The sequence below is a fragment of the Salinisphaera japonica YTM-1 genome (assembly GCF_003788585.1).
Lineage (GTDB): Bacteria > Pseudomonadota > Gammaproteobacteria > Nevskiales > Salinisphaeraceae > Salinisphaera > Salinisphaera japonica.
Genome location: NZ_AYKG01000020.1, coordinates 1 through 50,918 on the forward strand (window position 1 = coordinate 1; position 50,918 = coordinate 50,918).

A 50,918-nucleotide genomic window follows, 5' to 3' on the forward strand; every position below is an offset into this window, starting at 1 on the left:
TCGGCTCGCGTCGGCGGCTGTGCCGCCGGTCGAACCCTCGGTACGGGGCCTAAACATCACCGGGCACACCCGCTTTCCAAGAGCGCTCCTTTGACCGCTCGGACACCTCTCCATCGAGCGGCGCGAATTGTAACTTAAACCGGACACCCACGCGACCGTATTTTCGAAACACGGCCATATTCTGCGAACGCCGGGCGTTTTAGCGCCTGGTTTGGAGGACTGGGGGTGTGGTCAAACACCGTGACTGGTCGTTATCCGGCTCGGTGCCGACCGGCGCCTCGCCGTAGGCTGCGACGGGCCCGTTGCGAACATCCGGTACGCTCATCTGATCATCGGATTTCGGCACTTCAAGCCCGGCGGGGGCCTTAAGCTTGGGAAACGCGATGGCATCGGCATAGCCCTGGCGTTTCAGGCAATTGGGCGTGCTACTGCAGGCAGTCGCTGAAATAGCAACAACAACCAGCGCTGTGACGTTCACAAGTTTACGCATACCAATCCGGCGCATAGAAAAAACAGGGTGTCGTGGCGCATCGATCATCGCGATTCCGGTGGCTCGAAGCCTTGCCAGTAATCGTCAACGTCTCGATCGTAAGTCAGACCGTACAACGAGTAACGTCGATTCAGGAACGCCCCGCCGTCTCGTGTCAGCGGGCTCCATTTCAGACCGAGCGCGTTACGCGTTGAACGTGTGAAGAAGGTATCCAGCGGGATCGTCACATAGATTCCCTTGTCAAAACCGCCTTCGCCGAAGTTGTCGTTATAACTGGCATCCGTATAGGTGGCATAAGCTCCGATGCGGACACCTGACTCGAACTGGCGCGACAGATCCAGTGTGCCGCCGTAATCGCCGGCAAGATACTGGCCGACGCTGGCCCGCATCAGCACATCCTTGATGCCGGTATCGATATAGGCGGTCGCATGGCCGGTCACGACATCGTAGTCGCGAAAATCGAACTGTGTCTTGAAATCGCGCTGACGCACGTAGTTTACGTCGATACCGAACGCTGCACGGCTGTTGAACGGACGATAAAGCACTTCGCCACCGACGCCGCCAAACATCTGTTCGAGCAGACCGGCGTATCCCATGCCGAACCAGTTGTCGGCCAGGCGCGCGGTACGCGTGTATTGCAGGTTGTAGACGCCGAGATCGGTCTCGTCCGTATAACGGTTGATGAACGTACGTACCCGAGGGAGATCAGAATCGGCGACGTAGTCGAAGTCGTCGTAGTTGTCGATCAGCGAGTAGCCGAGCGTTCCCGTGAACCAGCCGTGATCATCGGTACGCAACTCGGCACTGGCCTGAACCAATACCTGATACAAGTAACCGTCGGGGCCGCCATAGTTCTGTATCAACGCCGGACGAATGTTCCAATCAAACCGATCCGGGTGCTGTTCATAAACCGTAGTTTCAATCTCTGAGAGATCCGCGGTCTCGCTCTGGCTCACATCCACGACTTTCACACCGCGGCGATAATCATCGTAAGCGAACACACTGCCCGGCTCGGTCAAGAACGGTGCGTCGTTCGGCATTGGATCGCGCGGCAAATTGTCTTGCCGCAGATAGAAGCCGCGCTTGGTATAGCGATACTGAAACGAGCTGATGTCGTCGTTGGTCACGCTATTGAGGATTCGGTTCCCGCGTAGTTCGCCCTGTGCCAGGTCACGATAGCGAGACTGCGCGCCCTCCACGATGACGGTATCGCCCCGTGTCTTGATACGGCGCACTTGGATGCCTGCGTTCTCGCCGAGCGCCTGCGCGGTTTTTTGCCAGTTGTCGGTCGTTTCCACGGGCGCCGGCTGAACGGGCACCGGCGGCGCGTCGGACTTCGGCTGATAAAGGTGCGCCAGGCCGACACTTAACGTTGCACCGAACATTGCTGTCGTACCGCGCTCATAGGCGCCGGTAAGCGTCAGATTGTCGTTGACCCGAAGACGCGCACCGAAATTGACCGGGAGATCCTGTTCGATGGACAGCCCTAACGGCTCGCTCTCGTAGTCATTACCTTCGTACTCGACTTGCAGCGTGAGCGGCTCGAACGGTGTGTGGTACTCAACGCCACCAAAAAACGCGCTTCGCCCGGTGAAAAGGCTTTTGAAGTTGAAGTCGCCGCCGCCAGCCGAGCGATCGCGGTCGCGATCATCAAAGCCGTCGTCGATATAAGAAAACGGATTTTTTACATCGCCGCGCGCGCCGAGATAACCCCAGGCCATGCCAAAGCTGAAGTCGAGGTCATACCAGCGTTTATTGGCAACCAGATACTCACTTCCAAAAAGGCCGGTGCCGCCGAAATCGCGAAAACCGAGCGCGATCTGCGGCGCCCAGCGTGATTCGCTTAGCAGCCGAAGCTTAAGATCGACACCCTTGTCCAGATAATCCCGATCCGAGCCGGCACCGAAATCCCGGCCCGAGATACTGGTGTAGCGGAAACCGCCTTGCAGCCAGGAAAACGGCTGAAAGCTGAAGGCAAAGTTACTGTATGGGTCAGCATTGGAATAGGTGAAGGCGAATTCGCCGACCGGCGCCATGCGTGCCGTGGGCGTTTCCAACAGCCCTGTGCCGCCATAGTTCGCCTGAAACGGCGCATAGTCCCCGGTGAAGTCCTTTGCCGGTGCCGGCAGGCTGACCACCGGCGTGACCGCAACGGCGAGGCTGAAGGCAACGAACGATCGTCTGGACCGAGCCGGCCTATTCCTTGGCTCTCGCACTCACCCTCTCCCCTGAAAGATCTTGTTCGCGACAGTCGATACCCGACGGGGTATGCGCGAGATAGTCTGCCATCGCGTCCTGCATCCAGCCGAACACCTGGCCCGACAGTGGAAAGCTACCCACGACCTGAGCCCCGGGTGACAACACGCCATCTGCGTAATTCCAGGCCTGCGTGCCGTAGCGATTGACCTGCCCATCGGGCGTTACGACAGACACGAAGCCGGTCGTACCATCGCGCACAGCGGGCACCTGCTCGTAAAGATCACTGAGCCTGAAGTCGGATTGCCAGGTGATCTGTTCATGGCCGGCCGAAGACCATACCCCGACGGTGTCCGGCACGTCACAGGCGCCGATCGCGACAACACGCGCCACAGGCGGGCGGCTGTTCGGGTGTGACAATAAATAAGACGGCGACCAATCCCCCGGCACACGAGAGCGATCGCGCTGACCGAGCCCGGCCTTCCAGGCATCAAGTGCCGCGACATACCGCGCATAACCGCCCGCATCCAGACGCCACCGCAGACGCTCGAACTCGGCGATCAGATCCTCACGTGCGCCATCGAGCCGCTGGGCCGACTCATCGGCACGGATAAACGCATAAGGCGGAATGATATCACTGGCTGCCGGAAATCCAAGCCATGCGTCCAATAGCGAAGACGGTGCCCCGGGGGCTACGGCTGCCGAGCTGCCGGCATACATAATCATCGGCGCGACCAAGGCGCTCAACGTGAGTCTCACCACCCCACGGGCATTATTCAGAACCATGACTACCACCAGGGTCGAGCGACGGACCAAGCAAAGGACGGGCTGCCCGGCCAGGGCTCGGTTCTGCCTTTCCATATCCGGTGTGTGTCCGGAGCAAGCCAGTAAACCGAGCGCGTCGTACCGGCCCCCACCCAATCAAGCGTCTCTTCACAGCGCAACAGAGGCAGCCGCGCAAGCGGGAGTTCAACCACTTCGGTTTCTCCGGCACAGGTCAAAACCGCTGAAGCCGCCATTGCTTTCGTCTGGGACGACGATGCATTTCGCCACTGCCGGATAACGCGATAAGAGCGCGGCTCATCCAAAGCGCCCGGAAACGGCGTCGATGCCTTGGGCGCCGGCGACAAACCCTCGAACGAGGTCATGTCGAGGTTGTTTTTAAGGCCAGCCGTCGATGACAGATACCCACGCGAGAGCGTCACGGTTTCGGAGCGCCCGGATTGCCAATACGTTACGCCGGGTTGTTGTTCGGCAAGCACGAGCAGGCCACCCCGGCTGTCCTGTGTGAACTTAATCGTGGCGAACGAGATCTCTTCAGCACGGCCGGACACGTCAGCGTTGTCGAACGGCCAGAGCGCCGCAGTGGTGGCGATCAGCGGATGATCGTTCGCGTCGAAATACGAACAGCCGGACAGCGCGATGCTCGCGAGACCCACATAAAGAAGGGCCGCCTTACGGCGGCCCTTCTTGACACGATCGAATCGTGATCCAGTCATGAGCGACGGATCAGTTCGTGGTGCCAGTCGTACCCGTCGTACCCGTCGTGCCGGTAGCACCGTTCAGGTCGACGTTTTCATCGTCACTACCGCTGTTGGCGACAGCGAAAGCGGCGCCGATAGCAGCGCCGGCACCGACAACGGCCAATGCCGTATAACCAGCGACTTCGCCAGCGCTGGCACCGGCAGAACCGCCGCTGGCCGGCGTGTAGGTCGCCGCTTCGCGGTTATCGTTGCTGGTGTCGTTCGCCTGGGCAAACGTGATGGCCGGCGCAAAAGCCAGCAGCGTGATAGAAGCAGCAGTCAAAAACTTTTTCATAATTAAGCCTCCCGTAGGCGCAATGTGGTCGACGCGCTATGTGAAAAACTACTAAATACGCGCGACCAATACAAGTAGAACACAGTATTTATTTCTTCATGCCGAGACGCGCAAGTCGTTAATCACGCAGCAAATCAAGGCCGCGCAAGGCCTCGCGCACGTATTCATGAAAATGTTCGGCAAGCGGCGTCAGCGGCAGGCGAATTCCGGCCTCGATCCACCCCATGTCCTGTAGCGCCCATTTGACCGGAATCGGGTTGGCTTCCATAAAGAGCGCGGTGTGCAGACTCTGCATATCGGCATCCAGTCTTTCGGCGCGCTCACGTTCACCGGCGGTCGCGGCGAGACACATGTCGCTCATCAATCGCGGCACGACGTTCGCCACGACCGAGATATTACCCTTGCCGCCCACCAGCATGGACTCCATGGCCGTGCCATCGTCGCCCGAGTAGATATCCATGCCGTCGCCCACGTGCTCGATGAGATCATGAATACGCTCGATCGAGCCCTTGGCTTCCTTGATGGCAACGATGTTGTCGATCTCGGCCAGCCGGCCCACGGTTTCCGGCAACATATCCACGCCGGTCCGGCTCGGCACGTTGTAAAGGATCTGGGGGATATCCACCGCCATCGCGATGGCATGGAAATGACGATACAGCCCTTCCTGGCTCGGCTTGTTGTAATAAGGACAGACCAGCAGTGAGGCATCCGCGCCCACCCGCTTGGCGTGGCGCGTCAGTCGGATGGCTTCGTCGGTCGCGTTGCCCCCCGTGCCGGCAATCACCGGGATGCGTTTGTCCACGATCTCGACCGTTCGCTCGATCACTTCGTCGTGTTCGCGAAAACCCAACGTCGCCGACTCACCGGTCGTGCCGACCGCCACAATGCCGTGCGTGCCCTGCTCGATATGCCAGTTGACCAAGCGCTCGAGCGCCTGCCAGTCCACGCTGCCATCGGCATGCATGGGCGTCACCAGCGCCACCATGCTGCCGCCGAGTTGTTGTCTGTCTATTGCCACGGTCATCTCCTACCCTTGCGCAGGCCGGGATTGTACCGAGCTTGTTGGTGCTAACATAGCCGGCTTTTAAAATGCCGTCGACGGCTCTCAAGCCGCGCTGCGTTGCGCTGATGCATCCCGCACGGCCGTAGCGCATCGCGTACTGCCTGTGCCACCGTCGATGCTCCGCGGCGCGCGTGCTGCGTGTCGCTAGTTCTGTTCTGAGCGGTCATGCCTGAAATCAAGAAATATCTATCCCTTGTCGCACTCGGCACTGCCCGCGAGCGGCTCGCTCACGATTTGATCGGCGCCGTGGCACGCCGCGGCTGCGCAGTGGAGGAATGTCGCATCACGCCGCTGGGCGATCATTTCTCGGCGGTCATGCTGCTGGCCGGTAATTGGAGTGCCATGGGCAAGATGGCCTCTGCCCTGCCGGGCCTGGCGGAGACGCTCGGGCTATCCATCCAGTTTGAACATACGGAGCCTGGCGTGCCGGCACCCGATTACCGCCCGTATGCCGCCGAGGTCGTCGGCCCACAGCAGCCCCGGACGCTGGGCGAGCTCGTGGCCTTCTTTTCCGAGCAGGACGTATTGATCCACGAATTGAGCGTCCAGGCGTATGACGCCGGGATGACCGGCGCGGCGATGTGCACCGTGCATATGTCGCTGCGGGTACCCATCAACCAGCATCCACAAACGCTGCGCGATGCCTTCATGGATATCTGCGACGACCTGAATGCTGACGGCCTGCTCGACCCGATCAAAACCTAGAAGGACTCGCCATGGCCGTAGAACCCAACGATCGCGCACCGGATTTCAAAGCGCCCGCAACCGGGGATCAGACGCTTTCACTGTCGGATTTTTCCAATCGTATTCTCGTGCTTTATTTCTACCCGCGTGACAACACGCCCGGCTGCACACAAGAGGGCCAGGGCTTTCGTGACATCTACCCGGCGCTGCAACAGGCCGGGGCCGACGTGCTCGGCGTCTCGCGGGATTCGTTGCGCAGGCATGAGAACTTTCGTACCAAGCATGCTTTTCCGTTTGATTTGATCAGCGACGCGGACGAGCGCGTATGCAAGGCCTACGAGGTACTCAAGGAAAAGAACATGTACGGCCGCACACATATCGGCATCGAACGCTCGACGTTTGTCATCGACACGCACGGCATCATTCGCTATGTCTGGCGGGGCGTGAAGGTCGCCGATCACGCCCAGGACGTCCTACAGGCCGTCACAGCCATCGACTGAGCGCCCGGCGGCGGGCGCCACTAAACCATGAGTCTGTCTATGAGCCCACGGGTATTCGTACTTGATACGAACGTGCTGATGCACGATCCGACCTCGATCTTCCGGTTCGCCGAGCATCATGTGTTTCTGCCCATGGTGGTGCTCGAAGAGCTGGACGGCGGCAAGAAAGGCCTGTCCGAAGTCGCGCGCAATGTGCGCCAGGTCAGCCGCTTTCTCGACGAACTGATGGCCGGCCAGTCACACGAGACGATCGAAGCCGGCATTCCACTCGAGCAGCGTGACGAGCTGGCCAACCGTGCCAATGGCCAGAACCCGCCTCAGCCGAGCGGCCGACTGTTTTTTGAAACCCGCCCTCCGGAAGGCCAGCTGCCCACCATGTTGCCCGGCAGCAAGGCCGACAACTCGATCCTGTTGTCGGCACTGGCGCTTCGAAATGTCTTCTCCCAGGCCGAAATCGTTCTGGTGTCGAAGGACATCAATCTGCGGATCAAGGCCTCGGTCATCGGTATCCAGGCCCAGGATTACTTCAACGACAAGGTTCTGGAAGACCTGGATCTGCTGCATACCGGCAGTGCGGCCCTGCCCGAGGATTTCTGGGCCGGCCACGCCGACGACATGAAATCCTGGCAAGAAGGCGGCGAGACGCTCTATCAGCTCGAAGGCGATGACGTCGCCGACTGGCATCTCAACGAGCTGCTGTATTTCGATCGCGATAATGACGTCGAGCTCATCACGCGCGATATCGAAAACAACGAGGCCCTGCTTGCGCTGGCGGAAAACTATCGCGAGGGCAAGCGAAACGTCTGGGGCGTGCATGCGCGCAATCGCGAACAGAACTTCGCGCTCAATCTGTTGATGGACCCGGACATCGACGTGGTCACGTTGCTGGGTGCCGCCGGTACCGGCAAGACACTGCTCACCCTGGCCGCGGCCCTGGCCCAGACGCTGGACGAGTCGCGTTATCGCGAAATCATCATGACGCGCGTGACCGTGCCCGTGGGCGACGACATCGGTTTCTTGCCGGGAACCGAAGAAGAAAAGATGACGCCCTGGATGGGCGCACTGATGGACAACCTGGAAGTGCTGACCGGCAGCTCCGGAGCCTCGGACTGGGAAAAAGCCGCGACCAACGAACTGCTGGCCAATCGGATCAAGATCCGGTCGGTCAACTTCATGCGCGGGCGAACGTTTCTGGAACGCTTCGTGATCCTGGACGAAGCCCAGAACCTGACACCCAAGCAGATGAAAACATTGATCACCCGTGCCGGCCCGGGTACCAAGTTCGTCTGTCTGGGCAATCTGGCCCAGATCGACACGCCCTATCTGACCGAGAACAGCTCCGGCCTGACCCGCGTGGTTGATGCATTCCGCAACTGGCGTCATGCCGGCCACGTAACCCTCGCCCAGGGCGAGCGCTCACGCCTGGCTCATTTCGCATCAGAACATTTATAGTAAGACGTAGTAACAGCGATTGTTCAACCGCTCGATCATCGGCCTGACGGCCTCAAATAAAAAACAGATCGAACGGTATAGCCCGAGGAGACAACTTATGTCGGATGTAACAACCGACGATCGTGCCCGCGCGCTTGACGCCGCGGGCTGCATCGGCAAGCCAGAAATGGTCGCCGCCCTGCAGGCCGAACTGCCGCACGACATCGTGCTGCACGACGATGAAAGCCTGCGGCCCTTTGAGTGCGACGGCCTGTCGGCGTATCGCACGCTTCCCATGATCGCGGTCTTGCCGGCCACCATCGAGCAGGTTCAGACCGTCATGCGGATCTGCTACGAATACGATACCCCCGTGGTCGCGCGCGGCGCGGGTACCGGGCTGTCAGGCGGCGCCTTGCCGCTGGAACGCGGCGTGCTGCTCTCGCTCGCCAAATTCAACCGTATTCTGGATGTCGATACCGATAACCTGCGCGCCACCGTCCAGCCGGGCGTACGCAATCTGGCGATCTCGCAGGAAGTCGATCATCTGGGCCTGTACTACGCCCCGGACCCGTCCTCGCAGATCGCCTGCTCGATCGGGGGCAACGTGGCGGAAAATTCGGGCGGCGTGCATTGCCTGAAATACGGGCTGACCACCCACAACATCATCAAGCTCGAGATCGTGACCGTCGACGGCGAACGCCTGACCATCGGCAGCGATGCACTCGACTCGCCCGGCTATGATCTACTGGCCCTGATGACCGGCTCGGAAGGGCTGCTGGGGGTAATCGTCGAGATCGTGGTCAAACTGCTGCCCAAGCCCGAGCTGGCTCAGGTCGCCATGGTGGCCTTCGACGATGTGCGCGCCGCCGGCGACGCCGTGGCAAACATCATCAAGGCCGGTATCGTTCCGGCCGGTCTCGAGATGCTGGATTCACCGGCCATCATCGCGACCGAAGAGTTCGTGCACGCCGGCTACCCGACCGAGGCTGCGGCTATTCTGCTGTGCGAGATCGACGGCACCGAAGCCGAGGTCGCCGAGGACATCGAGCGCGTACGCCAGGTCGTCAACGACTCTGGCGCCAGTGACGTGCGCATCTCGAAAAACGACGGCGAGCGCGCTTTGTTCTGGGCCGGTCGCAAGGCCGCTTTCCCGGCAATGGGCCGTATCTCGCCCGATTATTACTGCATGGACGGCACGATCCCCCGCAAGGCATTGGCCGACGTGCTGATCGGTATTGGTGAATTGTCGAAGAAATACGGCCAGCGCGTGGCCAATGTCTTCCACGCCGGCGACGGCAACCTGCACCCGTTGATTCTTTATGACGCCAATAACCCCGGCGAACTCGAACGCACCGAAGAGTTCGGCGGCGCGATCTGTGAGCTGTGCCTGAAACACGGCGGCACCATTACCGGCGAGCACGGCGTGGGCGTCGAAAAGATCGACCAGATGTGTGTCCAGTTCCCCAAAGCCGAGCTGTTGCAGTTTCACGCCGTGAAAGCCGCTTTTGACGACAAGACGCTGCTCAATCCCGGCAAAGCGGTGCCCACCCTGCACCGCTGTGCCGAGTTTGGCGCCATGCATGTGCACCACGGCGAAATGCCCTTCCCGGAACTGGAGCGGCTATGACCTCCACCGTCGAATCCCAGGATCAGACCGACGCCCTGGCCGAGCGCATCAAGCAGGCCCACGCCGCAGGCACGCCGATAGCGATCGCCGGCAGCGGCTCGAAGCGTTTTCTCGGTGAGCCGGTCGACACGAGCGCACACGACACGCTCGACATAACCGCGCATCGCGGCATCGTGTCCTACGAACCGGGCGAGCTCGTGCTGACGGCCCGTGCCGGCACACCGCTGGCTGATATCGAAGCCGCCCTGACCGCCGAAGGCCAGCGCCTGGCCTTCGAGCCGCCGCACTACGGCGCCGGTGCCACGCTTGGCGGCACGATCGCGGCCGGCGTATCCGGCCCGGCCCGGCCCTATACCGGGGCAGCGCGTGATTTCGTGCTCGGCACCAAGATCATCAATGGCCAGGGCGAGATACTGCGCTTTGGCGGCGAGGTGATGAAAAACGTGGCCGGCTACGACCTGTCGCGGCTCATGGCCGGTGCCCACGGCACGCTGGGCGTACTGCTGGAAATCAGCCTCAAGGTACTGCCCACGCCCCGTACGCAGGCCACCCGCGTGTTCGAGCACAACGCCGAACAGGCCCTGGCCGCGTTTTCGAGCTGGGCGGCTCGGCCCTGGCCCATATCGGCCACATACTGGGAAGCCGGCAGGACCTATCTGCGGCTCTCCGGAGCCACGAGTTCCGTGGACGCCGCGGCCCAGGCTCTGGGCGGTGAGCCGGTGGCCGACGATGTCGACTTCTGGCGCGGGGTGCGTGAACACGAACGTGTGTTTTTCACCGACGGCGAGAACGCGCTCTGGCGTGTGTCGTGCGCCCCGGCGGCACCCATCACCGAGCTGCCCGGCTCGCTCGCGCTGGACTGGGGCGGCGCGCAGCGTTGGCGCGTCACCGATGCACCGGCCGAGGCCGTGCGTGACGCGGCCCGCCTGCACGGTGGACACGCCACCCTCTATCGCGGCGATGCGCACCCGCGCGGCCAAGCCTTGGCGCCCGCGCTGCTGGCAGCTCATCATCGTCTCAAACACGCCATGGATCCGGCCGGTATCTTGAATCCCGGCCGCCTGATCCCGGAGGGCTGAATCATGCAGACCTCGATTGTCGAATCCTTTCTCAACACGCCCGACGGCCAGGAAGCCGATCGTATTCTGCGCGCCTGCACGCACTGCGGTTTCTGTACGGCCACTTGCCCGACCTATCAGCTGACCGGGGACGAGCGAGACAGCCCGCGCGGGCGTATCTATCTCATCAAACAAGTGCTTGAGGGCAACACGCCGACCGAGCGCACGCAGTATCACCTGGATCGCTGCCTGACCTGCCGGGCCTGTGAAACCACCTGCCCGTCCGGCGTGGAATACGCCAAACTCGCCGATATCGGCCGTCATCTGGTCGATCAAAACGTCGAGCGCAGCAACCGAGAGAAAGCCATCCGGTTCGCGCTTCGACATATCGCGGCTTATCGGCACCGGTTTGCGTTCGTGCTCGCCATGGGCCGCGCCGTGGCGCCCCTGCTCGTCGGCCCGTTGGCCCCGCTACGCGAGAAGATACCGCCGCGTCGCGAGGCGATCGCCGCCCCGAGCGAGCGGCGCCACGCACGCAAGATGCTGGTCTTGCAGGGCTGCGTGCAGCCGGCAGCAGCGCCCAATACCAACGCCGTGGCCGCGCGCGTGTTCGACCGTTTGGGCATTGATCTGGTCGCGGCCCCCGGGGCCGGATGTTGTGGCGCCTTGAACCAGCATCTATCCCAGCGTGATCAGGCGCTGGATAACGCACGGCAGAATATCGATGCCTGGTGGCCTTATATCGAGGACGGCGCCGAGGCCATCGTCATGACGGCCAGCGGCTGCGGTGCCGAGGTTTGTGAATACGGCCACATGCTGCGTAACGATCCGGTCTATGCCGAACGCGCGGCACGGGTCTCCGAATTGACCTGCGATCTATCGGATGCGCTGGCCCGCGAGGATCTGTCGGGCCTGGCCGATACCGGCAACGGGCGACGCGTGGCCTATCATCCGCCGTGCACGCTACAAAACGCCCCCGGCCTGCATGACAACGTCGCCGAAATTCTGGCACAGGCCGGCTATAAGCTGACGCATGTCTCCAACTCGCATCTGTGCTGTGGGTCGGCCGGGAGTTATTCGATCCTGCAGCCGGAAATGGCCGGCGAGCTGCGCCAGAACAAGCTGACCAGCCTGGCAGCGGGCAATCCCGATATGATCGCCACCGCCAACATCGGCTGCCAGCTGCATCTCGAAGCCAAGGCCGGCATGCCGGTTCGTCATTGGGTAGAGCTGCTGGCCTGAGCGGCGATAGCTCGGGCAGGAGTGGCTTTATCCGCAGATGACGCAGATTGCGCCGATGCGGGCTCGGTAGCGCGGCGGGCTGGCGGCTGAATAATCGGCTCGCGGATGGCGGACAGCTGATCGATCGTGCATCGGTCGGCTGACGTTCCACGGCTTCTTGCCGGGCCGGCGCGCCGCTAGGGCCTGTTGCCGTTTCATGCGAGCGCCGCGTTGGAGACCGCAAATCGTGTCCTGCAAGGCGCGAGTCGCCGCATCGTGGCGTGCCACGATCAAGACTCGTAACGCCGCAGGGCGCGATTTGCGGCCCAACCCTTCGGGACAAGCGCGCTGAAATTAACGACACGTCGGCAATACAGCGTTCTAGCCCACTAGCGCAGAATGACTGCGCGGCGTGGGCTACGCCTCGTCTTGCCGCAAAACAGCGCTTGGCGCGGGCTCGTATGAAACGGCAACAGGCCCTAGCTCGCCCATCGACTCACAGTCGCTGAGCAGATGCCAACCCGAGCCGCTGCGGCCCGGGTTGGATTGTGCCTGCTTGATCTTGCGCAGCACGGGTGTAGGCAAATCGAAACGATAGCCGGGCGGTTTCAAGGCAACATTAAATCGCCTGCCGTGAATATCGAGTCTCGCATCCAGCTGGCAATCTCAACGTTCCGCCAAGCCCACATCGGCGTAATCTGCGTCCATCTGCGTTTACCCCTGAAAGAACGAAGCCAAGAAAGCAGTGGCGCCCTGATGCCGTATCTCCTGATCGGCAAACCCGTTATTTGCGTCAGTACGGCCCCGAGGGCTACGGCGTTGTGCCAGACGTCTCGTCCGGCATGGCCGCGCCTATGGCCGTGCCCTGTCTCGGCCAGGCGTTGATGACGGCATGAACCAGTGTGGCCAGGGGAATTGCGAAGAACACGCCCCAGAACCCCCAGATACCGCCAAAGAACAACACGGCCGTGATGATCGCGACCGGGTGCAGGTTGACAGCTTCCGAGAACAGAATCGGCACCAGCACGTTGCCGTCGGCCATCTGCAACACGGTATAGGCCACCAGTACCGTCAGGGTTTCAGTTTCCATGCCCCACTGGGCATATGCCACGAGCATGACCGGAATCGTCATGCCAAAGGCGCCCACGTAAGGTACGAGGACCGAAAACCCCACCAGGGCTGATAACAACATCGCGTAATTCAGCCCCAGGGCCCAGAACACCAGATAAGCCGCGATCCATACGATGAGAATTTCCAGCGCCTTGCCACGGATATAGTTGCCGAGCTGGACGTTGACCTCGTCCCAGACACGGCGCAGCAACGCGCCGTTCTTCGGCACGAAGCCACCACACCAACGCATCAACAGGCGCTTGTCGCGGAGCATGAAGAACACCATCAACGGCACCAGCACCATATAGACCGTGAGATACAGCAGGCCGGCACCGACCATCAATGACCGGCTGACCAATGCCTGACGCCATTCTCCGAAATCGATCGACATACTGCTGACCAGCCCGTTGATCTGTCCTCGGGTGATCAGCGAGGGATACTGGGCCGGCAGGCTGCGGATCCAGTCCTGGCTGCGATGCACGAGACCCGGCAATTCCTGTATTACCTGGCCAGCCTGGCGGGTCAAGAGCGGCAACAACGCGAAACTGACCCAGACCACGGCGAGTATCAACATCACGGCCATCAGTGCCGCACCCAGACTGCGGGGCACGTGCCAGCGCTCGAGTCGTTCAACCGGGGCATCGCATAGATAGGCAATGACGAGTGCTGCCAGCACCGGCGTGACAAGCTGGCCCGCAAACAGCACCAACGCCAGGCCGGCCAGCAGGATGAGGATCAGCGAGACAAGCTGCGGATCACTGGCATACCGTACAAACCAGGCACGAAAAACATTCATTGAAGAAACATGTTGAGAAGAGGACAGGCCAGTCATGGCCGTATCCTGCCCGATCTGCCGGGCGCTTACGAGCGCTGCGCCCACTCCGATCACCTGTTCGCCGCATGCCCGGGAATCGCGGTAGTCTGTAACTCTTCGCGGGAGCGCGCTTAACCATGAAAACGCTTGTTCGAACCGCCGGATGGATCGCAGGCGCGGCCTTGATCGCAGGCCTGGGTAGTGCGTGGGTACCGGCCTCGGCCGAAGGCTATAATCTGCCCGATCTCGGCCAGCCGGCTGATACCGCCATGTCGCCCGCCGAGGAAAAAAAACTCGGCGCCCAGGTGGTCACCCAGCTGCGCTCTCAGGATCGGATCATCGAGGATCCCGAGCTCAACGAATATCTCGCCGAGGTCGGGCATCGGCTGTTACAGGCCACGAATCGACCTTCGCATGACGTACAGTTCTATGTCATCGATACCGGTGATATCAACGCCTTCGCCCTGCCCGGCGGCTATATCGGCGTGAACGCCGGCCTCATCATGGCCACCAAGACCGAAAGCGAGCTGGCCAGCGTGCTCGCCCACGAGCTGGCACACGTTACCCAGCGCCATATTGCACGCCAGATGGCGGACAGCAAGGGCGACGCCATCGCGACCATGGCCACAGCACTTGTGGCCGCAATCGCCGGCGCATCGGCCGGCGCCGGGCAGGCCGCCTCGGCGGCGATCATGGGCGGTATGAGCCATCTGGGCATGCAACAGATCTCGTATACGCGCACACACGAATACGAGGCCGATCGGGTGGGGATACATACCCTGGCCGACGCCGGCTACGATGCGCATGCCATGTCGCGCTTTTTTGGCACCCTGCAACGCCAGTCCGATCTGTATGGACGACAGCCGCCCCAGATCCTGTTAAGTCACCCGGTCAGCTCCACGCGTATGGCCGAAGCCGAGGCCCGCGCGGCCGGTTACCCCGACCGGGCCGCGCACACCAATCCCGAATATGCGTACATGAAGGCGCGCGTACGCATGCTTACGGCTAACAGCCCGAATCAAATGCGCGATTATTTCGCTCGGGAACGCGCCGAGCACGACAGCCCGGATCTGGACTATGGCTATGCACTGGGCCTGATCCGTACCAGCAACGAACGCGCGGCCGTGGATCTATTGGCGGCCGGACAAAAGACCCATCCGGACATCGTGGCCTGGCCCCTGGCTCGAGCCGAGGCCTGGTCACAGGCCGGGGTCTATGACAAGGCTAACGAGATCCTCGAGGCGGCCAGCAAGCGATTTCCCAAAGACGAAGCCGTCGCCCTGGCGCTGGCACGTAACCGCTTTGATCGCGGCGACTATCGCAGCCTGCGTAACCAGCTGATCGCCGATCGCCGGCTGCTGGATACCTACCCAAGCGCACAGCGCCTGCTGGCCGAGGCAGCAGCCAAGACCGACGACTACGGCGAGGCGTATTATCGCCAGGCCCGTTACTTCGCCATGATCGGCGATTACCCGCAGGCGATCAATCAGCTGCGCACCGCGCTTCAGACTGCTGACCTCGACCAATACAATCAGGAGCGTTTAAGCGCGTTGCGTAATCAGATGGTCTCGGCCTGTCATGCGGCCTGGTCACCCGAGAAGTGCGAACGCGCCGTGGCCCAGAACGCGGACTATTGAGCCGGCACTTGAGCCAGGGCCTGTTGCCGTCTCGTGCGAGCGCCGCTTTTGTCGAGAGCCCGCCGTGTGTCGTGAACGGCGCGAGTCACAGCGTCGTGGTATCCCACGGTCAAGACTTGCAACGCGCCAGGGGCCCATCTTCAATTTCATGGGCGGCCCAACCTTTCGGGACAAGCGCCCTGAAACCAACGAGACGTCGGCAATACAGCGTTCTAGGCAATTTGCACAGGACGACACGCTAGGTGAGCTAGGCCTCGTCTTGCCGCCCATAGCCACAACCATGCAGCGCTTGGCGCGGACTCGTATGAATGGGTAGCAGACCCTAAACCGCGCGAGACGGCCCGATATCGCTCAGCGGGCGTACTTGGTCCCAACGCCGGCAGTTCGGGCACTGCCAGTGTAGATAACGACTGGCAAAGCCACATGCGTGACAGGCATGGCTGGGCGCCGTCGCGATGATACGTGAGAGCGCCAGCCGTAGACTGTCCAGTGGCCCGCTCAAGCGGGTCTTGCCATGTTGTGCCGAATATTCGAGCAGCGCATGAAAAGCCAGCCAGTTCGCCTCACTTTGTAGATAGCGTGACAGGTGGGCGATCGCCTCATCCGTACGCCCGGCCTCGTTGAGCGCCCGTGCTCTGGCAATCTCAGCCGCCGGCGACGTCGAACGGGCCGACATCTGATCGAAAAACCGCAAGAGTCCTTCTGAATCGGCCAGTCCGCGATGTGCCTCGATCACCGGGGCAACGATTTCACTGCCAAGCCTCGGATCCTGTATCAACACGCGCCGATAGGCTCGGACCGCTTCGTTGTAGGCCCCGGCCTGGAGATGCCAGCGTCCTCGCAGCAAGCCGGCCCGAGCGCAGTTCGGCGCCGCGCCTTCAGCTGTTGCCAGCGCATCGAAGGCAGTATCAACCTGGCCTGAATTAAAAGCTTCTTCAGCCAGTTCGCAGTGATACTGACCGATCAGCGTCGCCGAGTTCTCGTCTGTCTCGGTGAACAACCTACCGGCGACTTCGATCGCGCTCTGCCACTCTCGGGTCTGCTCGTGAATACCCAGCAGGCGAGACAAGCTTTGTCGGCCATGAACATCGTCATCAGCCAGATCGCCGAACAGTCGCTCGGCCCGATCGAGCACGCCGGCTCGCAGATAATCACAGGCCAGCTCAAAACGGGCGTGGTTACGCTGCCGATTGGACAGCTGAGGCCGCGTGATCAGGTTCTGGTGCACCTTGAGCGCGCGATCGATCTCACCCTGGCGTCGAAACAGGTTGCCCAATGCCAAATGGGTCTCGACCGTGTCGTCGTCGACGGCCAGCACGCGCGAGAACGTTTCGATGGCGCGCTCGGCATCATCATTGACCAGATGCGTGATCCCGCTCACGTAATCGCGGGTAACAGCGGATTCGGTCTCGCATGCACTGTCGCTGGTGCGCTCGGCTCGTGCGCGCGCCCACCAGCCCGAAGCTGCCGCGACTGGCAACAACAGGACCAGCCAGACAATCGGATCAGGCATTGCCGGCGTGTGCACTCCGCAAACTGTCGATCTCGGCTTCAGCGTCCCTGAGCTTGCGCTTGGACGACGACAGCCGCGTCTTCAAGCGAATCACGCGCAGCGTAAACAGGACCACAGCGATCAGCAGGCCAAGCACGAACGCCGCTGCCAGCAGTACCACCAGGGGGGCTTGTGTTCGAACCACAAGCAGATCGATCGGCGCACTCTGGAAATTCAGATAACCGAACAGCAGCCCGATGACGGTAGCGACAAAGACAACGAGAATACGCAGCAAGCTCAACATGCACCAAGATCCTGTAGACGAGGACCGCGAATGGACAGCCGACGTTGTCGCCTGGGCGGTCCGTTCGTGATCGTTGCGCTCGGCATCATATCAGCCGCGCGCGGGTCATGATTCAGTCGGCAACCGCGAGATTCACGCGCTCACGCAATTCCTTGCCGGGTTTGAAATGCGAAACATATTTCGGCGGGATTTCGACCGATTCGCCGGTTTTCGGATTTCGCCCATGGCGTGCCGGGCGATGATGCACCGAAAAACTGCCGAAGCCGCGTATTTCCACGCGCCCCCCTTCGGCCATGTGATCAATCATGCGATCGAGCAGAAGGCGAACCGCCAATTCGACGTCTCGTTGGGTCAGATCGTCGTATTGATCGACCAGCCGCTCGATTAATTCTGATTTGGTCATGCAGCGCTCTCCCCAAACGCCGTCGCGCGACAAACGTCTCGCTGACGCAGACCCCGTGGCACGCTTCCCCCGCGTTACCGTGGCCCATAAAACAACGCCCGACGTTGGCCGATAGAGCCAGGCGCCGGGCGCGTTCTTCAAGGCTATTTCAAAACAAGAGATGCTTGCAAGCATCTCTCGTCTCGGGACGTGTCAAAGACACGTCTCAAACCGATCAACTGTCGCGATCGGCCATCTGCTCCTTGAGCAGATCACCCAGGCTGGTGGTGCCGGTCGAGGCATCGGTATCCGCGTAATCGCGCATGGCCTGCTGCTCGTCCTTCTCTTCCTTCGCCCGGATCGACAGGCTGATCGAACGGTTACGACGATCCACGCCGACAAAGCGTGCTTCGACGGACTCGCCCTCGGACAGCGCGGTACGGGCGTCTTCGACGCGCTCGCGGGCGATATCCGAAGCCCGGATATAACCGACGACTTCGTTGCCCAGATCCACGCTGGCACCACGGGCATCGACCGTGGCGATCGTGCCGGTGACGAGGCTGCCCTTGGGATGATCAGCGACGAAGGAGCCCAGCGGATCGGTGGCCAGCTGCTTGATGCCCAGCGAGATCCGCTCGCGATCGGCATCGATGGCCAGCACGGCGGCTTCGACCGAATCGCCCTTGGAATATTCGCGCACGACTTCTTCGCCGGCCTCGTTCCAGGACAGATCTGACAGATGCACCAGACCGTCGATGTTGCCCGGCAGGCCCACGAAGATACCGAAATCGGTGATCGACTTGATCTGGCCGGAGACCGTATCGCCACGCTGATGTGCAGCGGCGAAGTCTTCCCACGGGTTGGACTGGCACTGCTTCATGCCGAGCGAGATACGACGACGCTCTTCGTCGATCTCGAGCACCATGACCTCGACTTCTTCGCCCACGGAGACGATCTGGTTCGGGTTGACGTTCTTGTTGGTCCAGTCCATCTCGGAGACGTGCACCAGGCCTTCCACGCCTTCCTCGATCTCGACGAAGGAGCCGTAGTCGGTGATGTTGGTGACGTTGCCGAACAGACGCGTGTGCTCGGGATAACGACGCGCGATATCGACCCACGGGTCATCGCCCAGCTGTTTGAGGCCCAGCGAGACACGGGTGCGCTCACGATCGAACTTGAGCACCTTGACCTCGATCTCCGAGCCCACGGTGACCACGTCAGACGGGTCCTTGATGCGCTTCCAGGACATGTCGGTGATGTGCAGCAGGCCGTCGATGCCACCCAGGTCCACGAACGCGCCGTAGTCCACCAGGTTCTTGACGATACCCTTGAGCACGATGCCTTCCTGGAGCGTGTCCAGCAGCTGCTTGCGCTCTTCGCTGTACTCTTCCTTGAGCACGTCGCGACGCGAGACAACCACGTTGTTGCGCAGGCGATCCAGCTTGATGACACGGAACTCGAGCGGCTTGCCCTCGAGATAGGTCGTGTCGCGCACCGGGCGTACGTCCACCAGCGAGCCGGGCAGGAACGCACGAATGTTGCCGACGTCCACGGTGTAGCCGCCCTTGACCTTGCCACTGATGTGGCCGACCACGGACTCGCTGTTCTCGTAGGCCTCGGTGAGGAAGTCCCAGGTGCGGATGCGCTGGGCTTTTTCCTTCGACAGGCGCGTGGCACCGAAACCGTCTTCCACGGCTTCCAGTGCGACTTCGACCTTGTCGCCCTCGACAACGGTCAGTTCGCCGTTCTCGTCGTAGAATTCATCGACGGGGATCACGCCTTCGGACTTCAGGCCCGCGTCGACGATCACGACATCGTTCTTTACTTCCAGCACCTCAGCGTTGATGAGGGAACCGGGCTGCATGGTGCGACCTTGCAGACTCTGCTCGAATAGCTCGGCGAAACTTTCAGACATGTGAGGGAAAAATCCTGCGGCGCGACAACTGACACGCCATCGGTTGTTGGAAAAACAAAAACACCGCCCAAGGCATTGCACCCTGGCCGGACCCGGTGGACCCGCGCGCCGCGATCAGTCGACGAGCCAGCCCTTGGCCACCACGAGATCACGCACCTTGCGCGCACTCGCAGTCACACTATCGCCCGTGGTATCAATGACATAGGCATCGTCCGCCGGTTTCAGCGGCGAGGCCTTGCGCGAGGCATCGCGCGTATCACGATCCACGATTTCGCGATATATCCGCGAGAGACTAGCAGGCTCGCCCTGGGCCGACAACTGTTCGTGGCGCCGACGAGCCCGCTCCTCGGCCGAGGCGGTCACGAATATCTTCAGATCGGCCTCGGGGAAGATCATGGTGCCCATGTCACGGCCATCGGCGATCAGCCCCGGGGCCGCGGCAAACGTACGCTGGCGCGCCAACAACGCCTCGCGCACGGCGGGAATCGTCGCCCAGCGCGAGGCTGCCTTGGCAATCTCGTCCTGGCGAATGGTTTGGGTGACGTTCTCACCTGCCAGCTCGATACGCTGACCGTCGTCGCCGGCGATGAAACGCACGTCCAAGGCCCGGGCCTGATCTGCTGCCCGCTGGATATCGTCGTCGATGTCGACCGACAGGTTTTCACGGAGCGCGCCAAGGCCCACCAGCCGATAGAGCGCCCCGCTATCGAGAAGCGACCAGCCAAGCCAGGTCGAAAGTTTGCCCGCCAGCGTGCCCTTGCCGGCACCACCTGGCCCGTCCAACGTGATGACCGGCACCTGTGCACTCATCCTGCACCCTCCGCCACTTGGATCTGCAGCCCGGCCTCTTCGGCCAGGGCCACGAAGTTGGGAAATGAAGTCGCGACATAGTCGCAGTCGTCGATACTGATCGGCGCATTGGCACGCAGAGCGGCCATGGCAAAGGCCATGGCGATGCGATGATCCTCGTGCGAGGCGATCGCCCCGCCGGTGAAGGCAGCACCCGTGGGCCGGCCGTGTATCACGATGCCGTCCTCGGTTTCCTGGCAATCCACGCCAAGCGTGCGCAGCCCTTCGGCCATGACGGCCAGGCGGTCGCACTCCTTGACACGCAGCTCGCCGGCACCGGTGACCCGCGTGGTGCCCTGGGCACAGGCCGCGGCGATGAACAACGCCGGACACTCATCGATGGCCAGCGCCACCAGATCACCGCCGATATCGGCGGCCTGCAGGCCGCCGCCACGGATATGGATATCGGCGACCGGTTCGCCCGCTGCTTCGCGCTCGTTATCCAGGCGGATATCAGCCTGCATGGCCTGCAGCACATCGATCACGCCGCGGCGCGTTGGATTGATACCCACCGCTTCGAGAACCAGGTCACTACCGGGGCTGATCGCGGCCCCGACCAGAAAGAACGCGGCCGATGACAGGTCCGCAGGCACGGAGACATCCGTGGCTACCAGCCGCTGCCCGCCGGCGACCGATACGCTGCGGCCCTGGCGCTCGACGTTGACGCCGAAGCCGACCAGCATGCGCTCGGTATGATCGCGACTCACGCCCGGCTCGTGTACCTGTGTTGTGCCGTGGGCATACAGCCCGGCCAACAGCACACAGGATTTGATCTGGGCACTGGCCACGGGGGCAGCGTATTCGGTGGCCGAAAGCCGATGCCCCCCGCTGATATGAAGCGGCGCGCGACCGCCATCGGCGCTGGCAATCGCCGCGCCCATACGCGACAACGGTTCGATCACACGCTGCATGGGGCGGCGTGAAAGACTGGCGTCTCCGGTGAGCGTGCTGTCAAAGGCCTGCCCCGCCATGATGCCGCACAGAAGCCGCATCGAGGTGCCGGAGTTGCCCAGATCCAGCGCGGCGTCGGGGCGCATCAGGCCGTGCAGACCGCGGCCCTCGATCACCCGTATATCGCCGTCCAGATGATGAGCAACGCCCATCGCCTCGAACGCGGTCAGCGTGGCCAGACAATCCGCACTTTCCAGAAAACCGGTGATACGGCTCGTGCCCTCGGCCAGGGCAGCGAACATGATCGCACGGTGCGAGACCGATTTATCGCCCGGCACGCCAAGCGAGCCACGCAGCTGACCGCCCGGGGCGACATCGAACCGACGCCCGCTCACGAGGCACTCTCTCTGCGATCAGCACCGTACTCATCGCGTGCGGCTTTTGCCCGGCCGAAGACACCGTCGATGGTGTCGTGATCGTCATCGGCGATCGCGCTGCGTATACGGGCCAGGCGCTCGATATAGGTATCGAGCACGTCGAGTACCGGGCCGCGGTTGGCCACGACGATATCCCGCCACAGCCGGGCGTCGCTGGAGGCGATCCGCGTGAAGTCGGCGAATCCGCCGGCCGCAAAGGCGAATATCTCCTGGCGCTCGGACAGGGCAGCCAATGTATCGACCAGCGTATACGCCAACACATGCGGCAGATGGCTGGTCGCGGCCAGCACGTCGTCGTGGTGGGCGGCGTCCATCTCGATCACGCTGGCACCAAGCTCTTTCCAGAGCCCGACCACGCAGTCCAACGCGCTGGCTGCGGTGTCCTGGCTCGGCGTGAGAATTACACGACGCCCGTCGAACAACGTATTGAACCCGGCATCCAGGCCCTGGTTCTCGGTCCCGGCGATCGGATGGCCGGGCACGAAATACGCCAGACGATCGGCCAGATGCGCTTGCGCAAGGGCGACCACGCTCTGCTTGCTGCTGCCCGTGTCGGTGATGATCGCATCGCGCGGGGCATGGGCGGCAATCTGGGCCAGCACCTCGGCCAAGGCCGCCGGCGGCACGGCCACCACGATCAGATCGGCCTGGCCGACCGCACTGGCGATATCGGTGTGACAGGCATCGACCAGGCCGAGCGTAAGCGCGCGTTTGACGTCGGCCTCGTTCTCGACCGCCCCGACCAGCTCACCACGAAACCCGGCACGATAAATTCCGCGTGCCACCGAGCCGCCAATCAGGCCCAGGCCGATGATGGCCACATGTTTGGCATTGAAGATATGTTTCTTTTCGCTCATTTAAGCAAACACCGTGTCCAACGCGGCCAGGAACGCCTGATTCTCTTCGGCGCCGCCCACCGTCACGCGCAGGTGCTGTGGCAGGTCATAGCTGGCCAGCGGACGCACGATCATGCCCTGGCGCAGCAACGCATCGAAGACCTCGGCTGCATCTCGCCCGGTATCGAAGGTGATGAAGTTGGCCTCGGACGGCAGGCAGGCAAAGCCGCGGGCAGCCAGTTCGCGGGCCAGACTGGCGCGCTCAGCGGTGTTCGAGGCCACCGACCGGCTGATGAATTCGGAATCATCAAGGGCAGCGCGCGCGCAGTGCATGGCCACCGTGTTCACATTGAACGGGGCCCGCACGCGGTTGAGGAAATCGGCGATACGCGGGCTCGACAGCCCATAGCCAAAACGCAGCGCGGCCATGCCATAGATCTTGGAGAACGTCCGCGTGACGATGAGATTATCGTAGCGCGCCAGCCAGTCGAGCACCGGCGGATGGCTGGCCCCGCTCTGGTATTCGATATACGCCTGGTCGAGCACGACGACCGTGGTCGCGGGCACGCGATCCAGAAAATCGGCCAGCGTGTCGTTGTCGATCCAGGTGCCGGTCGGATTGTTGGGGCTGGCCATGAAGACCACCCCCGTATCCGGGCCGATCGCCGCCAGCATCGCTTCCAGATCATGCCCGTAGGGCATATCGGCGGCCGGGTCGAGGGCCGGCACTTCGCGCACCTCGGCGCCCACCGCCTGAGAGACGATCGGATAGACGGCAAAGGCGTGCTGAGAGACCACCGCGTTACGCCCCGGGCCCAGAAAGACCCGGGCCGTCAGCTCGAGCACGTCGTCGGAGCCGTTGCCCAGTGTGAGCTGGTCGGTCGTGACGCCGTGTCGCGCGGCCAGTGCGGACTTGATCTCGTAGCCCGCCCCGTCGGGATAGCGATACAGCGCGCCGTCGAAATTCGCCAGTGCCGCCTGGGCGGCCGGCGAAGTCCCCAGCGGGTTCTCGTTCGAGGCCAGTTTGATGATCGACGACAGCCCAAGCTCGCGCTTCAAGTCCTCGATGGGCTTGCCGGGCACATAGGTCTTGAGCCGTTCTATGCCGGCGTGCGGCATGGGGCGTTTGTTATTGGACATGACAGCTAGCGATGAGAGAGCGCGTTACTCGGCCTCAAGGCCGATCGAGCGCGGATAAGAACCCAGAATCTTGATCAGGGCCGCCTCGGACTGGATGGCCTCGATGACGCGACGAACCGGCGGATCGTCAGCGTGGCCTTCCATGTCGATGAAGAAATTGTAATCCCAGGCCTGACGACGCGACGGGCGCGACTCGATACGCGCCAGATCCACGCCGGCCTCGGCCGCCGGGGCCAACAGACGATACAACATGCCCGGCCGGTTATGGATCGAGACCAGAATCGAGGTCATATCACGGCCCGAGCGCGGCACGCTTTGCCGGCCCAACACCAGAAAACGCGTGGTGTTGTTCGGATCGTCCTCGATGTTAGAGGCCAGAATCGGCAGATCATAATAGTCACTGGCCGCCCGGGCCGCGATCGCGGCGGCCCCGTTTTCGCCGGCCACTCGGCGTGCGGCCTCGCCGTTGGATGACACGGCCTCGCGCACCACGCCCGGCATATGGCTGTCCAGCCAGTTGCGACACTGGGCCAAGGACTGGGCGTGGGCCACCACACGTTTGATACGGCCGATATCGCGCTCGTGCGAAAGCAGGTGATGATGCACGGGCAGTGCCACCTCCCCGCAGATGATCAACGCGCTGCCCACCAGCTGATCCAGCGTGTGGCTGACCACGCCCTCGGTCGAGTTCTCGACCGGCACGACGCCGAAATGCGCGTTGCCGGCCTCGACGTCGCGAAAGATATCGTTGATCGCAGCATGAGGTGAGGCCGCGACCGCATGGCCGAAGTGCTTGTAGACCGCGGCCTGGGTATAAGTGCCCTCGGGCCCCAGATACGCCACCGTCATCGGCTGCTCCAGCGCCAGACAGGCCGACATGATCTCGCGAACGATGCGCGCCATGGCCTGGTCAGGCAACGGGCCGGCGTTGCGCTCGGCCACGCGGGCCAGAACCTGGGCTTCGCGCTCGGGCCGGTAGAAATCGGTTCTACCCTGGCGCTGCTTGATTTCGGCGACCTGCACAGCCACACCGGCCCGCTCGTTGACCAACGCCTGGATCTGTTGATCCAGAGCATCGATGCGCTGGCGGGCATCGTTCAAGGCATCGTCATCGGCGCTTGGCTGGGTCATGGACAGAACAACGCGGCGCGTCGGACAACGCGCCAGTAGCAGGTGGATCGAATGACGAGCGCCGGGCAGGCGGCCTACCCGCCCGGCAACGGCGTGATCTGCGCTGGGCTAACGCGCGTCGCGCCCGATCGCGCCAAGATACCGCACGCAGAGGACGCCGGAAATAGCCCGCAGCTCGTCCAGTGCCCCGTCGGTGACCTCGGCATCGATATCGACCAGCGACAGCGCGATCTCGCCCTTCGACTTGTTCAGCAGATCAGCGATATTGTGCTCGTAGCGTGCCAGCGTCGAGGTGATCTGACCCACCATGTTGGGCTGGTTCTTGTTGATCACCACGATGCGATGGGCATGCGCGGTCGGCGGCATGATCGCTTCAGGAAAGTTCACCGAGTTACGGATATTGCCGATCTCCAGCCACTCACGCAGCTGATCGGCGATCATCATCGCGCTGTTGTCCTCAGCCTCGTCGGTGGAGGCGCCCAGGTGCGGCAGCGTGATGACCTGATCGTGGGCCCGCAGTTTTTCCGAGGGGAAATCACAGACGTAGTATTTCAGGTGGCCTTCGTCGAGCGAGGCCAGCACCGCGTCTTCATCGACGATTTCGGCGCGCGAGAAATTGAGCAACACGCCGCCCTTGGGCATCAGCTTCAGCCGTTCGGCGTTAACCAAGCCACGCGTGGCGTCAATCAGCGGGACGTGTAGCGAGACGAACTCGGAGCCCGAAATCAGATCGTCCACCGATACCGCGCCGTGCACGCTGGCATGCAGGCGCCAGGCGTTGTTGATGGTGATACCCGGGTCGAAACCGGTCACGTTCATGCCCAGGCCTTGCGCCGAATTGGCCACGTTCACGCCCACGGCACCCAGGCCAATCACGCCCAGCGTCCGTCCGGGCAGTTCCATGCCCTTGAACTTCTTCTTGCCGGCTTCGACCTCCTTGTGAAGATCTTCACCGGTCGAGGTCAGGCCCTCGACATAGCGCCAGGCGCCCAAGATGTTACGCGCCGACAGCAACATGCCGGACAGCACGAGCTCCTTGACCGCGTTGGCGTTGGCGCCGGGCGCGTTGAATACGGGCACGCCGCGCTCGGTCATGTCGTTGACCGGGATATTGTTGACCCCGGCACCGGCCCGGCCGATCGCGCGTACGCTGGCCGGGATATCCATATCGTGCATATTGGCCGAGCGCAGGATGATGGCATCCGGCTCGTTCATCTCGGAGGCGACTTCGTAGCGCTCACGCGGCAAGCGATCCAGGCCGCGCGGCGAGATATTGTTCAGGGTCTGAACCTTGAGCGTCATGGTCTATCCTTGATCAAGCATTGAAAACGGCAGCGGCCGGCTCGCCCGGCCGCCCGATTTGTTCAGCCGTTTTTCTTTTCGAACGTCTGCATGAAATCGATCAGCGCATCGACACCGGATTCCGGCATGGCGTTGTAGATCGAGGCACGCATGCCGCCAACCGATCGATGGCCCTTGAGCGTGGTCAGATCCGCGGCCTCGGCCTGTGCCAAGAAATCGGCGTTCAAGTTGTCGTCGGCCAGCAGGAACGGCACGTTCATGCGCGAGCGCACGGATGTCTCGACCGGATTGGAATAGAAATCCGAGGCGTCGATGAAGTCATAGAGCTTGGCCGCCTTGCGCTTGTTGATGGCCTCGATAGCGTCGAGCCCACCCTGGTTTTCCAGCCAGGCGAAGGTCAGGCCGCACATATACCAGGCATAGCAGGCCGGCGTATTGAGCATCGAATCGGCATCGGCCTGCTGCTGATAGTCCAGGATCATCGGGCAGCCCGACTGTGGCTTGCCCATCAGATCGTTGCGCACGATCACCATCGTGATGCCGGCCGGCCCGGCGTTCTTCTGCGCGCCGGCATAGATCACGCCGTATTTCGAGACGTCGACCGGGCGCGACAGGAAGTTCGAGGACATATCCGCCACCAGCGGCACGCCACCCACGTCCGGTGTGTCCTGAAACTCCACGCCCTGGATGGTCTCGTTGGGCGTGTAGTGGACGAACGCGGCATCGTCGGTCAGCTGCCAGCTATTGCGACCGGGGATCGTGGTGAAGGTTGTGTCTTCCGACGAGGCAGCCTTGTTCGGCTGGCCGTACTTGGCGGCTTCCTTGATCGCCTTCTTGCCCCAGTTGCCGGTCACGATGTAATCGGCCTTGGGATTGCTGCCCATAAGATTCAGCGGCACACCGGCGAATTGGCCGGCCGCCCCGCCCTGCAAGAACAGCACCGAATAATTGTCGGGCACGTTCAGCAGACGGCGCAGGCGCGCAGTCGCGTCTTCGGCGATCGAGACGAACGCCTTGCCGCGATGGCTCATTTCCATGACCGACATGCCGGTGCCCTGCCAATCCAGCATCTCGGCCTTGGCCTGCTCGAGTACGTCGACCGGCAACGTGGCCGGGCCGGCACTGAAGTTATAAACACGTGACATGCAAACCACTCCTCGTGGAACTCAAAGCCTGTGACGCGCCGTAATCAGTCGTCGCTGGTCGGCGTGTCGTCGTTCGATTCGTCGGTAGCACCGGCATCCGGCGCCGTATCAGCGGCGGCATCCGTATCGCCGGCCTCGGACGAGACCTGATCATCGTCCGAATCCTCGACGGCGATACGATCCACGCCCACCAGGTGTTGCTCGCCTGCCAGACGGATGATGCGTACACCCTGTGTGTTACGCCCCAGTGTCGACACCTCGGCCACGGCCGTACGGATCAGCGTCCCCATGTTGGAGATCAACATGATCTCGTCGTCGGCCAACACCTGGGTGGCCCCGATCACGGCACCGGTCTTGTCCGACTGCTTGAGTGCAAGCACGCCCTGACCGCCACGACCCCGCAAGGGGTAGTCGTCGGTGGGGGTGCGTTTGCCGTAGCCATGTTCGGTGACGGTCAGGATATCGCCGTCGCGCACCACGATGAGCCCGATGACGCGGCCGGTGTCATCGTCACCGAAACGAATACCACGCACGCCGGCCGCATTTCGGCCCATCTCGCGCACGTCGTTCTCGGCAAAACGGATGACCTTGCCGTTGCTGCCAAACAGCATGATGTGATCATCGCCGGCCGTGAGATCCACGCCCACCAGCGCATCGTCGTCTCTGAGATCGATGGCGATGATGCCGTTGGTGCGCGGGCGCGAGAATTGTTCGAGCGCGGTCTTTTTCACCGTGCCCGAGCGGGTCGCGAAAAAGACGTTCTCGCCGGTAGCGAAATCCTTGATGGGCAACACCTGGCTGATGCGCTCGTCGGCCTCCAACGGCAACAGATTCACGATCGGCTTGCCGCGCGCACCGCGCCCGGCGCTCGGCAGTTCGTAGACCTTGAGCCAGTACGCCTTGCCCAGCGAGGAGAAGCACAGCAGCGTGTCGTGGGTATGGGTGACCCATAGCTTCTCGATGAAGTCCGCGTCCTTGGTCGACGTGGCCGACTTGCCGCGCCCGCCGCGACGCTGGGCGCGATAGGCATCCAGCGGCTGGGACTTCACATAGCCTTCATGGGTGAGCGTGACGACCACGTCTTCGGGCGAGATCAGATCCGCCGTTGTCAGATCGAGATGATTATCCAGAATCTCGGTCTTGCGCTCGTCGCCGTATTCGTCGCGAATAGCCACCAGCTCGTCACGGATGACCTCGAACAGACGCGCCATCGACGACAGGATCTCCATGTAATCGGCGATATCGACCAGGAGTTTCTCGAACTCCTCGAGAATCTTGTCCTGTTCCAGCCCGGTCAGCCGGTGCAGGCGCAGATCCAGGATGGCCTGGGCCTGCGTATCGGTCAGGCGATAACGGTTTTCGTCGAGCATGCCGTAATCACGCGACAACTCGGCCGGGCGCGAGGCCTCGGCACCGGCGCGCCCGAGCATGGTGGTCACCTGCCCCGGCGCCCACACGCGGCCCATCAGCCCGTCCTTGGCCTCGGCCGGGCTACCGGCAGCACGAATCAGGGCGATGACCTCGTCGATATTGGCCAGCGCCACGGCCAGGCCTTCCAGAACATGGGCCCGCGCCCGTGCCTTGGCCAAGTCATACTGCGTACGCCGTGTAACGACCTCGCGCCGATGCCGGATGAAGGCCGTGAGCATCTGCTTGAGGCTCAGCGTGCGTGGCTGGCCGTCGTCGAGGGCCACCATGTTGATGCCGAACACGGTCTGCATCTGTGAGTGACGATACAGATTGTTGAGCACCACCTCGGGCGTTTCCCCGCGGCGCAGCTCGATCACCATGCGCATGCCGTCCTTGTCGGACTCGTCACGCAGCTCGGTGATGCCCTCGATGCGTTTTTCCTTCACCAGCTCGGCGATCTTTTCCAGCAGCCGGGCCTTGTTGACCTGATACGGCAGCTCGGTGACCACGATGGACTGTTTGCCGCGCGCATCGACATCCTCGAAATGCGCGCGTGCCCGGATATGGATCCGCCCGCGGCCGGTTTCGTAGGCCTCGCGGATACCGCCGGCGCCATTGATCACGCCGGCGGTCGGAAAATCCGGGCCCGGCAGATGGGTCATCAGCTCGTCAATGGTGACGTCTTCGTTATCGATGACGGCCAGACAGGCGCCGATGATCTCGCGGATGTTGTGCGGCGGGATATTGGTGGCCATGCCGACCGCGATGCCCGTGCCGCCGTTGACCAGCAGGTTGGGCAGACGCGTGGGTAGTACGGCCGGCTCGGATTCCGATTCGTCATAGTTCGGAATGAAATCGACCGTGTCCTTGCCGATATCCGCCAATAGCTCGTGGGCGAGCTTGTCCATGCGCACTTCGGTATAGCGCATCGCTGCGGGCGCATCGCCATCGACCGAGCCGAAGTTGCCCTGGCCGTCAACCAGGACATAGCGCATGGAAAAATCCTGGGCCATGCGCACGATCGTGTCGTAGACCGCCGAATCCCCGTGCGGGTGATACTTACCGATCACATCACCGACCACGCGGGCCGATTTCTTGTACGGCTTGTTCCAGTCGTTGGACAGCTCGGCCATGGCATAGAGCACACGCCGATGCACGGGTTTCAAACCATCACGCACATCGGGAAGCGCACGGCCCACGATCACGCTCATGGCGTAGTCGAGATACGACTGGCGCATCTCGTCTTCGAGGTTGATCGAGAGAATCTCTTTTGCGACGTCGGCCATAGATCAGATCGTCTTGGGTCGGGCGCATGGCCGCCTCGGGCTCATCCATGACATGCCGCGCCTGGGACGCGACAACGCGCCAACACGGGCCCGAGAGAGCGCTTGCGCTAAGCCCGGCATATTACCACAGGCCACGGGTAAAACCTTGCCCTGCACAGCGTTGGCATCACACCCACACGCAAGCCGCGCGCTTTTCGTAAGATGCCGGCATCAATTGACTCGATGCACAGCTCGCCATGCCCTGTGCCGGACCCGCCATGACAAACGTCGACACAATTATTCATGCCCGCTGGATCGCCCCAATGGAGCGCGGCGCGGCTCGCCTGCTTGAGCACCACGCCGTGGCCATTGCCGACGGCCGTATCCAGGCCTTGGGCACAAGTGCGGAGATCACGGCCGGGTTCGCCGCGTCCGAGGTCATCGACCGGCCGGATCATCTGCTCATCCCCGGGCTGATCAATACCCATACCCACGCCGCGATGAATCTCATGCGCGGCATCGCCAACGACAAGCCGTTGATGCCCTGGCTGACCGAAAACATCTGGCCGATCGAAGCCGCGGAGATGACGCGTGACTACGTCGCCGACGGCACCGATCTGGCCATGGCCGAGATGATCCGTTCCGGCACCACCACATTCAATGACATGTACTTCTTCCCGGACGTGGTTGCCGAGCGTGTGGATGAAGCCGGCCTGCGGGCGATGCTGGGCATGATCGTCATCGATTTTCCCACCGCCTGGGCCAGCGGTCCGGACGAATACTTCGACAAGGGACTGGCCCTGCACGACGCACTCAAGCGTCACCCGCGGATTCATACGGCGTTTGCCCCGCACGCGCCTTACACCGTGTCCGACGAGCCACTGACCAAGATCCGTACCTATGCCGACGAGCTGGACGTGCGCGTCCATATGCATATCCACGAAACCGCCGGTGAAGTCAGCGACAGCCAGGACAAATACGGCAAGCGCCCGTTGGCACGTCTGGACGAGCTGGGTTTGCTCAACGACAACCTGCTGGCCGTGCACATGACCCAGCTCACCAGCCACGAGATCGCCCGCTGTGCAGCCACCGGCGTGCAGGTGCTGCACTCGCCCGAATCCAACCTAAAACTGGCCAGCGGCCTGTGCTCGGTACAGGGCCTGCTCGATGCCGGCATCAACGTGGCACTCGGCACCGACAGCGTGGCTTCAAACAACGATCTCGACATGATCGGCGAAATGCGTACCGCAGCCTTCATCGGCAAGATCGCCGCCGACGATGCGGCCGCCGTCTCGGCCGACACCGCACTGGCCATGGCCACCATCAACGGCGCCCGGGCGCTGGGCCTGGCCGAGACCACCGGCAGCATCACCGCCGGCAAACAGGCCGATCTCGCCGCCGTCGATCTGTCGGCTCTTGAAACCCGCCCCCTGTTCGATCCCATCGCGGCACTCGTCTACAACACCAGCCGCGAACAGGTCACCGATACCTGGGTGGCCGGTAAAGCCTTGATGCGCGACAGAGGCCTCACCACACTCGACGAAGCCGAGCTGCTCACACGCGCCGATGCGTGGGCCGATCGTCTTGTCCGCTATGCGTGAAAATCGGTCCGCAAATGAACGCGAATAAAAAGAAAAGACAATCCGCAAACTTCGCAGATGACGCAGATTGGTTGTGAGGCCGTCCACCTCTGAGTCACCGAACTAAAGCGATCAGCCAGAGCATCAATTAATTCGTCTTTTTAATCTGCGTAACCTGCGGATGACCGCCTGTATTCATTCGCGTTCATTTACGGACAGTTCAAAAGAACTAACCCCGAAGTACAGGCGTTTGTCCGCACATAGACACAGATGAAGCGCAGACGGGTTTCTGGGCGCGTGTGGCACGCATTGTCGCCGCTTTTTAGACAGTCGCACGCTTTAAGATTGAGCTTTCTGTTTCAACGCTTATCGTTTTCATTTGCATTAATCGGCGTGAATCGGCGAATTTTCTTCCCGTTATTTGCGCTCATTAGCGTTCATTCGCGGACGATATCTGTCCCGGACGCGCCTCCAAGCGGCTGACTTCGCGCATAGTAGGCACCATACGATCGTTTTTCCGACAAGGCACCCCATGCCCAGCAATCAACAAAGCGAACTCAACAAATTCGATGCCATGGCCGCCGACTGGTGGGATCCCGAAGGCGAGATGAAGCCGTTGCATGACATCAACCCCTTGCGTACGGATTACATCGAGCGCAAGGCCGGTCTGAAGGGGTTGAACGTGCTGGATATCGGCTGCGGCGCCGGCCTGTTGGCCGAGGCTATGGCCCAGCGCGGCGCGCACGTCACGGGGATCGATCTGGCAGGCGACACCATCGAGGCCGCCAAGCGCCACGCCGAGCAATCGGGGTTGGATATCGATTATCGCGTGGTTGCCTCGCGCGATCTGGCCGCCGACATGGCCGGCGCCTTCGATATCGTTGTGGCCTATGAAATGCTCGAACACGTCGACGAGCCGGCCCATACGGTCGACGACTGCGCACGCCTTACCGCCCCCGGCGGTGATCTTTTCTTCTCGACGATCAACCGTAATCCATTGTCCTGGGCCGTAGCCATCGGCGGCGGCGAATATGTTCTGGGTCTGCTGCCGCGGGGCACCCACGAGTACGCCAAGCTCATCAAGCCGGCCGAGCTGTCCGGCTGGTGTCGAAACGCCGGCCTACACGTCGCTGATCTGACGGGCATGTTCTATAACCCGCTGCTACGCAAGGCCACGCTCGGCCACCGGCCGGATGTGAACTACTTCATTCACGCCACCAAGCCGGACGCCTGACATGGCGCCGTCCATACAACGCGCTGTCCTGTTCGATCTGGACGGCACCGTGGTGCACACCGCGCCCGATCTCGCAGGCGCCGCCAACGACATGCGCCAGGCGCGCGGTCTGCCGGCGCTACCCGAGGCCGAGCTGGCCCCGTTCTGCTCCTACGGCGGGCGCGGCATGATCGGCAAGGCCTTCGAGCGTGCGCCGGGTGACGATGGCTACGACGCCCTCATCAAGGAATTCATGACGACCTATGAAAGGCGCATGACGCGGGCTTCGCACCCGTACGACGGCATACGCGAGCTCGTCAGCCAGCTCGCCGCGGATGGTATTCCCTGGGGCATCGTGACCAACAAGCCCGAATACATGGCCGTGCCGTTAATGGATCATCTGGCGTTCGACCCGGCCGCGGGCTGCGTGATCGGCGGCGATACGGCCGGCGTGTCCAAGCCCAATCCGGCCCCGATTTATCTAGCCTGTGAGCGCATGGGGCTAGCGCCGGCGCACTGTATATATGTCGGCGACTCGGATCGCGATATCGCCGCCGGGCGCGCGGCCGGCACGGCGACCATCACGGCCGGCTATGGCTACATCCCGGCCGGCGAAAATGCCCTTGCCTGGCCGGCCGATCGGCATGTCGCTTCGGTCAGCGAATTGCGCGAGGCGATCACGAGCTTATGGCACAAGCCATAACAACCCCGTCGCGCGGGGCGATACTAGGTGTCCGTTACCCCGATTTGTGCGCAGCGCTCGGCTAGCGGGCAATTCGCACAGTCGGGGTGTCGTTTATGACACAGCGCGATCGCGTGGCGCACGACCAGAGCGTGTATCTCGTCGTACTCAGCCGCGCGCCAATGTTCGGGCGCGGCGGCTTCGACCTGCTCTCGCAGGGTTTCATAACGCCGGGTGTTGCCCTGCCACCAGCCCAGGCGCTCGAAAATACGAAACGCATAGGCATCGGCGATGAAGCGCGGCCGGTCGGCGGCATATAGCGCGATGACGTCGGCTGTTTCCGGCCCGATGCCACGAATCGCGCGTAAATCACTACACAGTTTAGCGGTCGACATGGCCTCGATGCCGCCAAAGCCGCCGGCATTGATGAACCACCGGCACAGGCCCTTCAGCCGTTCGGCCTTGACGCGATGCGGCCCCGCTCGCCGGATCAGCTCGGCCAGATCTTCGTGGGCCAGAAGCGTTTCCGCGGTCAACGGACCGGCGCCGAGCAGCGTGCCGATCGCCCGCTCCACGTTGGCCCAGGCGGTGTGCTGCGTCAGCACCGCACCCACGAGTATCTCGAAACGCGGGTTGTTGTCATCCAGGTTCGGCCACCAGCACTGTGGCCCGTAATATTCAGCCAGGCGGGCGTAGAATTCCGTCAGGCCGTGCGTGGTGATGGCGGCCGCCGGCGTTTGTGCCGCGCTCATGCGTTCATCGCTTGAGATCGACCACGGCGGCCAGTGCTTTCACCTCCTTGCGCGACAGCTCGTAGTAGCTGCCTGCCTTCACCCCGCCCGGCAAGGGCACCGGGCCGAAGCCGGTACGCATCAAGCGCGAGACCGTCACACCTTGACTGGCCCAGAGCCGGCGCACCACGCGATTGCGCCCCTGGCGCACGACGACCTCGAACCAGCGGTTGGCCTTGTTTTCGTCGTCGGCCACGCGAACCGATTCAAAATGCGCCATGCCATCCTCAAGCTCGACACCGTCGACCAGGCGATCGATCATCGCCTGATCCACGCGACCGTGGATACGCACGGCATAGGTGCGGGGCAACTCGTAGCTCGGGTGTTCGAGCCGGCGCTTGAGCTCGCCGTCGGTGGTCATCAAAAGCAGGCCTGACGTATTCACGTCCAGCCGGCCGACGGCCAGCCAGCGCCCGCCTTCCAGCTTGGGCAGCTTGCGGAAGACCGTCGCCCGGCCTTCCGGATCAGACCGGGTGACGACCTGATCGACGTGTTTTTTATAAGCCAGCACCCGGCACGGCACGTCGATGCGTTTTTCCCAGTTCACAAACCGCCCGTCGATCGACACCCGATCACCGGCGGACAGAGACGCCCCCAGCTCGGCTGTCTTGTCGTTGACTCGCACCCGCCCGGCGGCAATGGCGGCCTCGATCTCGCGCCGCGAGCCAAAACCCGCATGGGCCAGTGTTTTTTGAATACGATCGGCCAAGAGAACCTCTGTTTGGATCAGTCGCTAACGGAATGCGCGAATGAAAGCTTGTGACGACGGACGGGCAAAGACAATCCGCCAATGAGCGCCGGTCGCGGCTGGCTCGTCGGCTTCGTTCTTTCTAGATGTCCGCAAATGCACGCAAATAAGCGCGAATGAATAAACGAATACAGGCGGTTATCCGCAGATGAACGCCGATTAGCGCAGATGAAAGACAGGATTAATGGATTGATGACGATGGCACCGGGCTCATCCGGTTTTTCGGCTTCTTTCGTTCTGTACGTCCGCAAATGAACGAAAATAATACAAATGGTTATCCGCAGATTAAAAGACGGGTTAATCGATCCTTGAGCTGATCGGTCGAGTTCGGATACTCGAGGCGGGCAGTCTCCAAACCGTCTGCGTGATCCGCTCAATCTGCGAATTATCTTGTCTTTTTATTCGCGCTTATTTGCGTGCATTCGCGGACAGCCTTTCTTTTTAAGTCGCTTCTTTCACAGATAATTGATCGATCCTCGTAAAGATCGTTCGAGTTCGACAACTCGCGAGCGGGCAGCCTCTCAATCAATCTGCGCAATCTGTGGATTGTCTTTTTTTTATTCGCGCTCGTTAGCGTTCATTCGCGGACAAACGGTTCGAACGCGTCGTTATTTCTCGACGAACGCCCGTTCGATGACGTATTCACCCGGCGCGCCGATATGCGGTGAGACGGTGAAACCACGCTCGTCGAGCAGTTGGGCAGTGTCGTCGAGCATGGCCGGGCTGCCGCAGATCATGGCGCGGTCGTGCCGGGGATCCAGATCCGGCAGGCCGAGATCGGCGGTCATCTGCCCGGACGCCAGGCGCGTGGTCAGGCGGCCTTCGTATTTGAAAGGCTCGCGCGAGACGACCGGATAATAATACAGATGGCCGCTGATCATCTCGCCCAGCAGCTCATCACCCGGCAGCTCGGTCTCCAGGAGACCGTCGTAGGCCAGATCGTTGATATGGCGCACGCCGTGGACCACGATCACGTTATCGAAACGCTCGTAGGTTTCCGGGTCACGAACGATCGAAAGAAACGGCGCCAGTCCGGTGCCGGTCGACAACAGATACAGATTGCGTCCCGGATGCAGGTCCGAAATCAGCAGCGTACCCGTGGGTTTGGTCGAGACAAATACTTCGTCGCCGGTCTTCAAATGCTGCAGACGCGAGGTCAGCGGGCCGTCCGGCACCTTGATCGAGAAGAATTCAAGGTGCTCCTCATAGTTGGCCGATACGATGCTGTAGGCCCGCAGCAGCGGCTTGCCGTTGTCCTTGGACAGGCCGATCATCACGAACTGCCCGTTCTCGAAGCGCAACGAGGGATCGCGCGTGGTCTTGAACGAAAACAGCGCTTCGTTCCAATGGGTTACCTCGGTCACGGTTTCGGTGTTCAGGGCGGCCATGTTCTTCCTTGTCGATCGGCCATCTTGTCATTGGCCGGTGATAAGTTTATCGCGGTTATTCTGGCGACGCGCGCCGACGATTCCAAGTGCTAGCCTTGGCCGTCAGTGCCCTCGGGCCCGGAAAGCCGTGCCATAGCGGCCTCGAGCGCCTCGGGGTCCTTGATTTCGGGCAGGCGCGGCAGATCAGCCAGGCGCGCGATACCGAAGTCATCCAGAAACCGCGGCGTGGTGGCATACAGCGCCGGCCGGCCGGGCACGTCGCGATGGCCGACCACCTTGATCCACTCGTAGTCGTCCAGTGTCTTCATGATCTGGGTGGATACCGACACCCCACGGATCGCCTCGATATCCGAGCGCGCCAGCGGTTGGCGATAGACGATGATGGCCAACGTTTCCAGCACTGCGCGCGAGAGCTTGGGTGGGCGCGCCTCCCAGAGACGAGCGATAAGCGCGCTGTGTGTGGCCCTGACCTGCAAACGCCAACCGCTGGCCACCTCGACCACCTCGGCCGCCGAATCGACGTAGCGCGCGGCCAGCACGGCCAGGGCGTCCTCGACCCGAGCCGCATCCGCCGCGTGATCGGGGGCCAGAAGCCAGACGAGGCGCGAGACCGGCAACGGGGCGTCGGCGGCCTGAAGCAACGCCTCGAGCGATTGAACAAGCCGGCCTTCATTCCAAGCGATCTCGTTCATCGCGACCCCGCCAGGCGCAGTGTCAGCGGCGCATAGGCACGCTCCTGCTCGAGCGTGATCAATGCTTCGCGCGCCAGTTCCAGGATCGCCAGAAACGATACGACCACGCCGAGGCGTCCTTCGCTTGTCGTGACCAGCTCGCTGAAGCGGGTCTCGCCGCGGCTGCCGAGACGCTCGAGCATTCGTGTCATGTGCTCGCGCACGGTCAGCGTCTCGCGCTCGATGACGTGCTCGGTGTTGAGCTCGGCGCGGGCAAGCACGTCATGCAGCGCACCGAGAAGCGCGCCGATATCGGCGACCGGACGCGGGCGTTCGACATCCAGCGCCGGCAGTGCCACGGCCAGGCTCGCCGTATCTCGGCCCTGCCGGGGCAGCTCGTCGAGCGTCTGGGCCGCCGCCTTGAACTGTTCGTATTCGGCCAGGCGCCGCACCAGCTCGGCCCGCGGGTCGCCCTCGTCCTCCGGGTCTTGTTCGACGGTGCGCGGCAAGAGCATGCGCGATTTGATCTCGGCCAGCATCGCCGCCATCAGCAGATACTCACCGGCCAGCTCGATGGCCATTTCTTCCATGAGCTCGATATAGGCCAGATACTGCTGGGTGATTCGGAACACCGGAATATCCAGAATATCCAGGTTCTGGCGCCGGATCAGATAGAGCAGCAGATCCAGCGGGCCCTCGAAGGCTTCGAGAAACACCCGCAGCGCGTCCGGCGGGATATACAGATCCTCGGGCAACGTCTCATACGGCGCCCCGGCCACGCGGATCGGGGCATCCGTGGAATCGACTTCGGCTGGAGCGTCAACCACCCGGCGCTCAGCCCTGCGCCAGAAACCCGGTCGCGCCATAGGCCGCATCGAGCGTGGGCTGGGCCCGCTCGCGGGCGGCGGCCGCACCCCGGGCCAGAATCGCATCCAGGCCGGCACGATCCTCGGCGAACTCGGCGTAGCGCGCCTGTAGCGGCTCCAGGAATGCCACGACGGCATCGGCCAGATCGCCCTTCAGCGCGCCATAGCCCGCGCCGGCGTAATCCGCTTCCAAATCGGCGATCGGCCGGTCGGTGACCGCGGAGAAGATCGACAACAGATTGGACACGCCCGGCTTAGCCTCCAGATCGAAACGCACCTCGCCGTCGGAATCGGTCACGGCCCGCTTGAGTTTCTTGACCACTTTCTTCGGCGGGTCCAGCAGCTTGATGACGTTGGCTTCGACGTCATCGGACTTGCTCATCTTGGCCAACGGATCCCCCAGGCTCATCACCCGCGCGCCCACTTCCGGGATGAACGGCTCGGGCACGGTGAACACATCTTGCCCCGCCCGATGATTGAAGCGCTCGGCCAGATTGCGGGCCAGCTCCAGATGCTGTTTCTGGTCGTTGCCCACCGGCACTTCGTCGGCCTGGTACAGCAGGATATCCGCGGCCATGAGCACCGGATAATCGAACAGCCCGGCGTTGACGTTATCCACGTTCTTGGCCGATTTGTCCTTGAACTGGGTCATGCGATTGAGCTCACCCATCGAGGTATGACAGTTCAAAAGCCAGGCCAGCTGGGCGTGTTGGGGCACGTGCGACTGCACGAACAACGTGGCGTTGTCCGGGTCCACGCCGGCGGCCAGATACAGGCACAGAAATTCGTGGCAGCGCGCGCGCAGGGCCGCCGGATCCTGACGCACCGTGATGGCATGCATGTCGACCAGCGCAAACAGGCAGTCGCGGCTGGCCTGCAGATTCACCCAGTGCTTCAAGGCACCGATATAGTTACCGAGCGTCAGCTCGCCGGACGGCTGGATACCGGACAGCACGACCGGGCGGGAAGTAGGCTCTGACACGCGATGACTCCTGTGACTGGCAAGCGTTCGGGCGGCGGCAGTATAAAGCACCGGCCGCGCGGACTCAGGCCGAGGTTCAGCCCAAAGTTCAGCCCAGGCCGATCTCCTCGGGCCTGCCCTTGCCCTGGCGCAGAATCTCGGGCGGCTCGGTGGTCAAGTCCACGACGGTCGTGGGCTCGATGCCCGTCGGCCCGCCGTCGAGTACCAGATCAATATGCCGGTCAAAGGCCTCGCGCACATCCAGGGCCTCCGACAGATTCTGATCATCGGCGGTCATGGCCGTTACGGTAAGAAACGGCTCGCCCAGCGCCTCCACCAGGGCACGCGCCACGGGATGGGCCGGCACGCGGATACCGATCGTCTTGCGTTTGGGGTGTGCCAGCCAGTTCGGCACCTGTTTCGAGGCGGGGAGCACAAACGTATAAGCCCCGGGCGTCGCTGCCTTGAGCAATCGGAACGCGGTGTTCTCGACCTTCGCGTAGTTGGCGATCTCGGACAGATCACGACACACCAGGGTGAAGAAATGATGCTTGTCCAGATCGCGGATCCAGCGAATCCGCTCCATCGCGTTCTTGTTGCCCATGGCACAGGCCAGGCCATACGACGAGTCGGTGGGATAAGCCACCACCGAGCCGGCTTTCAGCGCATCGGCGGCGCGGGTGATCCGCCGCGGCTGCGGCGTTTCGGCGTGGACGTGTAGAAGTTCTGCCATGGCCCGATTATACCGCGTGATAGCCGGCTACGGGCGCGATCGGGCACACTGGGCCACGTATTCACGCACATGTCCGACAGGAGCCGACCGATGGATTATTTCGCAATCGTGAGTTTCGACGTGGCCGATAGTGCCGACGGCCGCAAGCGAGCCCAGGACGAGCACCGGGCCCGTATCAAGGCGCTGGCCGAGGAGAACCGTCTGCTCACCGCCGGGCCCATGCCCAAGACCGATGAATACGGCCAGATCGTCGAGGGGTTTCAGGGCAGCCTGATCGTGGCCCAGTTCGAAAGCCTGGACGCCGCCCGCCAGTGGGCCCAGGTCGATCCTTACCAGGGCGAAGGGGTTTACATGGAAAGTAACGTTTACCCGTACAAGAAGGTCTTTTAGGCCACTACCGACCAAACGACCACGAGCCCGATATGAGCGACCGTATCCCCCGGATCCGTGCGGCCCTGCAGGCGCATCTGAACACCGACGACATCGCGATCCGCGATGAAAGCCATTTGCATGCCGGCCATGCCGGCGCCAAGACCGGCCTGGGGCATTTCCACGTTACGATCCGCAGCGCTGTCTTCGAGGGCGTCTCGCCGATCAAGCGTCATCGCCTGGTCTACGAGGCGATGGGCGATCTCATGCAAACCGATGTACACGCGCTGTCGATCCGCGCGCTGGCGCCAGCCGAGTAGGCCGAGGCTCAGGCCGCGCTGGGCGTTTCAGCGAGAAAAGCGTCCAGCGTCTCGCCGTCGAGGTTATCGACGTGCACCGTACGGGACTCGACCGGGGCCCCGGCGCCCTCGGCCTTGCGACGCAGGATCACGAGCGGCTGATAGGCATCGAACTCGGCCTCGTGAAACGCGACCCGCGGGTCCTGCTCGACTGCACCGATACCGTAGATGCCGCAGCTGGCCACGCCCCACTCGGTATCGCCGGCCATACGAAACTCGCGTTCGCCGATACGCTCGGCTGCAGCCTGAAAAGTCGGGGCCACGGTCTGCTCGATCAGCGCCCAGGCGCGATCGGCCATGACATCGCGCCGCTCGGCCAGCCGCTCGCTTGCGCCCAGCTTGGCGTGCACTTCTGTTGTCGTTACCTCGAGCCAGTTTCGCGCCACCGCTTCATGCCCCTGCCTGATAATTTTAGAGCGCCAAGACTAAGCCGTGCGCCGATGGGCGGCAAGCCGCTACCCGGCCTTGGGCGAGCGGGCGCGATGTCGAGAGCGCTTTTCGCGCGATGTTTCTTCCGAGGCGGCATCGGCCGCCGGCACGGGAGCCTCAGGCTGCGCCCGATCGGCTGATGGTGCGGCTGGCCTGTCGGTCGCCGTATCACCGGCCTGGGCACAGGCGTTGTTCACCGCGCCGTTCGCCCGGGCCAGGATGTCCCGAGCCCGTCTATCAAAAGCGGCATTGCTATCTGCCAACCGTTCGGCCGTTTGTGACAGCTGCGAGAGTGCCGCGTGGCAATTGTCAGCGCCGGCGGCCAGCGCCGGACTGGCCACGCCGGCGAGCAACCCCATGCCAATCAGTGCGATCGCGCGATGTTTCATGAGGCACCCACTTCGTGTTGTGTGAGTAGATCGATCAGGCCCTGCTCGTCCAACAGCGCCACGCCCAGTTTCTCGGCCTTGTCTTTCTTGCTGCCGGCCTTGTCTCCGGCGACAACATAATCGGTCTTTTTCGACACGCTGGAGGTCACACGAGCGCCGAGCGCTTCAAGACGCGCACCGGCCACCTCCCGCGTGAGTGTTGTCATCGTCCCCGTGAGCACCACGGTCTGGCCGGCCAACGGCTGCGGCGTGGACGACACGTTCACGGTCGGCCAGTGAACGCCCTCGGCCAGCAGATCATCGATCACGTCGCGGTTACGCTGCTCGGCAAAGAAATCGGCGATAGAGCGAGCCACCCGTTGGCCGACGCCGGCCACGGTCTGCAGCCCCTCGGCGGTCATCTGTCGTTCGTAGTCGGCCTTGGTCGTTGCCGACGCCTCGGCCTCGGCCGCCCGCGCCAGATACGCCTTGGCCTCCTCGCGCAGGCCGTCGAGCGTGGCGAAATGAAGTGCCAGGTCACGCGCCATCGTCTGGCCAACTTCACGAATGCCCAGCGCAAATATGAAGCGCGCCAGGGTGGTTGCCTTGGCAGCCTCGATCGAGGCCAGAAGATTGGCTACCGATTTTTCGCCGTAGCCCTCACGAGCCACGAGTGCGTCGCGATGGGCATGCAGACGAAATATATCGGCCGGTGTTTCAAGCAGGCCCTCGGCCACGAAGGCCTCAATCTGGCGATCGCCCAGGCCCTCGATATCCAGCGCGTTACGCGAGGCAAAATGCTTCAACGCCTCGCGGCGCTGTGCGGGACAGACCAGGCCGCCGGTACAGCGCGCCACGGCCTCGCCGGCCACGCGCTCGACCGCCGAGCCACAGACCGGACAGGCCTCGGGCAGCGCGATCGGCGTGGTATCGACGCCGCGCTCGGCCACGGCCTTCACCTCGGGGATGACATCGCCGGCACGGCGCACGATCACGCGGTCGCCCACGCGCACGTCCTTGCGCGCGATTTCATCCATGTTGTGCAACGTGGCGTTGGACACGGTCACGCCGCCCACGAATACCGGATCGAGCTTGGCCACGGGCGTCAACGCGCCGGTGCGCCCGACCTGGAACTCGACCGCGTTGAGCGTGGTCGTGGTTTCCTCGGCCGGAAACTTGCGGGCGATGGCCCAGCGCGGCGCGCGGGCCACGAAACCCAGCTCCGCGCGAGCGCTCGCCGCGTCAGCCTTGAACACCACGCCGTCGATTTCGATATCCAGATCGGCCCGGCGTTCGGCCATCGCCTCGTAGTAAGCCCGGCATCCGGCCAGGCCCTCGACCCGCTCGACGTACGGGCTGATCGAAATCCCCCACGTCTGCAGCTGCATCAGTTGATCATAGAGCCCGGCCGGCACGTCCGTGCCGTCCACATGGCCGATGCCGTAGCCCATGAACGCCAACGGCCGCTCGGCGGTGATGCGGGAGTCCAGCTGACGCAGGCTGCCCGAGGCGGCGTTGCGCGGGTTGACGAACGCCTTCTGGCCCGCGGCCTCCAGCCGTGCGTTCAAGGCATCAAAGCGGCTGCGCGCCAGCACAACCTCGCCGCGGATCTCGATGACCGCCGGCGGCGTGTCGCCGGCAAGGCGCAGCGGCAGATTACGGATCGTGCGGGCGTTGGTGGTGATGTCTTCGCCGGTCGTGCCGTCGCCGCGCGTGGTCGCACGGACCAGTACGCCGGCTTCGTAGCGCAGATTCAAAGCCGTGCCGTCGAACTTGGGCTCGGCGCAATAAGCCAGCGCCTCGGTCCCCACGCCCTCGCGCGCCCGGCGATCGAATTCGGCCAGCTCTTCGTCGTCGAAACAGTTGGCCAGCGAAAGCATCGGCGTGGCGTGGTCAACCGAGTCGAAGCTTTCCGCCGGCGGCGCGCCCACGCGCTGGGTGGGTGAATCCGGCGTGATCAGCGACGGCTCATCGGCCTCAAGGGCTTCCAGCTCGCGAAAGAGCCGGTCGTACTCGGCGTCACTGACCTCGGGCGCGTCTTCGGCGTAGTAGGCACGCGAAAGCTCGGTCAGACGCGCGGCGAGCCGGCCGGCCCGCGCTACAGACGTTTCGGCCATATCAGCCGCGCCGTTTGGCAAGCCGTGCCTTGCGATCGATCTCGGCGATCTGATCCAGCACGAACTGGGCGGTCTGAGCCTTGAGCAGCGCGCGTTTGTCGTCGAGCACCGTGCCGCCCAGTGATGTCGTCAGCTTGTGCGCGGTCTCCATCATGTCGTGCATGGCCGCGCGGCCTTCCATCGGCCCCGGCACCAGCAGGAAGAACGACAGGCCCGGCGTGACCAGCGACTCGGCCTCTGCCGGATGCAACGTGCCCGGCTTGACCATGCTGGCCACGGCGAACACCGATTCCGTCACGCCGTGCTGTTCCGTCACGCGGTGATAGAGATCGTTGAGACCGAACTTCAGATCCAGTGCCTCCAGCGTTTCGATCAGGCGCGTGCCCTCATAGGCCTGGCCCTCCGGTGCCGCCACGTGCAGCACAAAGACCTGCGAATCCGAGCCGGGCTGAGGGGCCACCATATCGTGGCGCGCCACCGGCGTGGCGTGGGCACTCGGGGTTTCCAGCCCGGCGCCGGTTGCCGGCTCTTGAGAGGCAGGTGCCGGTGTCTCGTCCGGCTCCGATTTCAGGCCACGCGGGGTATCCAGCTCGCTGGAACGCGCACCGGAACTTTTGCCCGAAGTGGCATTCGTCTGGCGCGGCTGGCGCTTGGGCAACGGCTCGGGTTCGGGCTCGGGCGGCGCGGGCCGGCGGCGTACGGCCGTGGGGCTGCGCGGCGCCCGTGTGCGATCAGCCGGCGGCGGTGCCTGGCCCGCTTCGTCGTCGCGATCGGCACGCGCGGCCGCGGCGGCTTTCCGATCTGCCGGGGTTTCGTGATTGACCGTACGCACGCCAACCACATACGAGTCGCCGTTCATGGCGGTGCTGTCGGCCAGCGACTCCTCGGGCTCGTCCATATTACGCCAGGGATCGGTTGCCGCCTGGCGACGCATATAGACATACACGCCGACCACGACGGCAACGACCAGAATCAGAAGCAGCCACTGCACGATAGACATACGCTCGTTCGAAAAATGTATTGGGCCGACCCGCCGACCGCGCGTTTCAACGTTACCCGGCCATGCCAAGCGCGGTATCGATATCCACGCTGACCAGCCGGGACACGCCCGGCTCGGCCATGGTCACACCGTGTAACTGCTCGGTCAGCTCCATGGTCAGCTTATTATGCGTGATGACGATGAACTGCACCTTGTCCGACATGGTGCGCACCAGATCACAGAATCGTGCCACGTTGGCGTCGTCCAGCGGCGCATCGATTTCATCGAGCATACAAAACGGCGCCGGGTTGAGCTCGAACAGCGCGAACAACAACGCGACCGCCGTCAGTGTCTTCTCGCCCCCTGAGAGCATCTGGATCGAGGCGTTTCGCTTGCCGGGTGGGCGGGCCATCACCCGTACGCCGGTGGTCAGCCAGTCCTGCTCGGTGAGCGTGAGTGCGGCCTCCCCGCCGCCGAAAAGCTCGGGGAACATCGCTGAAAAACGGTCGTTGATCTGTTCGTAGGTGTGCTTGAAGCGCTGGCGGGTTTCGCGATCGATGCGCGCGATGGCGGCCTCCAGTGTTTCCAGCGCCTCGACCAGATCCTCGTGCTGGGCAGCCAGATAGCGCTCGCGCTCACCGGCCTCTTGATATTCATCGATAGCCGCCAGGTTGATGGCGCCGAGGCGCGCGATCTGTTTTTCCACCGTCTCGATGGCCGCCTGCCACTGCCCAGGTACGGCCGCGCCCGGCAGCTGGTCAATGATCGGCGCCGGGGCCGCGCCGATCTCGCGCAGCTGCTCCACCACGCCGCTGCGTCGCGTGGTCGCGGCCTCGAGCGCCAGACGGGCGTCGTTCTGACGCTCGCGCACGGCCTCCAGTGCCTGTTCGGCGCGCATCTCGTCATCGCGCGCCGCTTCAAGCCTTCGTTCTTGTGCCTTGGCGGTCTCGCGTGCCTGACGCAGGGCTGTTTCGGCCTCTTCGCGCTCGGTCTTGGCGGCCGTGAGGTCCTGGGCCGTATAGCTTTCGCTGGCCGCTGCCGGCGTGGCAGCGTCGAAGGCCGCAATTTCGTCGTTTAGTGCAGCGACGGTGTCGCGGCTGTCGGCAATTCGTGTGGCCACTGCCTCGCGCTGGGTTGCGTGCTGCGCGCGCCGGGCTTCGAGCTGCTCGATACGACGGCGTTTCTCGCCCGCCGTATGCCGGGCCCTGTCGCGCACGCGTCGCGTCTCGGCCAGCGTTGCCCGGGCCTGGCTGCGCTCGGCCTCGAAGCGCTCGGCTGCCTCGCGCAAGTTGTCGATCTGGGTCTGGGTCTGGTCCCGCGTGGTTTTCAGCGTGGCCAACTGGTCGTCCAGCTCGGCGATTTCGGTCTCGAGCTCGGCGACGCGGCGCCGGGTCTCGGCCGCGCGCAGGGTGTCGCCCTCGAGCTCGGCCTCGGCGGTTTCGATCTTGCGCCGACGTGCGCCCAGCCGCTGCTCCAAAGTCTGGCGCGCCCGCGTGGCGTCACCGGCCTGTTCACGCTCGCGCTCGGCACTCTCGCCGGTTTCATCCCGCTGCCTGCCGGCGTCGGCGATCACGGTGTCGAGCGCCGCGATCCGCTGCTCTCGCGCATAGGCGCTGGGCGCATCCGTATCGTCGCCCGGCGGCGGCGTGGCCAGCCACCCCGGCCCAAGCAATACCCCGGCTTCGGTCACGATTCGCTGATGGGCGGCCAGCTGCGGCAGCGCCGCGCGCGCCGTATCGATATCACCGGCAACAAAGATATCGGCCGCGGCTCGCATGACGACCGCCGGGCCGGCGATACCGTGCGCCAGCGGCACCAGGCCGTCGGCCGGGGCCACGATGTCGTCACCCGCTGGCTCGGCCGTGCCGGCGGCCAGCGTCAAACGCTCGCCCGGCCATGCCGTGGCGTGTGCACCGTCCGCGGGCGTGGCGATTTCAAACGCGGCCAGCCAGTCACCGAGTGCGGCCTTGGCCAGGCTTTCATAGCCGGACTCGAAGCGGATCCGCCGTGCCAGGCCGGCCGGTGCCCCCAGCCCCTGCGCGTCAAACCAGGCCTGCAGGGCGGTATCGTCTTCGCGCAGCAGGGCCTGTTGCATGCGGCGTGCGGCCGCCCGCTCGGCCTCGGCTGCGGCAATCTCGCGTCGCGCATCGGCCAGCGTCTGTTCGGCTTCGGCTGCCGCTGCGATATGACGACGCTCCTGCGCCTGCGCGACCTCGTGCTCGTCTGTTTCACTGGCCTGGGTGTCCTTGAGGGCGCGAAGCGCTTCCCGCTGAGCGTCGAGATCAGCGTCAGCCTCGGTGTCCAGGTCTCGATGTTCCTGTATGCGCTTGTCACGGCGCATCGTCAGTTTCTCGAGCTCGGCCTCGGCGTAGCGGGCCCGCGTGCGCTCGGCTTCGAGCTGCTGGATCGGGTTGGTCGTCTGCTGTGACAGCTCGTCCCAGATGCGTTCGGCCTCATCAGCAGCCTGTTCTGCGGCCTGCCGGTCGTGACGGGCCGTTTCGTGCTCGTGGCCGGCCTGTTTCAGATGATCCTGATCGCGGGCGATCTCGCGATCGAGTGTGCCAAGCTGGGTTTCATCGGCGTCGCGGCTGCGCGCGGCACGATCCAGCCGGTCGACAAGCGACTGGCGCTCCTTGTCGAGGCGCTCGGCCAGCGTCTTGGCGTGTGCCAGGGCCTGCTCGATGCGCCCCACGCTGGCCTGGGCATCGTAGTAGACCGCCTGGCTGGCCTGGACAGCCTCACCGGCGGCGTGCTGGTCGTGCCCGGCCTGCTCACGGGCCGCGAGCGCGTCACGGCGCGTCGTGGTCGCCGCGCGCAGCTCATGCTCGACCTGGCCGAGATGCGACTGGGCCGCGTCGACCGCTCGCGCTTCATCCTGCCACTTAAGTGCCAGCAGTTCGGTCCTGAGCTGGCGTTCGCGGGCCTTGAGCGTCTTGTATTTTTCGGCGCTGTCGGCCTGGCGTTTCAGTGTCGTCAGGCGCTCGGTGATCTCACCGATCAGATCGTTGAGCCGGTCGAGGTTCTCGCGGGTGTGGCGAATCCGGCTTTCGGTTTCGCGACGACGCGCCTTGTATTTTGAAATGCCGGCCGCTTCTTCCAGCACCTGGCGCATATCCTCGGGCCGGGCCTCGATCAAGCGATTCACCGCGCCTTGTTCGATGACCGCATAATTGCTGCGCCCGCCCAGCCCGGTGCCCAGAAACAGATCGACCACATCGCGCCGGCGTGCGCGGGTATTGTTGATCGTGTACTTGGAGGCCCCGTCGCGCGTGAGCTCACGACGCACGCTGATCTCGGCGTAGCTGGCCCATTCGCCGCCGAGCTTGCCCTGGCTGTTATCAAAACGCAGCTCGACCGAGGCCCGGCCGACCGGCTTTCGTGCGTTCGAGCCGTTGAAGATGACGTCCTCAAGCGCTTCGCCGCGCAGGTGGCGTGCATTGGACTCACCGGTCACCCAGCGCACGGCATCGATCACGTTGGATTTGCCACAGCCGTTGGGCCCGACCACACCGGTCAGGTTCGAGGCCAGGCTCAACGTCGTCGGATCGACAAAGGATTTGAAGCCGGCGAGTTTGATGTGCGTCAAGCGCATGATGAAAGTCGCGATCGAAGGCCTGCATCCAACGCCCGCCGGGCGCCGGATGGTCAATCGGCTAGTGTAACCTATGCGCTGTCGACGCCGGCTCCGCGGCCACGCACATGCCGGCGTGATCTGTTTCTGTTTTGTTCAACCGTCTGGCCACGGCCATCGATTATGTCTACTGCCCCCAATCGCGATCTCGAAACCTTTGACAACCCGTCGCCCGAGCGCGACTACACGATTCGAATGCGCATTCCGGAGTTCACCTGCCTGTGCCCGAAGACCGGCCAGCCGGATTTCGCCACGCTGCATCTGGCCTACGTGCCGAACGAGCGATGCGTCGAGCTGAAGTCGCTCAAGCTCTATATCTGGTCGTTTCGCGATGTCGGCGCGTTTCATGAGGCCGTCACCAACCAGATGCTGGCCGATCTGGTGGCCGCGACCGCACCGCGGTTCATGCGTCTCACCGCCGAGTTCTGGGTTCGTGGCGGTATCGACACGTCGGTGATCGCAGAACGCCGCGCCGAGGGCTGGCAGCCACCGACGCCGGTCGTGTTGCCCTAGATCACGTCTAGATACCACCTCGTCATGGGATGAAGAAGCCGGCCGCAAGCAGCCGGCTTTTTTATGCAAGCGAGGCTGGCGTTATTGCAGCAAGGCAACGCTGTCGCCGACCACGCGTACGCGCGTGCCGCTGCTCAGCCCGTTTGCGGTATCCAGCGTGACCTGGCGCGAGCCGCCGGCGTCCATCGCCACGTTGACCTGATAGACCGTGGTCTTGCGAATCTTCTTCTCGGCATAGTTGCCCGCGTAGGCACCGCCCAGGGTGCCGGCGATCGCCGCGATGGTCTTGCCCGTACCGCCGCCGATCTGGCTGCCCAGCGCACCACCGGCCACGCCGCCAGCGATGGCGCCGACGCCCGAGCCGCTGTCGACGTTCTGGCGTACCGGCGTAATCGAGCTCACGGTGCCACAGTTGTCGCATACGGCCGGTTTGGGGTCGGCCTCGGCCCGCTGCTGGGCCGGCTCCGGCGATGTTTTCGGCGTCGACGTCTGTGGTGGCGGCGATGCGGGCTTGCGGCTATCCGAGGTGGACGCCTGCTTGCCGGCGTTGTTGGCCGACTCGGCTGCTGCGGCCTTGTCGTCCTGGCGCTCGGCCTTGGCCTCGGACTTCGCGCTGGCCAGGTTTTGCTGTGCCTGTTCGAGGTTCTGATTGGCCTGTTCGAGCTGTTGCTCGGCCGAGTCGACCGAGGTGGCATCGGTCTCGGCGTTGTTCTGACCATCCGAGCAACCGGCAACGAGTACCGTTAAACAAAGCGCGCTGATGGCGGCGAGTCGAGTCGTGGTGTGCAGGGTCATCTAAAGCGCTCCGTGATCGATACAATGGCGGCAGAATAAGAAGGCGATGCCGAACACCGAATGAATCCCGTTACCGAGCTCTCTGCCGGGCCGCGTTGCCTGGCTCGCGGTTTTTCCATGCTCACCCAGCCCGGCCTGCGACGTTATGTCGTGATTCCGGTCCTGGTGAACATCGTGCTCATCGTGGGCCTGGTAAGCCTGCTGGGCTGGCAGGTGAACGACTGGTTGAACGCCTGGCTCTCCGGGCTGCCGGACTGGCTGGCCTGGCTCGACGATGTACTCTGGTGGATCGTCATGGCCCTGGTGACCCTGGCGTTCTGTTATTTCTTCACGCTACTGGCCAACCTGATTGCCAGCCCTTTCAACGGGATACTGTCCTCAAGGGTGGAGCAGCTGATCACTGGACGCACGCCGCAGACGCGCATGAGCCTGGCAGGTGAAATGTGGGACGGCGTAGCCGGCGAGGTGCGCCGGCTACGCTATTACGCGGGGCGCGCCCTGATGCTGGCCTTGGTCAGTCTGGTTCTTCTGTTCATTCCCGTGGCCAACCTGGCGATCGCGCCCCTCTGGTTCATCTTTGGCGCATACATGCTGGCCTTCGAGTATATGGATGGCCCGATGGGCAATCGCGGCTGGGCTTTCGAAGCCAAGCTGGCACATCTAGATACCCATCGCATGCGCCATCTCGGCTTTGGCAGCCTGGTGACGCTGATGACCGCCATCCCGTTGGCAAATCTGGTCGTGATGCCGGCCGCGGTTATCGGCGCCACCCTGCTCTATCTGGATACCATAGGCCCGCTCGATACCTCGCTCGGCCCAACGCCAAACCGTGAACGTTGAGCCCGACACTCGGTTGCGCTCAACCCAAATATTGCGCAACCGGCATATTTTTTGCTAAAGCTACGCGCTGCTCCAGATGCGAGAACACCATGTCGACCACTGAAAAATCCCAGAAACTCGATGCGCCTCAAGAGTTTACGCCTTATGTCCCAGCCGAGGACGAGGAGTATATGAATGAGGCACAGCGCAACCACTTCCGCGGACTGCTCGCGCAGTGGAAGCGTGAGCTGATGGAAGAAGTCGATCGCACCATGCATCACATGAAGGACGAGGCAGCCAATTTCCCCGACCCGACGGACCGTGCCAGCCAGGAGTCGGAGTTCAGCCTCGAGCTACGCACACGCGATCGCGAGCGAAAACTGATCCGCAAGATCGACCAGGCCATTGGCCGGGTAGACCGGGACGACTATGGCTTCTGCGATACCTGCGGTCTGGAAATCGGTATCCGTCGGCTGGAAGCACGCCCGACCGCCACGCTGTGTGTCGATTGCAAGAGCCTCGACGAGATCCGTGAGCGTCAACTCGGCCGCTAAACGGTCCGTGTTGATAGCGCGTGACTAGGGCCTGTTGCCGTTTCATGCGAGCCCGCGCCAAGCGCTCCCTGAAATTGACTATGGGCGGCAAGACGAGGCGTAGCCCGGGCCGCGCAGTCACTCTGCGCAAGAGGGCTAGAACACTGTATTGCCGACGTGTCGTTAATTTCAGGGCGCTTGTCCCGAAGGGTTGGGCCGCCCATA

Annotated in this window: 47 protein-coding genes; 15 read left to right on the plus strand and 32 right to left on the minus strand. The window is 63.0% G+C overall.

Annotated features, from left to right (window positions below):
* Positions 1-199: 199 nt before the first annotated feature.
* From SAJA_RS07360 to dapA, 6 genes are all read right to left on the minus strand, one after another.
* A complete protein-coding gene (locus SAJA_RS07360; protein ID WP_123658027.1) occupies positions 200-538 on the minus strand; it encodes a hypothetical protein in 339 nt (112 codons plus the stop codon).
* Positions 535-2,628 (minus strand): YjbH domain-containing protein, encoded by a 2,094-nt coding sequence (locus SAJA_RS07365; protein ID WP_245963254.1) that lies wholly within the window; start codon positions 2,626-2,628, stop codon positions 535-537. The genes SAJA_RS07360 and SAJA_RS07365 overlap by 4 nt, the downstream gene beginning before the upstream one ends.
* 58 nt (positions 2,629-2,686) lie before the next feature.
* The gene (locus tag SAJA_RS07370) at positions 2,687-3,472 is read right to left on the minus strand and encodes a hypothetical protein (protein WP_123658029.1); all 786 of its coding nucleotides are present in this window, start codon (positions 3,470-3,472) and stop codon (positions 2,687-2,689) included.
* A 2-nt stretch (positions 3,473-3,474) separates the two neighbouring features.
* A complete protein-coding gene (locus SAJA_RS07375) occupies positions 3,475-4,185 on the minus strand; it encodes a YjbF family lipoprotein (RefSeq protein WP_123658030.1) in 711 nt (236 codons plus the stop codon).
* Between the two features lie 10 nt (positions 4,186-4,195).
* Entirely contained in the window at positions 4,196-4,504 is a 309-nt protein-coding gene (locus tag SAJA_RS07380; RefSeq protein ID WP_123658031.1) for a hypothetical protein, read from the minus strand.
* 118 nt (positions 4,505-4,622) lie between these two features.
* On the minus strand, positions 4,623-5,489 hold the full coding sequence (gene dapA, locus SAJA_RS07385) for a 4-hydroxy-tetrahydrodipicolinate synthase (protein ID WP_342777542.1): 867 nt from the start codon (positions 5,487-5,489) through the stop codon (positions 4,623-4,625).
* A 243-nt stretch (positions 5,490-5,732) separates the two neighbouring features.
* Between dapA and SAJA_RS07390 the strand changes: the two genes are divergently transcribed.
* The 6 genes from SAJA_RS07390 to glcF all read left to right on the plus strand — a co-directional run bounded on the left by SAJA_RS07390 (position 5,733) and on the right by glcF (position 12,109).
* On the plus strand, positions 5,733-6,272 hold the full coding sequence (locus SAJA_RS07390) for a glycine cleavage system transcriptional repressor (RefSeq protein WP_123658033.1): 540 nt from the start codon (positions 5,733-5,735) through the stop codon (positions 6,270-6,272).
* Between the two features lie 11 nt (positions 6,273-6,283).
* On the plus strand, positions 6,284-6,751 hold the full coding sequence (locus SAJA_RS07395) for a peroxiredoxin (protein ID WP_123658034.1): 468 nt from the start codon (positions 6,284-6,286) through the stop codon (positions 6,749-6,751).
* Positions 6,752-6,790: 39 nt separating this feature from the next.
* Positions 6,791-8,203 (plus strand): PhoH family protein, encoded by a 1,413-nt coding sequence (locus SAJA_RS07400; RefSeq protein ID WP_123658035.1) that lies wholly within the window; start codon positions 6,791-6,793, stop codon positions 8,201-8,203.
* 166 nt (positions 8,204-8,369) lie between these two features.
* Positions 8,370-9,809 carry an FAD-linked oxidase C-terminal domain-containing protein gene (locus SAJA_RS07405; protein ID WP_342777543.1) on the plus strand — a complete coding sequence of 480 codons (1,440 nt, stop codon included), beginning with the start codon at positions 8,370-8,372 and terminating at the stop codon, positions 9,807-9,809.
* The gene (gene glcE / locus SAJA_RS07410) at positions 9,806-10,888 is read left to right on the plus strand and encodes a glycolate oxidase subunit GlcE (protein WP_123658037.1); all 1,083 of its coding nucleotides are present in this window, start codon (positions 9,806-9,808) and stop codon (positions 10,886-10,888) included. The genes SAJA_RS07405 and glcE overlap by 4 nt, the downstream gene beginning before the upstream one ends.
* A 3-nt stretch (positions 10,889-10,891) precedes the next feature.
* Positions 10,892-12,109 (plus strand): glycolate oxidase subunit GlcF, encoded by a 1,218-nt coding sequence (gene glcF / locus SAJA_RS07415; protein ID WP_123658038.1) that lies wholly within the window; start codon positions 10,892-10,894, stop codon positions 12,107-12,109.
* Between the two features lie 790 nt (positions 12,110-12,899).
* Here glcF and SAJA_RS07420 read toward each other — a convergent pair.
* Positions 12,900-13,994, minus strand: a complete 1,095-nt coding sequence (locus SAJA_RS07420; RefSeq protein ID WP_123658039.1) for an AI-2E family transporter — start codon at positions 13,992-13,994, stop codon at positions 12,900-12,902.
* A 155-nt stretch (positions 13,995-14,149) separates the two neighbouring features.
* Between SAJA_RS07420 and SAJA_RS07425 the strand changes: the two genes are divergently transcribed.
* Entirely contained in the window at positions 14,150-15,649 is a 1,500-nt protein-coding gene (locus SAJA_RS07425) for a M48 family metalloprotease (RefSeq protein ID WP_123658040.1), read from the plus strand.
* A gap of 322 nt (positions 15,650-15,971) precedes the next feature.
* On the opposite strand, the gene lapB is transcribed toward SAJA_RS07425, so the two are convergent.
* From lapB to gyrA, 12 genes are all read right to left on the minus strand, one after another.
* Complete coding sequence (lapB, locus tag SAJA_RS07430) at positions 15,972-17,162, minus strand: lipopolysaccharide assembly protein LapB (protein WP_123658041.1); 1,191 nt, start codon at positions 17,160-17,162, stop codon at positions 15,972-15,974.
* Entirely contained in the window at positions 17,155-17,445 is a 291-nt protein-coding gene (locus SAJA_RS07435) for a lipopolysaccharide assembly protein LapA domain-containing protein (protein ID WP_123658042.1), read from the minus strand. Before SAJA_RS07435 ends, lapB begins: the two co-directional genes overlap by 8 nt.
* Positions 17,446-17,557: 112 nt before the next feature.
* Positions 17,558-17,848, minus strand: coding sequence for an integration host factor subunit beta (locus SAJA_RS07440; protein WP_123658073.1), 291 nt, complete (start codon positions 17,846-17,848; stop codon positions 17,558-17,560).
* 214 nt (positions 17,849-18,062) lie between these two features.
* Entirely contained in the window at positions 18,063-19,742 is a 1,680-nt protein-coding gene (rpsA, locus tag SAJA_RS07445) for a 30S ribosomal protein S1 (protein WP_123658043.1), read from the minus strand.
* 114 nt (positions 19,743-19,856) lie between these two features.
* Positions 19,857-20,552 (minus strand): (d)CMP kinase, encoded by a 696-nt coding sequence (cmk, locus tag SAJA_RS07450; protein WP_123658044.1) that lies wholly within the window; start codon positions 20,550-20,552, stop codon positions 19,857-19,859.
* Positions 20,549-21,877, minus strand: coding sequence for a 3-phosphoshikimate 1-carboxyvinyltransferase (gene aroA / locus SAJA_RS07455; RefSeq protein WP_123658045.1), 1,329 nt, complete (start codon positions 21,875-21,877; stop codon positions 20,549-20,551). The genes cmk and aroA overlap by 4 nt, the downstream gene beginning before the upstream one ends.
* Positions 21,874-22,776 (minus strand): prephenate dehydrogenase, encoded by a 903-nt coding sequence (locus tag SAJA_RS07460; protein WP_123658046.1) that lies wholly within the window; start codon positions 22,774-22,776, stop codon positions 21,874-21,876. Before SAJA_RS07460 ends, aroA begins: the two co-directional genes overlap by 4 nt.
* The gene (gene hisC, locus SAJA_RS07465) at positions 22,777-23,895 is read right to left on the minus strand and encodes a histidinol-phosphate transaminase (RefSeq protein ID WP_123658047.1); all 1,119 of its coding nucleotides are present in this window, start codon (positions 23,893-23,895) and stop codon (positions 22,777-22,779) included.
* Between the two features lie 24 nt (positions 23,896-23,919).
* Complete coding sequence (gene pheA, locus SAJA_RS07470; protein WP_123658048.1) at positions 23,920-25,026, minus strand: prephenate dehydratase; 1,107 nt, start codon at positions 25,024-25,026, stop codon at positions 23,920-23,922.
* Between the two features lie 108 nt (positions 25,027-25,134).
* The gene (locus SAJA_RS07475; protein ID WP_123658049.1) at positions 25,135-26,328 is read right to left on the minus strand and encodes a phosphoglycerate dehydrogenase; all 1,194 of its coding nucleotides are present in this window, start codon (positions 26,326-26,328) and stop codon (positions 25,135-25,137) included.
* Between the two features lie 62 nt (positions 26,329-26,390).
* Positions 26,391-27,473 carry a 3-phosphoserine/phosphohydroxythreonine transaminase gene (gene serC, locus SAJA_RS07480; RefSeq protein WP_123658050.1) on the minus strand — a complete coding sequence of 361 codons (1,083 nt, stop codon included), beginning with the start codon at positions 27,471-27,473 and terminating at the stop codon, positions 26,391-26,393.
* Positions 27,474-27,517: 44 nt separating this feature from the next.
* Positions 27,518-30,169, minus strand: a complete 2,652-nt coding sequence (gene gyrA, locus SAJA_RS07485; protein WP_123658051.1) for a DNA gyrase subunit A — start codon at positions 30,167-30,169, stop codon at positions 27,518-27,520.
* Between the two features lie 257 nt (positions 30,170-30,426).
* Between gyrA and SAJA_RS07490 the strand changes: the two genes are divergently transcribed.
* The 3 genes from SAJA_RS07490 (at position 30,427) to SAJA_RS07500 (ending at position 33,644) form a co-directional block, all read left to right on the plus strand.
* Entirely contained in the window at positions 30,427-31,749 is a 1,323-nt protein-coding gene (locus tag SAJA_RS07490) for a TRZ/ATZ family hydrolase (RefSeq protein WP_123658052.1), read from the plus strand.
* 511 nt (positions 31,750-32,260) lie between these two features.
* Entirely contained in the window at positions 32,261-32,962 is a 702-nt protein-coding gene (gene ubiG, locus SAJA_RS07495) for a bifunctional 2-polyprenyl-6-hydroxyphenol methylase/3-demethylubiquinol 3-O-methyltransferase UbiG (RefSeq protein ID WP_123658053.1), read from the plus strand.
* A 1-nt stretch (position 32,963) separates the two neighbouring features.
* Complete coding sequence (locus tag SAJA_RS07500; protein ID WP_123658054.1) at positions 32,964-33,644, plus strand: HAD family hydrolase; 681 nt, start codon at positions 32,964-32,966, stop codon at positions 33,642-33,644.
* A 23-nt stretch (positions 33,645-33,667) separates the two neighbouring features.
* Here the strand turns inward: SAJA_RS07500 and SAJA_RS07505 are convergent, their stop codons facing one another.
* The 7 genes from SAJA_RS07505 to SAJA_RS07535 form a co-directional block, all read right to left on the minus strand.
* Positions 33,668-34,375, minus strand: coding sequence for an endonuclease III domain-containing protein (locus SAJA_RS07505; RefSeq protein WP_123658055.1), 708 nt, complete (start codon positions 34,373-34,375; stop codon positions 33,668-33,670).
* A 4-nt stretch (positions 34,376-34,379) separates the two neighbouring features.
* Positions 34,380-35,123: a pseudouridine synthase gene (locus SAJA_RS07510; RefSeq protein WP_123658056.1), complete on the minus strand. Its 744-nt coding sequence runs from the start codon at positions 35,121-35,123 to the stop codon at positions 34,380-34,382.
* 647 nt (positions 35,124-35,770) lie between these two features.
* Positions 35,771-36,550 (minus strand): ferredoxin--NADP reductase, encoded by a 780-nt coding sequence (locus SAJA_RS07515; protein ID WP_123658057.1) that lies wholly within the window; start codon positions 36,548-36,550, stop codon positions 35,771-35,773.
* 89 nt (positions 36,551-36,639) lie between these two features.
* Entirely contained in the window at positions 36,640-37,242 is a 603-nt protein-coding gene (scpB, locus tag SAJA_RS07520; protein WP_123658058.1) for an SMC-Scp complex subunit ScpB, read from the minus strand.
* Entirely contained in the window at positions 37,239-38,048 is an 810-nt protein-coding gene (locus tag SAJA_RS07525; RefSeq protein ID WP_245963255.1) for a segregation and condensation protein A, read from the minus strand. Before SAJA_RS07525 ends, scpB begins: the two co-directional genes overlap by 4 nt.
* A 7-nt stretch (positions 38,049-38,055) precedes the next feature.
* Positions 38,056-39,069 carry a tryptophan--tRNA ligase gene (gene trpS / locus SAJA_RS07530; protein WP_123658060.1) on the minus strand — a complete coding sequence of 338 codons (1,014 nt, stop codon included), beginning with the start codon at positions 39,067-39,069 and terminating at the stop codon, positions 38,056-38,058.
* 88 nt (positions 39,070-39,157) lie between these two features.
* Positions 39,158-39,781: an L-threonylcarbamoyladenylate synthase gene (locus SAJA_RS07535; RefSeq protein ID WP_123658061.1), complete on the minus strand. Its 624-nt coding sequence runs from the start codon at positions 39,779-39,781 to the stop codon at positions 39,158-39,160.
* Positions 39,782-39,871: 90 nt separating this feature from the next.
* On the opposite strand from SAJA_RS07535, the gene SAJA_RS07540 reads away from it, so the two are divergent.
* Together SAJA_RS07540 and SAJA_RS07545 are read left to right on the plus strand one after the other, a co-directional pair.
* Entirely contained in the window at positions 39,872-40,171 is a 300-nt protein-coding gene (locus tag SAJA_RS07540; RefSeq protein WP_123658062.1) for a YciI family protein, read from the plus strand.
* 32 nt (positions 40,172-40,203) lie between these two features.
* On the plus strand, positions 40,204-40,470 hold the full coding sequence (locus tag SAJA_RS07545) for a BolA family protein (RefSeq protein ID WP_123658063.1): 267 nt from the start codon (positions 40,204-40,206) through the stop codon (positions 40,468-40,470).
* Positions 40,471-40,478: 8 nt separating this feature from the next.
* Here SAJA_RS07545 and SAJA_RS07550 read toward each other — a convergent pair whose 3' ends face one another.
* The 5 genes from SAJA_RS07550 to smc form a co-directional block, all read right to left on the minus strand.
* Complete coding sequence (locus SAJA_RS07550) at positions 40,479-40,895, minus strand: hypothetical protein (protein ID WP_123658064.1); 417 nt, start codon at positions 40,893-40,895, stop codon at positions 40,479-40,481.
* A 69-nt stretch (positions 40,896-40,964) separates the two neighbouring features.
* Positions 40,965-41,327, minus strand: coding sequence for a hypothetical protein (locus SAJA_RS07555; RefSeq protein ID WP_123658065.1), 363 nt, complete (start codon positions 41,325-41,327; stop codon positions 40,965-40,967).
* The gene (gene ligA, locus SAJA_RS07560; RefSeq protein ID WP_123658066.1) at positions 41,324-43,423 is read right to left on the minus strand and encodes an NAD-dependent DNA ligase LigA; all 2,100 of its coding nucleotides are present in this window, start codon (positions 43,421-43,423) and stop codon (positions 41,324-41,326) included. Before ligA ends, SAJA_RS07555 begins: the two co-directional genes overlap by 4 nt.
* A 1-nt stretch (position 43,424) precedes the next feature.
* The gene (zipA, locus tag SAJA_RS07565; protein ID WP_123658067.1) at positions 43,425-44,423 is read right to left on the minus strand and encodes a cell division protein ZipA; all 999 of its coding nucleotides are present in this window, start codon (positions 44,421-44,423) and stop codon (positions 43,425-43,427) included.
* A gap of 52 nt (positions 44,424-44,475) precedes the next feature.
* Positions 44,476-47,994, minus strand: coding sequence for a chromosome segregation protein SMC (smc, locus tag SAJA_RS07570; RefSeq protein WP_123658068.1), 3,519 nt, complete (start codon positions 47,992-47,994; stop codon positions 44,476-44,478).
* Positions 47,995-48,156: 162 nt separating this feature from the next.
* Here smc and queF point away from each other — a divergent pair, with 162 nt between their 5' ends.
* Positions 48,157-48,546, plus strand: a complete 390-nt coding sequence (gene queF / locus SAJA_RS07575) for a preQ(1) synthase (RefSeq protein ID WP_123658069.1) — start codon at positions 48,157-48,159, stop codon at positions 48,544-48,546.
* Positions 48,547-48,627: 81 nt separating this feature from the next.
* On the opposite strand, the gene SAJA_RS07580 is transcribed toward queF, so the two are convergent.
* Positions 48,628-49,341, minus strand: a complete 714-nt coding sequence (locus tag SAJA_RS07580) for a glycine zipper 2TM domain-containing protein (protein ID WP_123658070.1) — start codon at positions 49,339-49,341, stop codon at positions 48,628-48,630.
* 60 nt (positions 49,342-49,401) lie between these two features.
* On the opposite strand from SAJA_RS07580, the gene cysZ reads away from it, so the two are divergent.
* Positions 49,402-50,181 carry a sulfate transporter CysZ gene (gene cysZ / locus SAJA_RS07585; RefSeq protein WP_123658071.1) on the plus strand — a complete coding sequence of 260 codons (780 nt, stop codon included), beginning with the start codon at positions 49,402-49,404 and terminating at the stop codon, positions 50,179-50,181.
* 89 nt (positions 50,182-50,270) lie between these two features.
* Entirely contained in the window at positions 50,271-50,714 is a 444-nt protein-coding gene (dksA, locus tag SAJA_RS07590; RefSeq protein ID WP_123658072.1) for an RNA polymerase-binding protein DksA, read from the plus strand.
* Positions 50,715-50,918: the final 204 nt, after the last annotated feature.

What these genes read in the sequence shown, in the direction of transcription:
- SAJA_RS07505 (WP_123658055.1), bottom strand. Translation starts at nt 34,375, where the DNA reads ATGAGCGCGGCACAAACGCCGGCGGCCGCCATCACCACGCACGGCCTG.
- cmk (WP_123658044.1), bottom strand. Translation starts at nt 20,552, where the DNA reads ATGAGTGCACAGGTGCCGGTCATCACGTTGGACGGGCCAGGTGGTGCC.
- lapB (WP_123658041.1), bottom strand. Translation starts at nt 17,162, where the DNA reads ATGCCTGATCCGATTGTCTGGCTGGTCCTGTTGTTGCCAGTCGCGGCA.
- ligA (WP_123658066.1), bottom strand. Translation starts at nt 43,423, where the DNA reads ATGGCCGAAACGTCTGTAGCGCGGGCCGGCCGGCTCGCCGCGCGTCTG.
- SAJA_RS07490 (WP_123658052.1), top strand. Translation starts at nt 30,427, where the DNA reads ATGACAAACGTCGACACAATTATTCATGCCCGCTGGATCGCCCCAATG.
- SAJA_RS07500 (WP_123658054.1), top strand. Translation starts at nt 32,964, where the DNA reads ATGGCGCCGTCCATACAACGCGCTGTCCTGTTCGATCTGGACGGCACC.
- glcF (WP_123658038.1), top strand. Translation starts at nt 10,892, where the DNA reads ATGCAGACCTCGATTGTCGAATCCTTTCTCAACACGCCCGACGGCCAG.
- smc (WP_123658068.1), bottom strand. Translation starts at nt 47,994, where the DNA reads ATGCGCTTGACGCACATCAAACTCGCCGGCTTCAAATCCTTTGTCGAT.
- SAJA_RS07380 (WP_123658031.1), bottom strand. Translation starts at nt 4,504, where the DNA reads ATGAAAAAGTTTTTGACTGCTGCTTCTATCACGCTGCTGGCTTTTGCG.
- SAJA_RS07360 (WP_123658027.1), bottom strand. Translation starts at nt 538, where the DNA reads ATGATCGATGCGCCACGACACCCTGTTTTTTCTATGCGCCGGATTGGT.
- dapA (WP_342777542.1), bottom strand. Translation starts at nt 5,489, where the DNA reads ATGGTGGCGCTGGTGACGCCCATGCATGCCGATGGCAGCGTGGACTGG.
- gyrA (WP_123658051.1), bottom strand. Translation starts at nt 30,169, where the DNA reads ATGGCCGACGTCGCAAAAGAGATTCTCTCGATCAACCTCGAAGACGAG.
- serC (WP_123658050.1), bottom strand. Translation starts at nt 27,473, where the DNA reads ATGTCACGTGTTTATAACTTCAGTGCCGGCCCGGCCACGTTGCCGGTC.
- SAJA_RS07460 (WP_123658046.1), bottom strand. Translation starts at nt 22,776, where the DNA reads ATGAGCGAAAAGAAACATATCTTCAATGCCAAACATGTGGCCATCATC.
- SAJA_RS07440 (WP_123658073.1), bottom strand. Translation starts at nt 17,848, where the DNA reads ATGACCAAATCAGAATTAATCGAGCGGCTGGTCGATCAATACGACGAT.
- SAJA_RS07580 (WP_123658070.1), bottom strand. Translation starts at nt 49,341, where the DNA reads ATGACCCTGCACACCACGACTCGACTCGCCGCCATCAGCGCGCTTTGT.
- SAJA_RS07400 (WP_123658035.1), top strand. Translation starts at nt 6,791, where the DNA reads ATGAGCCCACGGGTATTCGTACTTGATACGAACGTGCTGATGCACGAT.
- rpsA (WP_123658043.1), bottom strand. Translation starts at nt 19,742, where the DNA reads ATGTCTGAAAGTTTCGCCGAGCTATTCGAGCAGAGTCTGCAAGGTCGC.
- glcE (WP_123658037.1), top strand. Translation starts at nt 9,806, where the DNA reads ATGACCTCCACCGTCGAATCCCAGGATCAGACCGACGCCCTGGCCGAG.
- SAJA_RS07435 (WP_123658042.1), bottom strand. Translation starts at nt 17,445, where the DNA reads ATGTTGAGCTTGCTGCGTATTCTCGTTGTCTTTGTCGCTACCGTCATC.
- zipA (WP_123658067.1), bottom strand. Translation starts at nt 44,423, where the DNA reads ATGTCTATCGTGCAGTGGCTGCTTCTGATTCTGGTCGTTGCCGTCGTG.
- hisC (WP_123658047.1), bottom strand. Translation starts at nt 23,895, where the DNA reads ATGTCCAATAACAAACGCCCCATGCCGCACGCCGGCATAGAACGGCTC.
- ubiG (WP_123658053.1), top strand. Translation starts at nt 32,261, where the DNA reads ATGCCCAGCAATCAACAAAGCGAACTCAACAAATTCGATGCCATGGCC.
- SAJA_RS07390 (WP_123658033.1), top strand. Translation starts at nt 5,733, where the DNA reads ATGCCTGAAATCAAGAAATATCTATCCCTTGTCGCACTCGGCACTGCC.
- SAJA_RS07425 (WP_123658040.1), top strand. Translation starts at nt 14,150, where the DNA reads ATGAAAACGCTTGTTCGAACCGCCGGATGGATCGCAGGCGCGGCCTTG.
- SAJA_RS07545 (WP_123658063.1), top strand. Translation starts at nt 40,204, where the DNA reads ATGAGCGACCGTATCCCCCGGATCCGTGCGGCCCTGCAGGCGCATCTG.
- SAJA_RS07535 (WP_123658061.1), bottom strand. Translation starts at nt 39,781, where the DNA reads ATGGCAGAACTTCTACACGTCCACGCCGAAACGCCGCAGCCGCGGCGG.
- SAJA_RS07515 (WP_123658057.1), bottom strand. Translation starts at nt 36,550, where the DNA reads ATGGCCGCCCTGAACACCGAAACCGTGACCGAGGTAACCCATTGGAAC.
- SAJA_RS07395 (WP_123658034.1), top strand. Translation starts at nt 6,284, where the DNA reads ATGGCCGTAGAACCCAACGATCGCGCACCGGATTTCAAAGCGCCCGCA.
- queF (WP_123658069.1), top strand. Translation starts at nt 48,157, where the DNA reads ATGTCTACTGCCCCCAATCGCGATCTCGAAACCTTTGACAACCCGTCG.
- SAJA_RS07540 (WP_123658062.1), top strand. Translation starts at nt 39,872, where the DNA reads ATGGATTATTTCGCAATCGTGAGTTTCGACGTGGCCGATAGTGCCGAC.
- SAJA_RS07420 (WP_123658039.1), bottom strand. Translation starts at nt 13,994, where the DNA reads ATGAATGTTTTTCGTGCCTGGTTTGTACGGTATGCCAGTGATCCGCAG.
- SAJA_RS07370 (WP_123658029.1), bottom strand. Translation starts at nt 3,472, where the DNA reads ATGGTTCTGAATAATGCCCGTGGGGTGGTGAGACTCACGTTGAGCGCC.
- SAJA_RS07555 (WP_123658065.1), bottom strand. Translation starts at nt 41,327, where the DNA reads ATGAAACATCGCGCGATCGCACTGATTGGCATGGGGTTGCTCGCCGGC.
- dksA (WP_123658072.1), top strand. Translation starts at nt 50,271, where the DNA reads ATGTCGACCACTGAAAAATCCCAGAAACTCGATGCGCCTCAAGAGTTT.
- SAJA_RS07375 (WP_123658030.1), bottom strand. Translation starts at nt 4,185, where the DNA reads ATGACTGGATCACGATTCGATCGTGTCAAGAAGGGCCGCCGTAAGGCG.
- pheA (WP_123658048.1), bottom strand. Translation starts at nt 25,026, where the DNA reads ATGACCCAGCCAAGCGCCGATGACGATGCCTTGAACGATGCCCGCCAG.
- scpB (WP_123658058.1), bottom strand. Translation starts at nt 37,242, where the DNA reads ATGAACGAGATCGCTTGGAATGAAGGCCGGCTTGTTCAATCGCTCGAG.
- cysZ (WP_123658071.1), top strand. Translation starts at nt 49,402, where the DNA reads ATGAATCCCGTTACCGAGCTCTCTGCCGGGCCGCGTTGCCTGGCTCGC.
- SAJA_RS07475 (WP_123658049.1), bottom strand. Translation starts at nt 26,328, where the DNA reads ATGACGCTCAAGGTTCAGACCCTGAACAATATCTCGCCGCGCGGCCTG.
- SAJA_RS07405 (WP_342777543.1), top strand. Translation starts at nt 8,370, where the DNA reads ATGGTCGCCGCCCTGCAGGCCGAACTGCCGCACGACATCGTGCTGCAC.